The organism is Bacillus sp. HU-1818, assembly GCF_022695965.1.
Classification (GTDB): domain Bacteria; phylum Bacillota; class Bacilli; order Bacillales; family Bacillaceae; genus Bacillus; species Bacillus atrophaeus.
Map to the genome: position 1 here is coordinate 802,147 of NZ_JAAPBE010000003.1, position 48,849 is coordinate 850,995.

Genomic DNA, 48,849 nt, shown 5'->3' on the forward strand with positions numbered 1-48,849 from the left:
AGAAGGGGATAATATTGCTAATTGGTTGCTTTTAATGAAGAAAGCCATTCATCTAATGTTCCTGTGAATCCTTGTTGCACAGCTAATTCATATGCGGATAGACCGTCCTTACCAGCTACACCTGTAGCGCCTTTAGCCCCCGTAGCACCGGTGGCTCCAGGATCGCCTTTATCTCCTTTGTCACCTGTTGCTCCTGTACTTCCTTTTGCGCCTTTCAGAGAAGTTAACCATTCTTCAACAGTTCCAGAAAATCCATTGTCGACTGCAATGTCATAAGCGGATTTACCGGTTACAACTGAAATATTAACCATTGGATTGAAAAAGCCCATATTAATACGCTCCCATATAGTTATAAGTAATGTCTGGTTCAAAAATTTTGAAGCTCATGATCGGCTGGTCTTTGATATCCATTTGGAATCCTTGTCCAGCTCTTAAATAGATTGGGCTGCCGCCATTTATGGAAACATGGCACTCTTGCTCATTTGAAAAGCTGAATTTATAAAGGGAGTATTTCATTGTCCAATTTGAAGGTGGGGAAGGGATTACTTCGTGGTTTGATGTTGATGTTTCAATACTCGGACTACCAATGTAGCCAGAACCAAATCGTAAGCTCATTTGGACATTCCTTTCTAATCTTTAATTATTCTTTAGGGGATTTGTAGTCCAATGCCTGGTCACTATCGCTGACACCTTTGGTAGTTGGGTCTACAACAATTCCTAAAGCAACAAGTAGAGATAAAACAGCATTAAATTTTACTGTCAATCCTTCACTGATACCTGTAATGTCATATCCAAATGCACTTGCAATTTGTTGTGCAAATAAAACAGTAGCTGAAAAAATGGCCACTAAAAAAGTTTTCTTTTGAAGTCTTACTTTCCAGTTTATTTTGTTCATTCGCTTTGTCTCCTTAAAGTATTATTTTAGACCAAAATGTATAAGTAGCCATGCTCCAATGATTGTTGCAATGACACTAGGCAACACTTTGTAAATGAGATCCTTTGTAAACTGCGAAGGATCAATTTTACGTGTGGAATCAGATCGTTCTAAGATTTCTACTCGGTTATCTAGTTTTTCATAAGACTTGCTTAGGTTTCTCAAGCTGTTGTTCATTTCAGTAAGCGTAGTAAATTGTTCTCTAGACTGAACTTGTGCATCTTTATTGATTTCAACCTGCTGTTCGACTAAGGTAGCAATGCGATTAATAACATTTGTCTTTTCTTCTAGAGAGTTAAGCTTACCGTCATGTTGATTAGTTTTTTCCTCTAATACACTTAAACGTGATATAGTTTCTTGTTGAAAATTGTCCATTTGACACCAACCTCTAAATTAAAAATAAGAGGGTGACGATTAGTTCATCACCTCCCTAAAATAAAAAGGATATTCATTGATATAGGTTGATCACCAAATATCCTCAAAGATATTTAAATATATAGTTAGATTTTCTTTCCGTATTGTCCTGAGATGTAGCCGCGTTTGCCTTTGTAGATGACTTCCCAGTAACCTTTGGAGTTATTTGAACCTTTAACTGACCCAGAAATACTAATTGTGTCACCGAGCTTTACTGTGCCAAGGTTCTTCGCTTTATTGCGATCAGGTTTGTCCATTACGATAGCAGAGCTTGATACGCCAATAATTTTGATTTTCCCTACAGATTTAATTCCGCTGTTGGACTTGGCAGAGGACTTTGCAGGTGCGGAGGTTTTAACATTGCCTGAAACAGTTACATACTCATCTGCAGCAGTGATGTAATAAGTGGCTCCCTTAGAATTCTTAACTTTGTATTGATACGCAGATCCAACTTTAACTTTCTCAACAACAGTAGGGAATCCGATCCCTTTATTTACTGTGCCGACAACATCTTTATCTTCCCATGATGGTTTTGAGTAGAATCGGAGTTTATCAACCTTTGATTTAAGGGAACCACTTGCGGCAGATGTTTTAGAAGTTTCTTTAGCTGTTGTCTTTGATGGAGTAGAGGAAGAGGCTTCGCTAATTCCTTTTTTAAAAGAATCCCAACGATCAAGTAATTTACGAGGGCAGTATTTACCAGACCAATGCTGATGAGGAACAACATTAGCAAATGAAATTCCTTGTTCTTTCATCAGCTTTTTGATTAGCCACTGAGCATTGCTTACGGCTTTTTCAAAATCTCCATCGCTATTCTCACAGATTTCAATTCCAATTGATTTCCGGTTACCTGTTCCGTTACCGTCACCAGCGTGCCAGCCGTTTTCATTTAGCGGAAGATGCTGATAAATTTCTTTCTCATCCACTGTGAAGTGCCAACTTGTAGCTGTATTAGGATTTTTCTCATAGCGCGCGTGCATTTTTGCATTAGCCCTGGCTGCTGTATTGGCTGTGTTATGAACTGTAATGTATGTCGGATTCATTGAGTATCCAGGTCTATTGTTGTTTCCTTTAGGGATAATATCTTGAGTAATTTGTGTCATATTAAACATCTCTCCTAAAAATTAAATTTGAGCACAAAAAAGAGAGAAGGGAATTAAATCCAATCTCTCATTTAGAACTTTCGATAATCAATTTAAAATTATTAAAAAACTCATTGCTGTTAAAATAGATGCCGTAGTATAATTTTACCATCATACAATGGAGGTAAGGGAATGGACTTTTTACGAGTTGAGGTTGAGCGGAGGCGGATGACTCCTAAACGGTGGATTCCTCGTTTATTTATGTTTGCTGTCGGTTCAATGCTTTTTTTGATTAGTTTCATCTTAATTATTTCTATTATTGGTATCTTACCAGGATTAGGCTTAGGTTCACTCAGCGTATTTCTTATCTTTGGAGCCTTTTTTGGAGGAGAGCGTCTTGAGTGTCCAAGGTGTGAATTTAAAAACAACTTTGTTATGTACGGAAAACACAATGTAACTTGTCGTAAATGCAAGCAGAACATAGCGGTAGATTGGAAGAGGCCTCGTTCTTAGCGGATGAGGCTTTTATTTTATACACAATGAAAAACTTAATCTCATGTATGTTCTTGTTTACTCTGTTTTTCAACTATGTATTTTGAATAAAATCTATATTTTAACTAGAAGTTAACCACCTCCTTAAATAATAGAGGGTATCTACATCATTGGTGCAACAAGGCACACGGCGACACCGAATCCACGTTCTTTTGTATAAGGAGTAGTTACCTTCATGACTGGATAACCTGAACCATCAGTGGATTTTGAACCTTTACCTGCTTTAGGAATAATTCGATCACCATTTTGAACTGTTTCATCAACTCTTACATAAATCTGTCCAAACATACCTACGATATTCCATTCTGGTCGTTCGGATCTTGGCACGTATTCTTCGTTAGGATTAAATTCAGGATTTTCCTTAGGCAAGCGTCTAGTTTCAGTTACTTGTGCTCCTTCTGAATTAATAAACGTTACATCAACATCTTCATATATTAATCCGCCAAACTCATTTCTTAAATATTTACCTTGCCAATTGAATAGGGACTCGCCAAGAACAACACCTGCTGTTTCAGAAATAACACCTAAAACTTTGTCACCTAAATTAGCTTTTCTGATTTTGTCTCCTTCTAAAGTAACCATATATCCAGTAGCAATAGCTCTACCATCAGCAGATTCGAAGTACTCTGCATAGTCGGCGAAAGTGGAAGCGCCTTTAACTTGTCCAGTTAGAGTGATATTCCCGTCTTTTGCATGGAGCTGGATTTTAGTATTAGCCGTGGAAGGAGTAGAACTGGTTCCGTATCCAAGTGCTACAGTGTAACCTGTTTTATTTACAACGCCTTGGGAAGCAAGCACAGCTCGTGATGAACCAGTTCCTTCTATTCTTGAGTTATTTGATGCTCCAATTAAAGAGCGACTTCCTTCAGAGGTTGTCTTTGACCCACCGGAAGATGCAATAACAGCATTACGTGGGCCTTCTGCTTTGGAACCACCAGTTGTAGCAATGACAGCAGAAGCATCACCAGTTGCTTGTCCGCCACCTGATGATGCCATTACAACACTAGTTTTTGTTTTAGCATAGCCAGAAGTCGTTGCAATCCTCGTTCCACCTTTGAAATTATTCGGAATAAACGAGTAGGTTTTTCCGGCAATCTTACTGGGAGTAGAGTATTTTTCGCTCATAACAGAATTTATATTAACTTGTGAATTTGTGCAATATACGCCGACAGAGCCAGTTTTACTTGTCCCGATTAGATTTGCATTGTTGATGTTCACTGATCCAACTTTACTTCCTACAGCAATACCGACTAAAGCAGATTCATTGATTGTGATATTTGAGATATTTACATTGTCGGACTTTTGAGATCCACCGATAACATAAATATCGTTTCCAGCTGTGCTAAATCCAGAAACGGATATATTGTTTAAGTTGATATTTCTGCTCTTATATTGCAATGCAATAACAGTATTATTTTTATAATCGTAGGAAGGATCACCAATGGCCGTGAAGTTTGAGATGTTTACATTTCTATAGGCGGATACTACGAGCGCACGGGGATTTAAACCAGTATAGAGGTTACTGAAGATTGGATGTTTTGCAGTACAATTAACTGCGTTGATATTGTAAGCACTTGTTGAAATCGGTTCAGAAGCAAGGTGGAAACCTATATGCCTAAAATCAAATGCTCTAATATCATTTTCAGAGTAGCAGTTGATTAAATTAACGTTTCTTGCTGCAGGTGCTCGATTATGTGCTTTAACCTCAAATCCTCTACAGTTTTTGTAACTGTAGCAGTTAACAAGCCATACATTTTTAGACCCATCATCAATTTCAAATCCATTGGAGTTCTGAGAACCATCGGGGTGAGCTGAACCATTCCCTTCATAAGCATAGCAATTTGTAATGAAAATATATTCAGAGTAATGGGTTGTAAAACCGTCATCTCCATAGTTGGTTGCAGTGCAGTTTTCAATCCATACATACTTACTTCCATTTGGTTGATAATAATCAGCACCGTCAGAAGATGAGTTCCAAGTAGGGGAGCTTACATCAAAACCATGAACACCTGGGTTACGAGCATTGACGTTTCTAACACGAACAAATTTAGAGTTAACAATGCCTACACAGTTTGCATTTGTTCCGTTTGTAATTGTGTTATCTTTTTTGTCTAAATTCCAATCGAGATCTAAGTCTTCAATTAAGATATATTCGTTTCCGTTTGTGTAGTCACTATTGGTTAACACGCAAGCTGTTCCGGCAGCAGATGGATGAAGCTTAATAATAGACCCTGATCCAATACCATAAAGTCTGACATAAGAGGGGATTTGCAATCCTTGAACCATGTAAATACCTGCAGGAACAAAAACTTCTCGTTTTCCACTTGCAAAAGCGGCTTTAAAAGCTTCGGTGTCATCAGTAATTCCGTCACCCTTAGCTCCAAAATCCTGGACATTAACACTTCGTCTGATAAATTCATTTAAGACTTTATCGACAATTGTTGCACCAGATGCAGGGATTTTTGAAATGTCTCCAATAGTGTTTGTAATATCTGTTAAACCAGTATCGACTGTGCTTATTACGTTTTTAATATCCTTAGAAGCTTTATCAAAGGCCTCTTGAATATCGTCTGCAGTATATCTAATATTATTTGATTTTAACCCTATAGAATCAATAGGTATCCATTGCTCTGTTTCTTCGTCCATATAACCCATTGTGTTTACGGGAATTAATTTGTCGTTCAATATATACTCCTCCTTATCCTTTTCTAATCCAAACCATACTTCCATCAGGGGGATCTACAGAAGGTTTTATCCTCATCTTTTTGGGAGCATTATTCGTTCTCAACCATACTGACCTGATGTTGTACGGCTCTACATAGCTAGAAACAATGTTGAAACCATCATATTTATCTGAGACGCTAATATTTATCCAGTCGAAACCATCCCATCGATATTCAATACCTGTTTCTTTTACAGTGACAGTCCAACCAATTTGAGGGGAAGGATAAGTGTTTAATAAATCCTGATAGGTGTATACAAAGGGCAAGTAAATCTTTCTTGTATTCTCAACTACATAATCATAATCTGATGTTGCTTGTCTGCACCAATTTGTTATTTCAATACATCGTTTGGTGACACGTTCACATTCAGCTATCCGTTCGTTCATTCTTATAATGGCATCCTCAGCTTCGTCAACTAAGCCTTGAAGTGTCTCGATGACCATATTCCCTTGTCGTTTAATCCATATACGAGAAGCAGGGAAGAAGGAAGCACCTTCACCTTGATATGTAAGAGTTAGCGATTTGCCCTCATTTGTGGCATTAAAAAAGACAACTCCCATAAGGTAGTCAACCTTAAAGTAATTGTCCTGTAATTCACCGTCTTCGATTTCTCGCCACTCTTTGTTATCACCGTTTACTTCAATCCGATACTCTCGATTAGGAACTTCAGTTAATAAAACACGCCCATTGTATACTGTCAGCGTCTCATTGTAAGTTAAATAGGGATCATCAATTGAACCTTTTCTTTTTTGGGAAAGAGTAGCGTCATTATAAAGTTTAGGAAAATCAGCCAGTTTGATCACCTCCGTTTGTTTGTTGGTATGCCTCCCATATATATTTGACATTTAATTTGTTGCCTCTACAGTTGACATCAGATCCTGTAATAAATGAGCTAGTGGACAAAGAACCGTATGTTAAATCTCCTCCTATCAGAGAAAGCCCAACATTCGTGACTTGGTATGTAAAACCACCTGCGGAATTTTCAATAATAAGTTGCGAATCGTTAGTGGATACAGGGGATATCTTTACAAGGCTCGGAGTAAAAGGGAGGGGGAATTGTTTGCCTGGTGTGCCATCACCAATATAAGTTCCTTTAGTAAACTTCGAAATTGAAGATGTTAAAGCATACTCTTCTGCGGTTTTACCACCTAGCATCTCAGCATTTCCATCAATTGAACCAGAAATTACACCTGACTCGTTGCGAACCGGGATTGAATTTGGAGATGAAAGGGTCGAAGCTGAATAACCATTTAAAGACTCTGCTGTGCCTGCAGAAGATACGATCCATTTTTCGCCATCATAAAGTTCCTGCTTATTTGTTTTAGGATCAATCCATATTGTTCCGGCTTCTGGGGACTCAGGTTTTGTTTCTGAGGAAATGGTGTAAAGATCATTTACCTTGCCACTTAGATTGCCTTTTACTTCAATAGAAGAAGAGGGGAGGTATGGATTTTCAGAAGGATGCTGCAGTTGGATTATGTCAGAGAGTATCCGTCCGCTGCTTTCAATAGAAGTTTCTACTGTGCGATATGCTTGTACTCCAAATGTATAATATTTATTTGACACTTGACCTGTAAGTGTAACAATTCGCTTATCAAAGCTAACCGATAAATATTGCTCGGCTGACATCTTTGATCCGAATAGGTAGGTATCTGACGATGTATCTGAATAACAATGAACAAGAAATCCATCAATATTGTATTTATCCTCTTCAGAAGTAGGAAACTCCCACTCAATGGAGATATCCACAGTTCCGTTATCGTTGACAACATGGGTTATTGCAGTGCCGTCATTGCGAATAGTTGGATTTGCGACAGGAGATGAGATACGGTCATTCCGTGCATTGTAATTGGTCAGTAGGGTATCATAATCAATCTTTTTCTTGTTGAATTCAGTTGATGCCTTCTTAGCAGTATACAATGAGCGTGCAAAGTCTTGTTCTAATGTACTGGCTCTTTTTCCATTCGAAAGTGTAGCCTGAATACTTTGCTGTTCAAAATCAAAATTCATTCCTGTAAGTGTTGCTTTGACATCAGTTCTAAAACTGTCATTAATTAATCTGATTATATCTCCCAGGTAAATTCTATCCCAGAATTCTTTTTCTTCGTTGACAGTAAACAGGTTTACAATGTTTGTTCTAATATCCACTGGGGGGGAGTTTATCTCACCAAGTTCCTTTAGTCCTTTTTCATACAACTCTGTTTCATCAAAAATATTGTCATTAGTCCAATCATCTTCATGGATAAAATAAGATAACTTCTTCATAAGTTCTTCACCAATAAACTTATCCATAGACAAACGATCTTTTAACGCTGCTATTTCTTCAGTTATCCTAGATATTTGAGTTACAATTGCAGATATTTCAGCTTTCTTTGATGTAACTTCTAATTGTTTTGCGTCTCTTTGTTTAATAAGGTCTTTTGTGTCGTCTCCAGCTTTTTTTGCCACAGTTATCTTATCTAGAATCTGTTGCAGTTCTATCTTTTCAAGAGTAAAGAGAGCATTTTCTTGGGTTGTTTTAGATGCTTCCAGATCTTTTTTCTGATTTAAAAGAAGATAAAATGAAGACCCTTCTTTATTAATAAGCTCATTGTAATCTAAAATTGCATGACATAAATCATCATCCATGTAATCACTGTGCTTAATTACATTTCTTTTTTCATCACGTTCAAAAGGATATAGGAAGTAAGAAAAATCATCTAAATAACTCTGTCCAGTGGGATTTACTGAATTAATTACAATGCCATCTTTACCTGCAATGTTTAACCGTGTTACCACTTCATCGATATCCACGGTGTCTTCCATGTCAATCATAAATCGTTCAGGGGAGAATTCGACACCTTTGTACTTGGAGACAGCTTCTTTTTTATAAAAAGAAACCGTGTTATTCACTGTATCGAATACTGGGACAGCCTCAAATGTTTCCCAAATTGTTTTTAAAAATTCGTATCGTGTTGAAGTAACATCAAATGAACGCCGTTTTTCGTTGAATGAGGGATCAATATACCCTACAGTAAAACAAGTACCCTTGAGGCAATCAGTAGCAGCTTCCAAAAGGTTTTTTGAAATACCTTCATAAGATTTTATTTTGTTTTTATGAAGAATATAAGGGAGTCCCTGAGCTCTTACTTGTATTATTTGATCTTCGTTCTCTGACTTTGTTAATCCGGTTATTACAAACCATTCAACTCTGTTTAAAAATTCTGCTTTAATGAGGTACCAGTCTCGTATTAGTTGTGCCACATGGTTGGGCTTCATCTGAAAATTGTATCTCGCTTTAAGCGGAATATTAAAAGAAAGGTCATTCAATTCCGTAAAGTTTAGATTAAGAGATGCGTTTGAAAAATCTACAATATTAGCGATTTTCTTTTTATTTGGTTTTGCTAAAGAAAGGATGATTTCACCAGGTTTCAACTCTTTTATCAAGATACATCCTCCTACAAATATTTGTATCTGTATATTAAACGAATATGGCATTCCCCAGTTATTTTAATTCTGTTTTTTCCTCTTGTTAAAATAACATACTGCTCATTTACATGATCGTAGCATTCATATCCAGTAACACTTGAAGTGATTAACCTTTTATTTGCATTAACATTCATAATTTCCTGATGTTTAATCGCTGTAAATTTTAAAGGTTCTTTATATGCCGTTAGGTTTTCAATTGTAATGTCTCCATCACCTATTTTTTTAAATTCAAGAGATAGTGGAATGTCCAAATCACCTATATTATCAATTTCAATATTTTTAGTACCTGACGATACATCATGCCAATGTGTAGTTATTTCTCGTCCATATTTATAAGGGAATACCTTCATTGTAAGTTTCACATAACCGTCATTGGAACAGTTGTGTACTAAATCTGTTGCGTTTACTGGCAAAGCAAAATAAATAATATCTAAATTGCTACTAAATGCAAGTGGCTTGTAATCTTCTACATTTAGCCAACGTGCAACTCTTCGAATAGTTTCCTCATCTAAATGATCTTCTATGTAAAAGTTTAAAGGGATTTCATACGGCTCACGTTTGACACTGTCTACATATGGCTCAGAAGCTGATCGTGTATATGTTTCATTTACTGTTCTATTCGCAATAAATGTCTCTTCTAGTAGACTGCCCTCTGTATTTACATTCACTGCCCCAATTTCATAAGAGGGGATATCATCGAACATAAAATATTGACTTTCTCTAATCATAAAATTCCACCCTTAGTAATCAAAAAGCAAGCTGAAGAGCCTGCATCGACAGACTCTTACATGCTTCCATTTAATTTTACAACTTCTTTCTTGATTGTTTCGAACATAGTTCTAGCTCCAGTTTCGCCACCCATGAGTTTTTCAATATTGAAAGTGTTCGTTAAATTAACTGTTTTATCACTAGTAGAGTTAACAGAAGGGGGGAGGTTAGTGGTCTTAACGTTTGGTATCAAACTGTTGGATAGGCTCGCCTGATTAATATTCGGAATTATCGAGGGAATAGTGGTAATTCCTTTGTTAATTAAACTCGCTAATTTTCCTCCTTGTCCCCATTTAGGAGACTCATCTGGAAGGTTGTTCTGACGAACAGCTTTTACTGTGTCCAAGATGTTTGCGGTGTCAGTCTTATTCAGAATAAGCTCTTTGTCATGAAGAATAGCTAGCTTACCAGCACCTAATCCAGTTCCTGTGTATCCTCCTGTTTCAAATGAGGATATTTTTTTGCCTGTTGTGTTACCTTTGGTGACAGTATTCAAGGCATTAGAAGCTTCTTTAAGCTTATCAATAAGGTTATTGGAGATACTTTTTCCGATGGACTCCATATTGCTATTAATGAATTTAGAGAACTCATTAAGCTGCTTAGCAATATCAGTAATCTTTCCATCCATTAATTTCTTCTCAAGATCTTTAAAAGCACGCTCATCGTTAACGAGATCATCATATTTCGTATTGATTGATTCTTCATCTTTTTCAAGCTGGTCTTGAAGAGCTTCTTTACGTTTACTGCTTTCACGATCTTTAAGAAACTCATCAAGGTCTAACTGTTCCTTTTGGAGCTGTTCGGTTAATTCTTTAACCTTAGATTTGCCGAATTCAGAATCATCAAGCGAATACTGACTGATTTGATCAGATAGCTTTTGAATGCTTTCTTGTTTATCTTTTAAGTCTTTTTGGAACTTAGCTTCATCATCCTCTTTATCAATCTCATCAATTAAATCCTGTGTAGCTTTCTGATGAGCTTCTAACTCAATGTCACGCATCTTTTCATACATTTCTTTGTAGATTGAGACAACTTCATCAGCTAATGATTTATAAATATCTTTTATTGATTTCTTAGTGTTATAAAGCTCAAGATTGAAATCCTTCTGTTTATCCTTCCAGTTTTCAATTTCCTCTGTGATTTGTTCTTGGATATCAGGAAAACCTTTAGCAGCTTTTTTCTGTTCTTCAAGTTGCTTGATGTACTTTTTAGCTTCAGATTGCTGCTGTTGGATCAGCTTAATCTGTTTGCTGTAATACTTAACCTTATCTTCGTCTTCTTCAGTCATTGAAATCTTATTGTCTACATCTTTAATCTTGCCTTCAGTTTTCTTAGATGACTTTTCAATAGACTTAAGTGTTTCATCAACTTTTGATTGAACAAGCTGTTTTTGTAATTCTCTGACCTGATCTTGTACAGCAATTAAATCGAGCTTTGCTTGTTTTAATTCTTCTTGAAGCTGAGCTCTTTGAGCAGAATTAAGAAATTTATTTGTCTTGATTTCTTTGTTGATCCAATCAACTTTCTGCTTTTGAATCTTGGCTTGCTCAGCTACAGCCTTTTTCTGATCATTAGTATACTTACGGAATTCTTTACTGTCAGAAAGATAGCGACTAGCCATTGATTCATCTTTTGCTATTCGTACATCAAAGTCTCCAATACGCTTATCAAATTCATCAAGTTTAGATTGAACGAGTTCGTATCGAAGTTCTTGAATCTGATCATCAACTGAACTGAGGTCTCCTTGAAGAGAGATGAGGTCTGATTTAGCTTGAGCAATCGCTTGCTGTCTTTCAGCTTCAGCAGAAGAGGCATCAGAAACAGAGGTTCCTAATCCTTGTAAGTACTTTTCAGGATCAATGGTTTTACCGTTCTGTTCTATTTGAAGATGAAGGTGGTTACCTGTTGAATTACCAGTACTGCCAACTTTACCGATTGTTTGTCCAGCTTGAACGGCTTGACCACTCTTAACGGATGGAGTGCTCTGCATATGCATATACTTAGCAACTGTTCCGTCATCTTGTTGGATAACCACCCAGTTACCTGCAGTTTTACTGTAGCCAGCAATTTGAACCTTACCATTCTGAAGTGATTTAATTGCTGTTCCAGCTTTTGCTGCATAGTCTGTTCCTTTATGAGGAGTAGAGCGGTAAGCACCATCTTGAGCACCGTATTTGGAACTCACTCTAAATGCACTATTGCTAGTATAATAACTCGCAATTGAAGAATTAGCAGAGGTCATGGACTTAGTGTAGTTGGACATGATCTTTTTAACGTAGTTTTGTGTTTCTTTGAAAGGAGGAATTCCTCCATATTTAACTACATTACCAGGCCCAGCGTTATAAGCAGCTAAAGCTTTCTCAACATTGCCACCGAATTTTTCTAATTGTTGAGCAATGTATTTTGTACCGCCCATGATGTTTTGGTAAGGATCGTAAGCATTAGAAACTCCCAAGCTTTTAGCGGTGGAAGGCATCAGTTGCATGAGTCCCATTGCCCCGGCACCAGAACGAGCTTTAGCATTGAATCCTGATTCTTGTTTAATTATGGCTGCAATAAGTGCAGGATCAACACCGTATTTACTTGCGGCTGAATTAATGTAGCTGGAATACTTCCCTGAATAAGAACCACCGGAGGATGAGTATGAGCCGCCTGATGAGCCAGAAGATGGAGAAGAGGAGGTGACGATGCCATATTGAGTGATATTGCCTGACTTAATCTGCTCTTTTAGAAGTTTAGCTTGTTCTTGCATGAGCTTTTTCTTTTGTTGAAGAGCTTTAATTTCTTTCTTAATTGCATCTCTGTATTTCTGAGAATACTTAGGGTAATCATTAACCTGTTTGTTGTATTTATCAATTTCAGCGTTAACTTTCTCTAATGATTCTTTATACTTGTCAACAACATAAATAGAAGTTTTTGTTTCTTCATTAGCTTTTTCTTGTTCGTCTGTCCATTTCTCAAGAGAAGTACCGGCTTCAATTAGAGCCTGTTTGTTTGTTTCTTGAGTAGAAGTTGCTTCTTCAGATGCAGATATGTACGACTCTAAAGCAGATTTTACATTCTGCATAGATTCTATCTGTCCATTAGTATATCCACCAGGTTGAAGCATTTTCTCTTCTAACTTTTGTAGCTCTTTCTTAGCATCAGCAACGCTATTTATTGATTTAACTTCGAGTTGAGATAGCTCAGATTCAGATATATCAAGCTTGCGTTCTTTGCGTAATTTTCTTAAACTGTCTATTCTGAGAGTGTCAGCATTAAGTGTTTTAATAGCATTATTGACTTCTGTTTTCATCAATTTATTACTATACTTAACCATGTCATTATAAGCATCGAGCTTTACTTTTCTCTGCTTAATAACTTCATCCCGATTGACTTTAACAACACCGTTTTCAATACTGATAGCTTTCGCCAATTCTTTATCTTTTTGAATTAGAGTATTAGCTTCGTTGGCAGAGATGCTTTTACCCTCGGCCATTTTCTCTAAAAGTTCATTAAGGGGAGCGACTTGATCTTTGGTATTATTAAAGATATCCCCATTCAAGGCATTTTGAACTGAATCAAATTGCATAGCCTCTGACATTTCTTTGATAACTGCTTTAATGTCATCAACACTGTTTACATCAAGTGCATTTTTAAGCTTAGTTCCAAAATCTTCAGCCGCAGTCCCGGCTTCGGTAAGTGTTTCTCCCAAGTCTCCAACTTCAGATTTAATAGAAGCTACGCTTTTATCCCCATCTTTTATGTTTTTCTTAGCTTTATCAAAGCTTAGTGTGAAAACATCAATTGATGAATCTGATTTCGAATATGTCTCTAAAAGATTTTGCAAATCTTTCTTAGCGCTATCGAAGGCTTTTTCATCACCTTCATTTAACGCTGTCTGCATTTTTTCCTGTAGTTTTCCAAGTGCTGATGAAAACTTGTCTAATTCTTCGGAGTTTAATTCTTCTTTTAAATCTAATTTGTTTACAATATCTCTAAGGTTAGATTTAACTGTGTTACTGATATCAATACTGCTATAAGCCTCTGCAACAGAAAGAACACTGTCTTTAACTTTAGCATTACCACTAACAATATCCATTTGCGCTTTATGAATATTTTGTTTAGCTTTATTAGCAGCAAGTTTATAATCGTCATCAGAAGCAATGAAATCCCATTTAGGTTTGCCATTGTCGTTGTATTCAGCAATCTTTTTATATTCTTCAAGTTCATCTTTAGATTTTTTAATCTCTTTAGCTGCATCATCAAAAGTTTTCTTTGCGCCATCTTTTGTTTCAGTTTTCTTTAATTTAATATATTCTTGTGTATTGGCAATAGCTTCTTTTAATGCTTCGTTGTTTTTAAGAATGGCATTACCCTGAGAATCGTAACCATCAACTAATGCTGGAAACGTTTGGGCTAATTGCTGAGTAACTTGAAGATACTCTTGCTCTTCATCAGGAGTTAAATTTCTTGCTTCTTTAGCTCTTTGAAGTTTTTCATACTGACTAATTAATTTGTCAGTAGCATCTTTATTGGTTGTAATGGCTTCCATATTTGTTTGCTGGCTTTGTTCAAAGTCCTCTTTAGCTTTTTTAGCTTCGGCAAACGATGTTACTAGTTTTTCTATTGCATAACCTAATACCACAAACCCAGCACCGACAACTGATGAAATAAATAGTCCTTTAAGAGCTGTTTTTAAAACTCTCGAAGCAACAGTTGCACGGGTCATACCAGCCTCAAGACCGATGGAAGCAAGAGTTTCTTGTCTCATTGAAGATGTTCCTAAAATCAGAGCTGTTGCCAAGGTTCGTGTATTTCGGCTTAGTAGGAGGGTGGCGGTACTTAGAGTCACAAATAGGGTGGGGAGAAAGCCAACAGATTTAATAATTCCAGTAGTAGCATTTAACAAAGATCCTGCAGCTTCAGTGAATGCAATTAATCCATCACTAATGAATGCATCAGAAGAAGCTACTGCCATTTCAGTGAAATTATTTTGTAGCCTATTTAACCTTGCTTGTAAGCTGTCAGCATACTTTTGCTGCTCACTCCATGCGCTTCCCGTAGAGTTTGCTGCAGTTTTAGCTGCATTCTGAGCTATAGAGAAGTTATTCATCATTGCATTAAAACGGGATAACTGATAAATACCTGCTACACCAATGGAAGTATTTTGCTTTTGAGCATCAGTAAGCGTATCCCACTTACCAGCAACTTCACTAATTAAATCACTTGCTGATTTAGCTTCTCCACTAGCTGTTTTGACTGAAATACCGATTTCATCTAACGCTTTAATGGAACTTTGATTATTCCCAATCCGGGCAAAAATGGTTTTAAGGGAGTTCATACTGTTACTTTCGCCAAAAGGCTACTGACCACTGTATGTGGCGGTAAGGCACTTCAACCTTACTCTTTATGTTTCCATAAAGATCAGACTGTCGCTTCACTTTTAAGGTGTCTCTTCACTCAGTCGTTCAGGCTACCTTTACGCTTGCCCCTTGTTTTCCTCGACTCAACGTTAGGAGTTCCAAGTCAATCAGAAGAGATTTAACGTCAGCAATCATTTTACCGACGATATTTCCAGACTCACGGGTTGTACTTGCAATGGCAGTTGTATAACCAATTAAATCATTTAATTCAACACCGAATGTTGAAGCAGTTGAACCAGCTTTTCTTATAGAGTTTGCTAGATCAAGAGTAGTTACAGCGTAATTATTATCCACTTCGTTTAACTTGTCAGCTATAGATATGGAATCTTGAGCAGCAATATTAAAATTCAACATAGCTGCAGTCATAGTGTTTACTGTGTCATCTGGAGTTAAGTCTGATACGTTTTGCAATACCTGTGCTGTTTTGGTAAGAGTCGATAATTCACTCTCATCAAAGCCCATTCGACCAAAATCACCAGTCATTTGAAGAATGTCGGATATTTTATTGGACAATTGATTCCCTAAATCAATTGATGTGTTTAAAAGTTCATTGAATTTATAGTCAGGTTCATCCATTACACGGCGGATATTAGTCATTAAAGTATCAATTTCTACTGCCTGAGAAACCATGCTCTTTAAGCCTGAAATTGCACCATAAAATATTGATCCACTTAGTAAATATGCAGGCATCCTGCTAAAAGCCTGATTTAATTGTTCACCAAATGTTGAAATTCGATTCGTGGAAGAATTAATATTAGCGGACAATTCCCTGAAGTCAGTGTTTAGGTTTTGCATTTGTCGTCTAAGATTTGGGGTGCTAGTTGACAACTGATTAACTGAGTTTAAATACGATTGAATTTGACTATTGCTCTGTGAACTTATAGAAGAGCCATATCTATTTTGTAAGTTCTGAGCATTAACTTGTGCTTGTCTTTGATAGAGTTGTATTTGATGTTCAAGTTCTTTTGTTTTTGCCTTTGCAGTAGAGGAGTCATCAATTCGTTTTATACGATTAGCTATTTGATCAATTTGAGCTGCCGTTTGAGAACCATTGACTGAAGTAGATAGTCGAGAGAGGACTTCAGAAGAGACTAAGCCTTTTTGTCTTAATGTTTCTAATTTTTGGTTTAGCTGATCAACAGCTTTTCTTTGTTGGTCATAATTCGTTGTTATTTTAGAAGAAGTGGCATTAGTTTTAGGATTTGTTACATATGTAATATCATCAAAACCGTTACGATTTTTCTGAGTTACTCTTGTTGTTTGTCCTTGGGAATTTTTTTGTTCAGTTTTCTTTTGAATCTGTCCAAGTTTTTCAGTGGCTGAAGCAAGCTTGTTTACTTCTTGGGTTTGTTCTTTTAGTGACTTATTGCGATTATCGATTATCTTTGTTTCACGTTGAAGTATTTCACCATTTTTCTTATATTGCTGTGTTAGTTTGTCAACGGTACCGTCAGCATTTTTAACAACTTTAGAGGATTCTCTAACGGTTTGATTATACGACTTAAGGTTTTTCTGATAAGTTTCGACAGCAGAAGAGAACTCTTTAAGAGTTTTTAATGTAGAAGAATCAATATTAGTGTTCAGTTTGAGAGAATTTAGTTTTTTCTCTAATGATTTGATTTGATGATTTAAGTGTTCAACGGTTTTTGATGAGGTATCAGCTTGGGGAGTTAATATAATTTTGAGGTTTTGACTCAAGTATTAGTCACATCCTTTCAAGTGCGAGGGAAATTGGGGGAAATAAAAAAGCCACCCATCATTGAGCGACTTTGTTTGATTTCTTTATTATTACGTCCATAACGCCTTGCCAATATTCAGCGTTTTGGAGCGCTGTTTGTATTATGTTGCTGTCTTTTTTGTAACCGTCAATATTATATCCAGCGTCCTCACGAGAGGGGAGAAAGTGAATATAATGGACGGGGTTCATAAGATTTTCAGCTGTGAGTTTTAACGTAATTGATTTAACCATGTCTGTTTGCTTGGATGAAGCAGACAATCCTCCAATAATAGCACCGATTCCACCCGCCATTATTCCTCCAATTGCCACTCCTGACTTTGACACCTTTGATACAACTTGATTATCTAGTACAATTTCAGATTCAATTAATTCCGAGAAGGGAATGATACATTCCTTAATTTCATCATTTTCAATAATTTCGTACACTTTAAGAATAGAGACATTTTCATTAAAAGCAATCTTTGTTTTATAAGTGCTAAAAAAATTATCAGCCTCAAATTCACTATCGTAAACTTTAAGTTTTTCAGCATTTTCTTTGATTTTATTTGCAATAGCTTTGTTTTTTATTCTAAATGGCTCTGTAGCTAAGATAAGCAAACCGAAAACTGTTAGCATTACAGCAAACGGTTTCCATCCATCCATAAAGTAAAAGAAAAGATTAAATAATGCCAACCCGCCATAAAACATCGCTTTATTTCCCATCCAACCACCACCAGTATTATTTTCCTACATTATATCATGATTTCCAGCAGGGTAGAACATGGTTTGAGAGTGGAACTAACCATTATCAGCTTTAAGCTGAATTAATAACTCTTTGAAATAACTTGCTGTTACTACTTTTTTTCTTTCTTTTTGCATTCCGTATAGAAATACTAAACATATAATTATAGCGATTAACACATAAAACAAGGCATTAAGATAGTTGTTGTCATTAATTTTAGCGATGTTTACTTTAAAAAGTATTTGAAGTCCTACAAGTGAAGTAGCTACTAACAAACTCCCCACAGGCCAAAGTTTAGTGTGATCGTGTATGTTTTCAATATTAGTCATTCTTGCTATAGCTGCTGATAGCTCAGCTTTATTAAAGCTGTTCAGTGCTTTTATTTTTTGGTCATAGGATTTATAAGAGCTTACAGGTTCTCTTGGAAACTCTTCATCAATAAATTTAATAAGTTCTTCATTAGTTGCACACATTAATTTTTCTGCGAATTTATCTTTATAGACCTTTTCTTCTGGTGTCATCAAATTCACCTCTCCATATTATCGACAAATATGGAAAAACGTTAAGCTTTTAAACAAAAGCAAAATCCCTCTATTGAGGAATCTTGATTCTGCATAAAAGAGGGATTTCATCTAAATAAAGATTTGATTCTTTTCTTCTTCGAAATCACGCAAATCATAATGCTTAATAGTCGTTGAAACGTCTTCATGGTGGGCTACATATTTACTGATTAGTTCAATTTTGATTTTCTTCACTTCAAGTAAATATGTAATACATGAGGCTTTAAAGAGGTGAGGGTTGATGCGCCGACCGAGAATATCAGAGAGGACATCTGAACAAAAATAGTCTGCCCATGATTCTGACATTTGTTTTGGTTGTCCGCCATACTGAGTAGTGAAGAGGTATTCGTGATCATAACCGCGTTTTTTATTCCAAAGCTTCAGATATTCAAGAGCCTCTGTATTAATCATATATTCTAATGGTTTTCCTTCGCCTTTCCCTTTACCAAACACCTTATGGCTCATAACATAAGATTGGCCTTCAGGAATAGAGTAGTCCAAAATCTCAGTTTTAAATTGAATTAATTCTGCTCTTCGACCACCGACATTAAACGCAGTAGCAAGCCATGCCATACCAAGGTAATTCTCATCTTCCTTGAGAGCATCCATCATTAGCTTATAATCATCATACGTAACCTTAACCTTTTCATATGTGACGGTTTTAGGGATTGCAGGCAATCCACGTGTGAAATTCCTAAACTTTTCATAGTTTTCGTCATCTTCTGCAACAACATTTTCAATGTAATTGTTTAATGATGACACACCTGCTTTTTTGAGAGCAATTCCACTTGACGACATACCTCGGTTCTTTAGAAAGCTTTGATATCGGATAAAGTCACGTTTCGTTATTTTATATAGCTTCTTACCATTTAGAGAAGTATGAACCCACCAAAAGAATTGGCGAAGGGAGGAGTGGTATTGTTTTCGTGTTTTATCACGAAATGAATGAGCATCTAAAAACTCTTGTACTAAGTTTTTATGTTCCTCGTCTACTTGATCCCACATCTCCTGGGTCACTTCAGGAAGCTTTTTTGCTCTTGTACGGAGCATATTCTTTTCAATTGGATTGGTCATTAATACACCACCGTTATTCTGTTTTAATACCACTTGCATGTAAATCTTTTTTCGCAGCGGCAATTAATCGTCCATCCTTTAAGGATTCAGCTGTATTCTTCATAAATGCACGAGGTTTCCCATAACCGTAACCATATTTATCAGGATAAGTATAGCCTTCTCCAGTCTCTACGACAGTAGCAACATCTTTACCGCTGTCTTCACGGGTGTTGTCTAAGAAAATTCCATTGACGTGGTTTTCAATTACAAAGGAATTCTTTAAAAGAGTTGTACGTTCATACATGAGCGGGTCATAGGAGTCATACACATCAGATTGAACATGATCCTGACCCGTTTTAATCATTGACTGCTTTGTGTTTGATTTTTTTTGAATTGCCTGTTTTGCAGCGAATTCAATCATTGCTGCTATTTCTTTCATGTTCTTGGCCATTATTCAGTCTCTTTTTCACTGTCAAGATCTTCGACCTTTTTTAGAATGAGATCATTTATTTCTTCCGAAGTCATGTTTGAAAGTTTGTCTAAGTTCTCCTGCATCATCTTTGTTGCTTCTCCAAATTTCTTCATGCTTTCTTCAGGGAAGCTACTAATAATCATTGGGAAAAATTCAGAGTCTACAAGTTTAACAAACCACTTAACCTTGTTTTTGATATCACTTGGAATGCCTAAGTCTGTAAATTCCTTAATTAGTGAAAAGAAAGCCCACTGAACAGGATTTATACTTTTAAAGTCAATGGTTTTTTCTTCAGCATTTTGTGGATCTGTGATTAATTCAGTAAGCATGTTGGTTAATCGGGTAGGGGAGAAGTAAGGGTAAATAAAAACATGAACGTCATTAGTGAGCTGTACTTTTTCCTTTTTGTCGTATTTGCTTACACTTTCTTCAATCAATGCTAAATTTAATTTTTTCGATGCCATTTCATTTCCTCCTTATATATCCTCTGATCTTAAAAAAAGACACCTCAAAAGGGGAGAGGTGTCTAAATAAAACTTGTATTTTATCCTGTTTTCTGTTGCTTCAACTCGTCTAAGGTGTAAAAGGGGTTATTGGTAAACAATCCATCAACCTTTAAACCGAGCATTTCTTTGGTCAGTTTTCTCTCATTTTCTGCATCAAAGAACACATGTATTTTCAGATTTGCTGCATGTACTTTCTTTACAAATGATTCATCAACTAATTTAGCGTTAGGGCCAACTGCATAAGCATATTTTTTGATGTTTTTTAAAGTGTCGCTAGTTAAACTTTCTACCTCTTCATCACCTAGTAAACGCATAAGAGGAATATTTTTATTGATTGAATGTAACTTTTTTAAACTCTTTTCGCTAAAAGACTGTAAAACAACTTTATGTTTAGTGATTAGTTTATACTTATTCAGTATATCAATAAGTTTCTGTTCCATTACTAAATTGCCGTTATTATCTTCTCTGGTTTCAATGTAATAATTGGTCGAGAGGCCAAATTCTTTTATAATCTCTTCGATTGTCATTATTTTTTGATCTTTACCAGCATTGAGTTTTTTTAATTGAGACAAAGTGAGATCCTGAACTTTTCCTTTTCCATTAGTTGTTCTTTCAACATCCTTATCGTGTATTGCGACTAATTCGCCATCTTTAGTTTGTCTCAAATCAATTTCGATAAAATCTGTCTTGTCTTTAATTGCTCGTTTGTAAGATAATACGGTATGTTCTGGTTCTAAATCAGACGCTCCTCTGTGAGCAATAATCAATGGAGTGTAGTTACCTATAGGAGGATTTTCTGTTTTTCCCGAACCTTTAATAGATGAGTGAGAAGTGGTGGAACACCCTCCTATGAAGATTAGAAATACAATTATTAAGTTTTTTAATATATTCATAGATACAAAATTATCATATTTGGGTGTTGTCTTCAATGTATTCTTTACCAGTAATTTCTTTATATTCTTCAGGTGTTATTTTTCCTTTGACAACTGCTTGTTTTACACGGTACTCATCCCATACACCATTACCGTTGTTATAATAATCTTTTATTGTTTCATACCAGTTCATTAAATTACTCCACTCATCATAAGTTGAAAGGTGAGGTCGCCCAATTGTTGCTTTGTTTTCTCTGCTTCAGTTGGTTCTGGTGCTTCGGGTTTTAAGCTATCTATATATTCCTGAGTTGCAGACTCAAACCACTTTTGTTTTTTTATATCGAATTTAGCTTTATAAAACGAAGGCGGTTGAATCTCTGTACAATTCTTTGGAATTATATAGAGTCCTTCTTCGTTTGGATTTTCAATTAGGACAGGCTTGTCAAATAAGAAATCTTCATCATATCTATAGACTTGAATCATTTATAACCTCCTTATTGTAATGGGATTACTATATCCAAGTAATATCCGGTTGCTTTAGTTGAGTCAGCTGGAGTTGGATATTTGACTTTCATTTCTCCATTTTCATAAAGAATTAATCCTGCACTTCCTCCAGTACCGCTAATAGGTACTAAGTTTACTGAACCTCCAATAGGAACAGCAGTTGACGGAATTTTACCAAATATAACATCAGCATTTGTGACTACATGACCTCTCATCAAAAGAAGACTGCCCCATTTTGAATATATTGGAGTTCTGGTACCAACTGTGGCACCATTTTGCAATGTTATATTTGACCATGTAGCCTTATTGAATTCAGAGTAAGATGCTTGTTTTACATTATCAACATTATTGAGTCCAATTTGAATTTTAGTTACATTATGTGGGTTATCATTTCTATCAGCATGAGCATCTACTTTTGATTGTGAGCCTTCCACTGATTCTATTTCACGCCAAGTTGTCCAAGTATCAGAACTGGCTACTTTGTTTCTCATAAACTTTCTTCTACCTGATGATGATGTGTCACTGCTACTATATGACGTGAATTCTTGATATGCATATGTGCCGTAGTTATATACCATTAAGTATCCATTATTATTGACAGGAGCGTTTAATGCTGTTGAGGCACTACTTATGTAATAAAATCCAGTATCGGTAACAGTATTGAAATCTGCACCAGATAAATACTTTGCTAGTCCGTTATCCTGAGTTATTTTATAGAGCTGTGAGCCGTTCCACTTATCTTTATCAGCCTGAGACACATGACGAATGCCATTCGAATCATGTGCTTGGAATTGACTAAACGATGCTTGTTTATCATTAGTGACATTGCCCAAACCTATTTGTTCTTTCGTTACATAATGAGGATTAGAGAGATTATTTACGTGATTATCAAACTCCGTTTTAGCTGCTTGTTGGATATCATCAACGTTCCCTAAACCAACTTGATTTTTTGTTACTGAATGTGGATTGGACTTGTCATCAACATGTTTATTGAATTCAGTCTTTGTTGCTTGTTGTTCATTGATAACTTTAGACAATCCGACCTGCGCTTTGGTGACTTGATGGGGATTGTTATTGTTTTCGGTATGCTGTTTTAATTCGAAATTTTGCTGTTCCATAAAGTCGTTCACTTTTTCAGTTAACGCCTGTTCATGGTCGATCATGTGCTTTTCGGTTTTAGTGTAATCATTTCTAAGGTTATTGATCTGAATATTGTTTTGTTTAAGTTGGCCTACGAATTTGCTACTCATTAACTCACCGCAATTCCTTTTACAGTAACATCACCATTAACTGAAATTACTTCAACCATAAATTTAAACAAGCCGGCTATTTCAAAATCCCAATTCTCATTAGTGTTTAATGTTCCTGTGCCTAATTGAAAGTCTGTTTTGTTTGTTCCAGCAAGCTCCGTTTTTTCACCATTTTCATCTATCGCAAAGAATTTTAATTCTCTTGTAGTTGAGGAACCAGAGATCTTAACAGTAATATCCCGAAAATGTGATACTAAAAATTCTTCACCTTCAGACGGGGCAGTTGTTGCTTCGTGAAATGTAAAGGTTGTTTTATCTGGTATGGTTCTAAAAATATTGTCATCGGTTTCTGGCAACATCTCTACCTCCTTAATTTGTATAAAAACTGTCTTTTATTTAAATAAAGAAGAGGGGAGAGACCCCCTCAAAAATCATTTAGCTTCAAATACTCTTACATCTCTGTCAGTACCGTCATTAATTACATAAACATAAAGTGTTTTTCCTTCTGCGACAGGGACTGAGAATGGTTTTTCACCAGCTGCCAAAGGAATACCTGTATCAGCAGTTACATTAGAGTTCCCAATGTAAATTGTTCCTTCTGAAGGAGGGTATACAGTAAGGGTTGTCCTGTCAGTTATGCCTGCGGTAACTTTTTGGGCTGTTGAAGTCACTGTGAATTTATCCGTCTTAAAAGAGGAGAAGCCTGGATCTTTTTCATTCACTGTTACGGAAGGGGATTGTACTTGTATCCCTTTGATAGCATCCAAGCCAGTTTGAGGGAAGTCAACTTGCAGAGGCTTTTCTTGTGATTTGAGATGAATGTCAGTTACTAAACCACCGTTTCCATCATCTCTAGCTGAAGATTTTACACCATCGAAATCATTAAGTTTTGCTGCCATTAAAAATCACTCCTGTAAAATTAATTTCCAACGTCTACGGATTTAGCTTGAGTTTCTGTATCAGAGCCAGGATCTGGAGCGGCTGCATTATCATCTCTGCTCGCTTCAATAACAACAGCCATCTCATCTGTGTCCGTATCGGCCAGTGCTTCGAATTTAATTTCTGGAGCTAATGCATTACCGTTTTCGAGCGACATTTCAAACTCACCTGAAGGGGATACGTTAGGGAATTGAATGTAAATATCGCTATAGACCTCTTCGGTATCAGGATTATAGGCAATTGTACGGTATTCAACTTCATATCGCTCAGAGAATTTACTTGCTTTAATAGCGAGCCGTCTGCCGATTTTGTTAATCTGATATACAGCTGTCAACTTCTCTTTTGTACCAGCAAATCCAGTAGGGATTAAATAAGTGCCATCAGTAGACACAGGTGTCTTGTAAGTTAATCCTTTTTTGTTGAAGAAGGTTACATCACTTACCGGTTTACCTTTTAGAGTGACCGCATTTTTGTCATCAACAATTAGCCCATGTTCACGGTCAAATACCTGAACTTTAGCTTCTTGCTCAATTGTTTCACCTTGTGTCATTGCCAACCACTCTAGGTCGAAAAATGCATTCTTGACAGTAAGATTAATTTCTTTTTCAGACTTTAAGATATAAAGTGGTTTATTCCCGATACCACCGCGAAGCTTATCTTCGGAGATGGTTTGGGAGAATGAAGCTGTTTGTGCTTCTGCTGTGAATACAAGCTGACCATCAGATTTTCTTCTGAAATAAACATCAGCTGTATCTTGAATAACTGTTTTCATCTATAGTTTTCCTCCTTAAAATAAAAAAAGAACAGCCATTAGCTGCCCTTAGAAAAATCTTTAGTCTCATTCATAAATTTCTCACGGCTTATGTAATGTTTCTCTTCCTCAAATAAGTCAATGTGTTTATCCCAGTTCACAATGTTTTTGCCTGCTTCTGGTGATACTGTGGCAAAGAGGGTAGAAGTATCATATTGCTTGAATTGAGCAATCCGATGATAAGTCATGTACAGTTGAAACAGGGTCATGTCATTAATGTCTTTATAAAGATAACCTGTATAAGCGGACACCGTGCTAATAATATCCGCCATATCAACTGGATCAATATCTTGACTTTTGACTCTCTTGCTTCGCTCATTGGCTTTTTGAATTTCTGGATTCGAGCTTATTTTTTCTTCCTTCAAACAACACATTTTTAATACAAGCTCTCTAATGGAATCGAAGTTGTCTGGAGTAAGCTTATTCAGTATTTCTTCTCCGTTAAACATTTTAGAAAACACAACACTATAGGCTTCTTGAAAATTCGGCAGGGTATCCGAAATTTCAAAAAGAGTCATTTTTTTCAATTCAGCAATAAGCTCATCAAGTTCCCCAAAACGATTAACATCATCTTTGCTATAAACATAAATGATCTCTTTCTTGGACATTTTGATTAGCCTTAAATAATTAGCTAACTGACCGTACTCTTTAACTTTAATGAATCTACATTCACCAAGTTCTGTAGAGATTGGTTCTCCAGTAATGAAAAACTCAATATCAATCATTTCATAGCTCCGAAAGTGAATATCAATTTGTATCCCAGATACCCGTCAGGCGCATTAGATATGAGCAGCCTTGTATATTTAACACTTTTACCGATACCCGCAAAGTTTTGATTAAAAAGCATCTCACAAATACGATCAGTAATTTTCAGATTTCTGAATTCAGTCTCTTCATAAGTGTTAATGTGTGTATAAACATCAATCATTAAATCCTGATCGAGTAACATTACACTTTGGGTAGAGGGTTTTGGGATTGCGTTGCCCAGATAAACACAAAGTCTGCAAATTGGTAGATCGGTTAAATCATCAGTTTTGGGAGCACGCTTAATTATTGAGCTTAATATTGATGGGGAATCATCAGCGGGATCATAATAATTATCCAACGTCTGTACGTCAGGAAGAGAAGAGGAGAGAGGGTCATCTTTATAATATAAAAGACGGTTCAAATCTGTATCATTCATAATGGTTCTGAATACAGTTGTCATATGTTCGACCATCATACTCATTCGCTATCACCTCCAACTTTCTTCTTGGCTATAAGTTTAATTGTTCCGGTGTATCCATAGACCTTCGAGTAGTCTATATCATCAACACGGAATTCCTCGCCAAAGAAGGAAAGAAACAGACCCTTTTTTAATTTTTCATGTTTTAAAAAGGGGATAGTGACATACGCTTGCCCTTCAGGAATGTTTATGGCCAATTCTGATCCAATGATTGAAGTAGTCCGTTCTAAAATACATGGGACGTTAACCTTCTCACCGGGCACTTTAATCTTTATCGGTCTCCCTGTAATTTCATCAATCTTTCCAGAATCAATTAGTTTATCAGAAGAAGTTAGACTAATTGATGAATTACAAAGCCGCATCGTAGCACTGTCATTCATTTTGTTATCGGTAGGACGTGAATTAACTAACCAATAGCTTCCATCATACAAAATCAAGTCTCCACGATTTAATAAGCCTAAAACTGTAATGACTTTTTTTGTTTCGCTGTCCTGCATGGTTTGAATTATTACCTGTTCGGGCTTACCATTCAATTCAATATCGTAAGCTTCAGGTGAATTAGCTAAGATTTCTTTGAAAACTTCATACTTGTTTGAATTAAATTCTTCATTTTCCCAGCCACTCAAATAATTTGAAGAAGAGGTTAGATACCAATCTACAGACATCTAATCACCTCAATCAAAGTTATTCATTTTTAATTTGCTCAGCTTTTTTTCAATATCATCGATCAGGTCTTCGTATGCTCTGTTAACTTGAGCTTTCGTATTTGCTAATCCTGTCAATTGAATATCTCTACCCACAACATTATTTAATTTTAGAGCTCTATCACGATACCTTCCAAGATAGCCTTTATACATGAGCATTCCTAAAATCTGAATTTGAGGAGAGGTGAGAGGATCTTTAAATGTGTTTGACTCTTCGTCATAGCTAAGTTCCGCCAGCTCTGTTTCATATTCACCAATCGCATTAGTGAAAAATTGTTGCTCAAGTCCATCGGGGAGAATTTCATTGGATTGAAACATTGTGTGGAAAACGTTAATTACTTTTTCATAAGGAGTCAAGATTTAAACCTCCTTATAATTGAGTATCAAATTTAAATCCAGTGTATTCTTCAATGAACTTAATTTTCTTGTAGTCATTAACTTTTTCTTTTTTTGCTACTTCAAATAGTTGAGCCTTTTCTGAATCAAGGTGAATTTCCTTAGAAACGTTTTCTTCAAATGACTTTTGTGTTTTATAACAGAGGATTTGCTTAATTCGCTCAGAGGTGATCACATTTTGTTCACTACCTTTTTCATCTGTTTCGAACCCTAAGTGAACACGTGTCTCCTTGTCATCAATGTAAATCTTTGCATGAGAGCCTTGACCATCTGTGCCTACAAACATTTTGACATTGTCATAAACTTGAGATTGAACTTCACCAACTGTGATTTGACGTGTTCCATTTGCGGGTAAACGAAAGTCACCATGACTGTCGATTTTTTTAAAATACAGATCCCATGAACATAGGTTTTTAATTGCAATTTTCTTATCTAAATTAATTGACATAATTCCCTCCAAAATATTAGGAGGGACTATGCCCTCCAGTTTAATTTTTATTATTCAGGTGTGATTTCAAAGTTTTCATCACGGATAAGACCGATTTGATACTCTTGGCCTTTAGCCACTCCAGCACCAATTTCCATATCAAAGCGGGTGATTTCAGTCCCAGTGACAATATCGTTTCCTGTCATTGAAGTTAATCCACCCCGTTGGAATACTTGAAGAGGAGATTTAGAGCCTTGAGGAATAAAGAATAGGAGACCTTCAGGTAGGTATGTTTTGAAGTTATCGCCGGCAGCGTTAAGCTCTGTGAGGTTATAACTGTTAGGCAACTCCACAACAGATGAGCCCTTGTATGTACTCAATAAACCTGTTCTGCGAATCTCATCCATTACTGATTCCGGCAATTTCGTACTAGAGGCATCTCCAGCAACAGCTTGGAATCCGGCAAAGTCATTCAACTGAGATACAACAGAATAATCACCAACGATAGAAGGTTGTCCAAATCTACGAACTTTTTTAGTTACATTATCAACGGAATCTTTTGTGATACCATGCGATTCAGCAAAATATTTAACACCTGTAGCATTTTTAATAGCATTGTACATCTCGTTAACAACATAGTACATAGCTTTGTTCATCATATCAGTCTTAACTTGGTCCATTCCTTCAGCAACTTTATCAAGATTTCCACTTTGGATTTCTCGATAATTTACAGCGTAACCACCAGAAATGGTTTGAGTTCCAATCGGGTATTCGTTCCAAGTTGTAGTAGCGAATGGTACGTCACCACGAGAAGCTTGAAATCCACTTCTAATTGATTCGTGAGCATATGTCGTCATCATAGGCTGTTGCTCATAACCAATTTGTTTAAAGGTACCCATAAAGTCAAAGAGTTTAACTGCTGAGATCAATTTTGGTTCAATTGCTAACCGAACAATTGTGTTAATCTCAGCTTTTGCAACAGGATTACCTAGCAAAGCTTGAGATGCAAGATCTTTGACATGTTTCATAACTGCATCTGCTTTATTGCCATACTTGGAAATGTCTTGACCAGTAGCAAAAGCTGAGAAAATTTCAACGATAGGGGATTTTGAGTTTAATTTAGGATTTGCAAAAACGTCTGAATCTTTTCGAGCATTATTGATTTCGATTTTCATAATTTATAGTTACCTCCAAAATTATGGATTAGGCTTGTACTGTTACGTACAGACCTTTACCACCAAATGTAGTTTTTTCAAGAACTTTAAGTGTTACCTTATATTCAGCGACATCATCTCCAGCTTTAATCCACTTACCACTTTTATCTGCAGCAGAGACTAAAACATCATCTTTTGCGAGTAAGTCATAATCAACTACCACATCAGAGCTTAGTTCGATAGGTAGACCAGTTGCATCAGCTAATCTAAAAGCAAGGACATATTCACCCTTTAGGACTTTAAAATCTACTTTATTACGTATCTCAGGTTTATCAATAATGTTTCCAACAACATAGACATCACCTTTTGCAGATGAGGATGCACCTGGAGGGAAAGCATTCCCTGATGATTCATTAGGGATAACAGCTAGTCCAGGCACTAATTCTACAGATGCTTTGCAACGTGGGTTGTTTCGTACTTGTTTATAGGCACCGATTGTTCCAAATTTGAACATATAAATTTCCTCCTAATTTCTATAAAAGTGTTATTTTATCTTAATAAAGATCTGCAACAGTCACTGAACCTTCTTGCCCAGATTCGTTAACTTCTGAATAAATATCGAAGTCTTTATTGCTATTAGTCTCAGAGGTTTGTTTCTTAAGTCTTTCAGCGATGAAGGATTGAGCGATTGCAGAGTTAATTTCAGAAATAATCTTGGCTTTAAGCTCAGTAGAAGGGGATTTAGAGAACATTTCAATCTTCTCTTTCGCAACTTCTTTTTCCTCAGCAGTATAGGAGGCAAGTGCTTGGTTAAGTTCACCTTGCATCTTTTCAGCTTCAGCTTTCTGTTTAAATTCTTTTAAAGAGTTAAGCTCTTCATCGGTTTTGGCTTTTTCATCCTTAGCTTTTTGAACTTCTTTCTCTTTTGCTTCTGCCTTTGCTTTTTCATCCTTTGCAGCTTTAATTGCGGCATTCAACTCTTCAGTTTTTTGTTTTAAATCCTCTGAAAGTTTCTCAACTTTTTGGTTTAACTCGCCAATTTCTTTGTTTTTATTATCGAGCTTATTGTTTAATTCCAATACTACTTCTTCTTGGGATTTGGCCATTGAATTGTCCTCCTTTTGTTTACTGTTTAATTCGAGTAAAATTGCGGCATCGTCAGCAGGGTCGATTCCTAAAATTGCATCACCTGTAAAGTCAAATTTCATAGGCACACGCCCTTGTTCTTTCCAACCGCCGTCATACTCAATTACATCCGAACCTTCAACAGCTGCTATTTCAACCGAAGTATCAGGAAAATTACCATCAAACATCTTTGACTTTAACCACTGAACAAATTTAGGGTAGCGCTGATTGTATAGGTAGCCTTCGCCGATTAACACTCTTTTTTGCTCACCGTTTACATCAATGGTGTCGATGTAACCATTGGTAGTAGTTCCAACCACTGCACTGTTTTCAAAAAGTGGAGTGCCGTCCTTGACTTCAGTTAAACCGTGACCAAATGGCTCACTATTTTCATCGTCCAAGAACTCTACACAAAGTGGCATTAGCTTGATTGATTCAAGGTTTGCGTTTATGTATTTTTCAAGCCAAGTAATACCGTTCTTATTGAATCGAGTGTTGTTCTCATGAATTTCTAGAACAACCCACTTGATGTATGTTCGACCACTAGTTTTTTTCTGATTGTTGATTTCTAAAATTGTACTTTTCAAATACTGATCACCTCCTCTCAAGACCCAGAAGGTGTTCCATTGCTGTTATTTGTTTTCGACTTAATTGTGTTTTCGTTTTTTGGGTTATCAACCTCAGGAGCACCAGCTGATTTATCGCTATTCTTACTCATAGTGAAAGAGGTTGCATGAACAGGGAACTTTTCATCAAAACCTTCTTCTTTTTCATATTCCATTAGCGATAAGTAAGCATCAGGATTCCATCCAGTGGCGGCTATCCAGGCAATGAGACTACCTCGACCACTGGTGTAGAGATCTTTCATGTTTTGGACTTTTTCTTTCCTGTTAACGTGGGTAAGAGGGAGGTAGTAAACCTCAATATATGAACGGGGGTCTTTAATAATATTGGCGTTAACCACCTTGTTAAACTCACTTTGAATTTGTTCTAGCCAGGAAAATATCTGAGAAGATACCATTTCTATGTTTGTTTGCTGAGAGGAGTAGTTACCGTCTTGACCATTAAGGGCAGAGCCTGCAAAGCCCAAGTTTGTGGTGATTCGTTTAATTAGTTCGTCTTCACCTTTAACCTTTAGGAAATCCACATTAGTTTCTAACTTGTCTAATTTTGTACCTGAAGCAAGTGAGAAGAATTTAACACCCTTAACACTTCCTTTGGCAACCAATGCTTTTTTAATATTTTCGTGCTGCTGTCCCTGTTGCTTTTGAGATAGTGCTGATTTACCTTTTTGATCTCCTTCAGGGAAAGTTTGATAAATAAGGGTACTGTTTAGCTCGTCTAGAATGTTCCGTTTAGTGTCAACGAAGTATTCATCGTAAACCATATCAATAAAAGCAGATAAACCAATTGGACGACCCCATTGATCTTCAATATCACTGCTTCCTTTGACCGCAATGGTCTTATTGTTGTCAAGGACTAACCATTTGCGATTTTGATCCTTCTTATAAGCCACATATCCTTGCCTGATTTCTTTTGGCCATCGTCTAAGCTTAAGTGATCTTCCGTTGCTAGTGAATTTGTCAAAATAGGAGACATCAAAGGCGAGTTGATATGAAGAATTTTTCCTGCCGATAATTTTGCAATAATCGAGAGGGAGGGGGAGAATGGAACAATTAAAGTCGTCAATGGTATTTGTTTCAGTTATTGATCCGACCTCATTGTCACTTAGAGTAGTGGGGAAGGAATCATTTACCACAGAATCAAAATAATAAAAACCTGTGCCATATTTGCTTAGTTTTCCTAATGAATCCCTCACAACGCTTTTGTCACTAATTTTTCTTAAAGCCAGGTTGAACTTTTGTTTGTTCGATTTGAAGTTAACTGCTTTACTTGACCCCAAAATAACTCTGTCTAAAGTAGGGAGGGCGACCATATAGTCAATAACGTTTCTATACACTCCATTTGCGTTATAAAGTAATTTAGAGGCATCTCTAATTTGTTTATTGTAGGCGTTGTGGTCTTTAAGCCAAGATTTAACTTTGTCATAAGAAATTCCGTTAAACAAATCATTGAAAAATAATGATTCAAGTGGTGGTAAATTTGTATTATACTCATACGATTTTTGATTATCTGTATCCATATTTCACCTCCTCAATTCTAATTAAAAAAGAATCCAAATGAATATTCATCCTCGGATTCTTCCTTCTCTAAGAATAAAGCTATGTAGTAAAGCGCATAACTCAATGCACTGTACCTATCTTTATCAATACGTTTTACCACTTGTTCAACGCTTATTGAGTTCTGTGTTTTCTTTAACCTTAAGTTGGCCACTTCATCAATTAACAATTGTGTTTGTATGCAGGTAGCTTCAACCATCACATCGTCGCTAATAACTTTTTTGCTTTTTATTTCTTCATACGGTCTCAGTAATTTCAACTTTCCAGATTCAACATAATCCAAGAAAGTGGTAATAATCTTATCATTAATTCCTTGAGATTTAAGGTTATAAACAATAGCAGGGGAGTTTGGAACATCTGGTTTCTGGTCAGTATTGATTGTTGCCCAACATCCTAATTCTTCATTCGTTTCTGGATCTGTAACATCTTCTAGAAGTCTATCCACCAGTCCACTTCCGACTCCGTTTCCGTCTACAATCACAGCTCTAACTCTTGATATAGAAATATCTTCACTACCTCCATAGTTTTTGAAGACCCTTTTAACCATGATTGATTGCTCTTTAAAGTTCAGTCCATTTGGTGGTTCGATTATATTTACAACTTGGACTTGTCTAATTGCATTATTGGAGTTGCGAATAATCTTGAGAACAATGATAGCTGTTTTGTTGTTTGACTTTTCACTTGAGCGGGCAACATCAACCCCGATAACATATTCATTTAATAAGAAGTTCTTATTCTTATCTCTAGGACAAGTCAGCTCTGGGTTTGTAATTGTTCTTGCTTTGATTAACTTACTAATGTTGATAAGTGCTCCATCACTAGCTCCGACCCATTTAGAATCATAGTTCATTGCGAAAGCAGTGGAAGAGGTTGTAGGGTCATTTTTCTTTGCAAGGATCTGTGTGCGTGTTTCGCCTCTGCCAAAGTGACAAGGCAATTCCCAGCTTGCTCCGAGAACAATTTTACCTTTCAAATCAGCCATTTCATCAAGCATATTTAGAATCCTGTTGAATTCATCCGATCCCCTATAGCCTGACGTTGTTAGGTAGTTGATCATTCCATTTAATTCAAATGGGTTTACTGTTGCGAGCTTTCCAATAGTTCTTCTTGGAACGTTTACTACTGGTTCAAGAACATCTTTAAATAATTCGTTATTTAAAAGCGCTGACTCTTCAACATTTAGTCTTCTTCTACGTTGTCCTTTTGTAGACTGTGCATTTGCCAGCACAGAATAAACTCCTCCTGAAGAAAACTTAACCTCAACAGAGTCTTTAGTAAAAGAGGGTCTGCCAGCTAATTCATTTTTCATTAAAGGAAACCACTTCATAATCTCGTTGTGTTTCTCTTCACTGATTGAAGCTGCGTTTTCTCTTGTTTGTGCTGACATAGCTATTGTGATATCAGGAAACCAAATAGCAGTATGGTAAATTGACATTAACTCAAGCATTGTTTTCCCAAACCCACGAGGGAAAACCCCATATGTACTTACAAAACGACTCATACATCTTAGGAAAACCCTTTGATCTAAGTCTAGCCTCATGCCGCCTTTTTCTGGCTTAATCAAGTCGTACCATAAATCAGGAAACCATCTTGCCCATTGAACAAATTCAATCCATTTATCTAAATTTCGCTCAAATGTATCAACCTTATTTTGATTTGCTTGAACAGGGGAGTTAAATTCAGGGTCACTGTCCAATCTTGAACTTTGTTTGGTGTATTTAAAATTATCTCTTTGAAAGTTCTTTCTCGAAGCCAAATTACGACTCCCTCATAGAAGGATCATTATCCAACTCTTGTTTCTCATAATCAGCTCTACGTTCTTCATAGAAATTGTAGATATCTTTATAATCAGCTTCGGGAAGGCCTTTTAAGTCCCGAACATAATTTAAATAACACCATAGGACTACATCTGGTTTATCTTTCGGCTGTGAAACAAACTTAGGTAAGATTGGGATAATGTCAACTTTCTCTTCAACCATTCTGACCAATTGGCCAAATCCATCCAGACCCTGAGATAAATCAGCTTTACTCATTTGAGAAGGTTTTAATTTACCTGCTTCAGCTGTATCTTTTGCCATTGCAGCCCAGTCTTTAGCCTGTTTGAAATCTCCTTTTGCTTTAGCAAGTGTCTCGTATACTTTATTTACGCAGTATTCTCGTAAGCACTCTTCATGCATTGTGGTAAGTAACTGAAAAGAGGGTTTAAGTTGAAGGAATTTCTTTTCAAAAAGGAGGTAGTCGTCATCGGGGTAGCCATATCCGTATTTTTCTTTAAGTTTCTCTAGATAGTCTGAATTAATATTTTGAGTGGTTTGTTTCTCTTCTTCATTTGTTGCAACGTTTTTATTGTCTTCTTTTATAAATATACTGTCTTTCCAGCCAGTACCGTTAAATTGTTTCAATGAATTTGCCATTGTCATATAAGCACTAAATGTATCCGTTTTTCTCTGTTCAGCTTGTTCCCAATACAATGGATCAAATTTCACATCGATTTGTTGTAAGACTGTATAGACAGATTCCATATTGTTATAGTCGATATTCTTCTTTAAACAAGTCTTACAAATAGGCACTTTACCGGTCTTTTCGTACAGCTTACTACGTGAATTATAGAAGCCTGAGTCTTTGTCTTTTTCTTTTTGACAAGCTGCACAAAGTAATTTTTCTTTTTCCTTGGCTTTTCTAGGCATTCGTCCACCTCCAATAGGGTATATAAGTAAACACGTTTTATAAAACGCCCAGAAATAAAGAAGTGGGGGGAGGAGACTTCAATCATCACTGGGCGCTTTTAAAAAGTGTTTTACATAGACAACATATAATCGTACTGCATTCCTCTAGTAGAGGTTGCTTTCTTCTTAAAAAGAATCTTGCAGGTTTCTGTTTCTATTGCTGCTTCATCTTGGTAGGAAGATGTCTCTAACACAGTTGCTTTTGGTATAACGAATTCCTTGAAAAAATGATAAAGTAAATCTACTCTTTGCTCACAAAGAATCAGCAGTTTGCGTTTATATTGATTCTTTCCAATGCAAGTTCGATATTCAGTATCTACAGTTTTTGAGTTGTAAAATAAGTCGCCATTTGCAACAATGTTTCCTGATGCGTTTATAATTACTTTTTTCTCGAGTCCCATCTTCTCATGTAAGCTGCCTAAGACCTGTCCAATCTCCTTGTCACATTTATAACCGGACTGTCTTAATTGAACAAGTGTCTCTAATTGTTTATTAAGGTATTTAAAATCTTCGTTCGAAATATTCATTCTTATTCTTCATCTTCCTCATCATTTTATTTGTTAATTCAATAAATCTTCAATAGCCCCTAAGCTAACAACTTCCTCATAGGGTGAGTAATGTTTTGCTATTACACTCTTGTTTCTTAAATCATGGAGGGCAATTCCTCTATTAATAAAAGCATTTCTGTGAGATTCGATAACATATCTTGGATCAGCAAATGGCTTACTTACAGAATTACAAGTCACTTCTTCATAAACAGAAGGAATTGAATCTAATAGATACTTATAATCGGATAACTCCTTCATTAGCTGACCTTTATTAATGTTTCCTTTTTCATCTTCAATGATCTGCTTCCAAAATGACTCATATATCCCTTTGTAATCAGCCATTTATACAACTCCGATCTCAATAAAATTAAAGTTTTAACTTAATCTAGCCCGAAATCATTTTGCACACTTGAACTTTCATATCTTTTGAAAATGAAGCCCAGTGGTTACTTAGTTCCTCGATGAATTTTTGACTGTTCATATAAAATACTCCTTAATTGTGCTTAAAGCGGATTATGTATGTAGCTTCAATACCCACGTCATCAAACACCATAAATTTCTGAGAAGGTTTAGTACCAAAGCGACCTTGCATAGCATAATCATCTGCGCCAACAAGCGCTCCATTTACAACAACTGTTGTGCTGCCGTACTCTTTTTCATAGTTGTGATGGATATGACCACCAAATATGTAAGAGGGGATGTATCCAAGTAATTGAGGAAGTCGTGTAACACATTGGTCAACACGATCATAATGACCATGGACAAAAACAACTTCTTGATTGTTGATCTTAGCGGGGATAAAACCATCTTGTTCTGGTTCAATAGAGACATTCTTAATATCTCTCAATCTAGCTTCAAGATACCAGTTGATAAGATACTCAAAGTTTTCTTTAATGCCAACATCATTTTTAGAAGGGGAGAGGCGACCATGATTACCAGCTACATTATAAAATTTCACTTCTTGGAATTCACTCGCCAACATAGCTAAAACTTCAGCAAGTGTTTCCGATACATACTTAATTTGTTCAACAGCATCTTCATTAGCTTGAACTCTTGTAGAAACATGAATAAGCCCACCAATTAAATCGCCGAGATTAGCAACATGCAAAGTAGAAACATGATTTTGCTTACCATATTCAATTACTTTGTTTGTGAGATGTTCTACACGCCCATTGAAAATTTCTTTATTGAATTTATTGATGCGGTTGTTAATTTCCATTCCAAAGTGCCAATCGCTGAATAGAGCAAGTCCATGCTTTTCGGTGACAGCAGGAGAAGGGAAGGTGAAGCGAAGAGGGCGTTTAGATTCTAAATTAGCAATAGCATGTACAATATCATCTTTAATTTTCTCAAAGCGAGCTTGATTGGCGATAAATTTCCGGTATTCTCTTTTTTGATCCCGAGCTTTGATTGTTTGTTTTTCAGATTCAATGCGGATTTCTTCATGTTTCTGTTGAACTTCTTTATCCATATTTTTTGAAACTATGTAATCATACCAACGTTCATATTGCTTGAAATCCTTACGCCATTTGCTTTCATCATAGTTAATTCCTTGATCCTTGTTCAATAGAGCGGCGATGGTTTTTGTATCAATGTGATATGTATCTTTATTTTTAAAAAGTCTAATATGATAATCAGTGAATGATTCATCTTTTTCACGCTGCAATACAGGATTTAAAATAGCTTTCATTCAGCCACCACCTTACTCATCAATTTGTGGAAGTTCGTCTTCTTCGGTAATAGAAATTTTAATTTTCCGTCCGTCAAATGATTTTAGAATTGAATTCAGATCATAGCGCTCGATGTCTGTTTTTGTTTCTTCTTCAATAATTCCATTAATATGAGTGTAGTCACCTTTTAAGTTAACTGTGTGAACTTTCTTTGCCATTTAAATTCCTCCAATAGTTTGTTTTATTACGTACAATAAGCTCCTTCGGAAGTCCGATGATCCGAAGCATCGGTAACATCCGAAAAGGGGATATAAAGGAGATGAAAAATAAGTCGGATAGGCGTTGGGGAAACGCCCGAAGGAGATTATTGAGAAACTTGCGTACCGGAAGGCTCGTAAGCACATCCCGGCTGATCGGTAAAAACGCAAGCACAAAAAGACCTTCTAATGATTTAGATGGTCTTGTTCTGATTACATTCTAACCCCATCTAACCTACGTCAGTAGCTCACGTAGGGACGCAAGCTTTCGGATCGACAGGGAATACGCTGATTACGGGTTCAGCGACTGAAACCTTTGTAATCGACAAACTATAAGTAAGTCGAAAATAACAAAAAACGCCTCATATAACGTCCACTTGAGCAGTAGCTGATTTTGGAAGGAATCCCAAACTGGACGTATCGCGGTATCTTTAGTGTCCCCCACGCGGGAATTAAACGGCTACACTCGTTTAACGATATTCAAAAACAAATATACGAGAAGGAAAGACCCATTATAAGCCTTCTCTATGGCACTTTCAGTCTCTCTTGTCGGGTTACACGCCGTATTGAGAAACAAAGCGTCTCAAACGCTCGCCATTTATTTTGCACAGTTTTCTCTGACCCGTGTAAGGAGGTATGTGTTGGGAAGAAAAATGAATAATTCAAAAAGGGTATCAGGTTAACTCATTGCTTGGTCAATGCACTTTTTTTAAAGTGAACTTTCTTATAAATCCAAGTTTTTATGTTGCCTGCCAGCGCTCAGCGCCCGAAGTCTGAGAATGAAGAAATATAATTAGTTGAAAAGGTAAGACCGAATATAATCCTTTTCTGTGAAATGGGAGCGGTGATCAAGCGCTCAAAAACCATTCCACTTATTTTACGAGTATAGAAGACCCGCTAACCCGGAAAAATTTTTGGTGACCGCATGGTAAGCATCACTGCTTACAAGGGCATTATTTAAAGGGAAGGGAGACGCATCCACCTTACCTAAGTGTAAGCCGAAGCTATCCACCGCAATTAATATTTAGGTTACATGCCACCCATAATAAGACCCTGATCTAGGCGTTTACCTTTTCCGCCACCGCATTATTTTGCAAGAAAAGAGGGGAGGGATGTCTTAACCCTCCACTTTATATTATTAAGCTTTCACTGCGTCTTTAAGTGCTTTAGCAGCTTTAAATGCAGGTGCTTTTGTAGCTGGAATTTCAATTTCTTCACCTGTCTGTGGATTACGTCCTTTACGTGCTACACGTTCACGAACTTCAAACGTACCAAAACCAGAAACCTTAATTTCTTCACCTTTTGACAGTGTTTCTGCAAGGACTTCAAATACTGTTTCCACTTTAGGCGTAGCTTCTTTCTTAGTAACTCCTAATTTTTCTGCCACTGCTCCTACAAATTCTGTTTTGTTCATGTTTTAATTCCTCCTAGTGATTTTGTTTATTTTTGTGTTAAAGTATAATTACGGTAACGTTTGTGCTTATTTGAAAAATGGGAGACTTACTCGCCCTTTTATGTGGAAATTAGCTTTCTTTCTCCCTTATGGCGATTATCTCAAAAGAGGCTTTCAGCCCAGTCATATCAAGGGTTCAAGGCGCTTTTTTTGTTGGAAATTTTCCGGCAAAATCGCTGTACCCGTTGGGGGAGTAAGGCTCAGGGCACTTTCTATTTTTCTTCTTTCCTCCACTTATCCCTTTTCCACTTGTTTTTTTGCTTTTGTGCTATTTTCTTTGCACAGGTTGGACAATATTTCGCCTTGTTCGATGTCGATTTAAACATCTTTCCGCAACTGCAGCATCCTCTATAAGTCTTTAAGTTATGTCTTAGATTTTCTAATAAAGTTTCGCCAAAGCACTCCCATAATGTTGATTTGAATTTGCTTTTCTTTTTATATAAATGCTTAACCAGAACATCAGTAACATATTGCTCGTTTTCATGAATCTTCAACAATCTGTCTTTAATGACCTTATAAACATAAAGTTTTTGTCCAGGCTTAATATCTTCATCATTCATGAGCCATTTCTTATTCTGGTCTAATCGTTTGTATTCACTAATTATCGCATCATCCAATTTAATCTCTTTGTTCTTAAGCAGGAAGCGATAATCGAACTTTCCTGCAACAGCTGCGAAGTTAATTCGGTCGGATGGAATAATGGAGTCTAACTTGTTAACAGTGCTTTCATTGATTGACTCAACACTCTGCTCTTCTTTATCTTTGGCATTAATAAAGAAGTGGGGAACTTTATTTTTTATGTAGGCTTTGATTTTCTCATCAACATGATCAGGACGGGTAGGCATGAATAAGGTTTTTGCAAAATCGATAGTAAAGTTATTCTCCATGCATAACCATTTGATCACGTCCAGGTTTATATCGTCACTGTTCCATATCTTAGTGATGTTGTTACTGTATTCCCCGATATTGATTCCATAAGCAAGAGTTAGTGCTTCATAGATGTTCCGACTATTAATCTCTTGTTTCTTGGCTACTGACATTTCATAATACAACGGAACGATGTTCTTCATGTTACGCTTGGCAATATTGACGATTAACTCATCAGAAATAATTAAGGCCTTATCCCCGTCATTATCAAACTGCAGCAGCTTGGATATCGGATCATGAATGCTCGTGTAAACACCTGGGGTAATGAACCACTTTTCATATTCCTCATCTTTTTTGTTCCATCTAACTCCATGTTCTCTGTATAGGTGAGGGGAGCGGAGGATATCAATATACCCTTCATCATATAAAGAACAATGGACATCGCTGCCTGAAAGCAGTCCTTTTGGATTCTGGATGTTCAGAAATAATTTTTCGCAGAAAGCATACAGATCAGGGCATAAGTATGTATAACGAGCACCATCCACAAGCAATTTTCCTGATTTGGCATCCTTAATCATGCTTTTCTTTTTATTTTTGATAATTTCTTTCGTATGATCATCGTTTAGAAGTTCTGGATATAGAAGTAAAGCGTCCTGAAGAGCCGTCCTATGTTTCTTTTTCTCTGTAGCTCCAAGCACTCTTAACATAGTTTCTTTATCAGTGCCCAATGTGGTTATCTCGTTTATTGTGTTAGTGCTCATTTGAATTAATTCTTCATCAAAGAAATCTGTAAGTGTCTGAAGCATTTGATAAGTAAGTTTACCTTCAACAGAAGGGTCTTCTTCGTTGAGCTTTGCCCCTAAGCAGCCATATTTTTTATAACTGTCTTGATATTCTTCCCACGATGAATAATACTTCCACATTTTAAACTGGCTTTTAGTAAAGATAATTTGAACATCATCTCTCACTACGTCCCATTCCTTGCCGTATATATCAGTTACTTTAAAAGATCTGTTCTCCTCAGCAAATTTACGAAAATCAAATGGGACTAATAGTCCCTTTACCCATGGAAGCCTGACCATGAAGCTTTTACGACTTAGAGTGGGGAGAATCATTCCGCAGCCATCTGTATGTTCAATGGGAATGTTCATTGTTTTTCGTGTGATCTCGTAGGTGTCTCGGTCAATATAGTCAACAAGGCTTGATACGTCCGTTTCTAAATCATTAACAACGATTGTTTTATCAATATCGACTTGCCAAGGGCTACTGGCGCTGTTTGACAATGCCATGTAGCTATTCCATTTGTTTATGCTGCTACCACCGAGAGAGTTGATATTTTCAATACTTAGTCCACATGTTAGAGCATTTTGGTATTTGTCATAAGTACTCTTTTTTATAAAGCACGACTTTTTTGTTCTAATTTGGCCGGCACTGCTAGTGAAATAAACATACTTCTCATTGTTATGTATAAAACCTTTGTCAATTATGTCCTCTAAAACTTGAAAGTGATATGTCTGAACCACCATAATGTCTAGAGAAAGTGTATTTTCTTTGATCCCTAAAGTACGTGTGAGGACTGAATCAAATAAAGAAATCACATTATTATCTTTTAAGCAGTCTGACCTGAGTGTTCTTGTTTGATTGTGCTCTTTAAAAGCGAGATAAAGACGTTCTTTAAGATTGGCTATACGTTGGGTTATGTATTTTTTATGTTTTTTTTGATTGCCTTCAAGTTTTTTGAGGTAATCTCTGTATCTATAAGACTTTAATATCTTGTTATGTAAGGCGTTTTCTTTATCATTATAAAAAGCTGATGTGTCTACACTGTAAATATGAACTTGTTTTGACAAGCTTTCATTTTTTCCTCTCAATAAATTTCCCCCTGACCATCACTATTAAAATACTTATATTTAATTTTTGTTATTAATAGTTGCTCTTTAAATATTTATAAACGATCAGTTTGTAAGTACCACTGTCCTTATTAATTGTGCCAAACAATTTGTAGTCCTCATAAAGCTCTTTTTCATTTTGGGTAGCACTGTTATCATGGACAAGAGTTTCCAAAAATTCAATCACATGACTAGTCATATAAGTTTTTCGCATTTTACACCTCCTCTATCAATCTGAGTTTATTATATACTTATATTTTATATTTGTCTATAGGTGAAATGTTCAATCAGCTCGTCCAATTCCCAATTTCGCTTAACTGTATCCCTTTCAAAATAAAGTTCCTAAAATGGTTATAGTTATAATCGGAACTTTTATGATAGATTTAGTACAACACGTTGTATGAATTTCTTGTGTATTTCAACTGGCTTGGAATATGGTACAAATAAAGTTTATTTTCTTGTTGCGCTAACAGGTGCAGGTAGTTAAATATGAAATTGTGATACTATTTATGGCGAGAGTTTATATTTGCAATCCTATATTTTGGGGGACATTTATGATTGGAATATTAGCTGGAATGGGGCCTAAATCAACTGGACCATTTGTTGACAAAGTCGTAGACGAGTGTCAAAGGATTTATGGGGCAACACATGATATAGATTATCCGCATATGATGATTTATTCATGTCCTACTCCTTTTTACGTTGATAGACCAATTAATCATACAGATATGGAATGGGCAATTATTAATGGTGCCCGGAAACTTGAAAACACAGGTGTTGATTTTATTGCAATTCCATGTAATACGGCACACATCTATTTTAACCAATTAAAAAATTCAGTTTCAGTTCCCGTTTTAAACATGATGGATGAGACTATAAAAGAAATACCTAAAAAATCAAAAAAATAGCCCTATTAGCTACTAATCCAACGGTTCAGGCAGGAATATTTTAAGAGTCTTTTTTAAAACATGGTTTTGATATTATACATAAAGATAGTTGGCAAACCTACGTGAATCAAATAATAGGAATGATTAAACAAGGTCAAATCAATAAGTCTCTTCAATTATGGGATGAATTCTATTTAGAATTAGCAAAAACGATTGATACTGCTATCATTGCATGTACAGATTTAAATGTTGTTACAGATAAAAAATCCAGCGATATTTACTTTGTTGATTCATCAACTTGTCTCGCTCATGCCGTAGTACATAAATATTTGTCATTAAAAATATAATACCTTTTGAACACCGTTCGAATTATTTGGATGTATTATCAACAGTTGGCATATATACTTGGAATTATTTTTGGGTTGCGGATTAATAGGGGCAGCTCTTTCGTTTGCCAATAATACCCATCTGTTTTGCGGATAGTGACAGCAACGCTGGTACTACCCCATGCCCATCACGTTAAGAAATTGAAATCACCCCAAAACGAAGATTTTGCACAAGTTGCTCAATTTTTTATTTTGGGGATAGTTTATTTTATTAGGTTTATGGCTATGCGTCGGGACCCCTATACGAGATTGTTTATGTAGACTTTCCGCGCCCACCGGGGTCTATTCGAAAGGGTTTGAGGGGGAGAATCGCCCCTCAAGGTTTTGATTTTTGCTATAATGACCACTATGTAGCTTTAATTTTTAATAAATAGGGGAGTGGAATATGGAAAATAACGTTTTTGAACAGATGGCAAAAAGATATGATACAGAAAAGAGAATTGAATTATCTAAAGTTATAGTTAAGGAAGTAAGTCCAGAATTACGAAATAGTAAATCAAAATCTTTAATAGACTATGGGAGTGGTACTGGTCTAATTAGTTTAGAATTATCAGATTTAGTAGATTCTATTTTGTTGGTAGATTCATCAAAACAAATGTTGGAGGTTGCGAAAGCTAAAATTTCTCACAAAGGAATTACCAACTCAAAAGTACTTTATTCAGATTTAACTCAAGAAACTTCTGAACTTAAGGCAGACATAGTTTTAATGTCACTAGTCCTTCTTCATATTCCGGATACTAAAAAAATTTTACAAGAATTGTTCAACATTTTAAATAATGGTGGCAAGCTAATTATTATTGATTTTGACAAAAACGATAAAATAAATCATCCGAAAGTTCATAACGGTTTTTCGCATGAAGAACTGAAAAAAAGATTATCCGAAGTTGGATTTAAATCAATTAAAATTAAGACATTCTATCATGGTTATCGTATTTTTATGAATCAAGATGCCTCAATGTTTATATCCAGTAGTATTAAGTGATTTCTTGTTTTTTTATTTCTTAGTTCACACAATCTCTAAAAAAGAACCATTCATATCAAGGGTTTTGGCCTTTGACATTGTGAAATGTCATTGGTCTAGTTTATTCCCTGTTGATATGACTGGTTCTTTGGACATTTTTGGTTAGTTAAACTTTCTGTTGTTGATTGTTTAATTGGTGTTATTTTTATTTTTATTAAGATTAATGCAACTTTTCAAATATTTAAACGTTCTAAATTATGAAGGTAGGATTCAATGAATAATTTTAAGGTTATTAAAACATTGCTAATAATCATTGCTGCTCTCATTGTAGTGACTGGATTTGCAATGTATTCTCTAATATCAGGTGAAAAAGTTAAATATATAGGTTATAGTCAGAATGAAATTTGGGAAGCTTCAATAGAAAAATCAGACAAGACCTCAATTGGCTCTAATTATTTTTTGAATTTGTACTACAAGGGAAACAAAGTAGATGAAAAGAATACCGTAATCAAAAAGTTAACATTATTTATTGATAGTCAAAAATACGACGAAAATGAAGATTATGACCTTTCAGAATACACTGGTGAGAAATTAGAAGGTGGCGGAGTAGGAGAAGACCATATACTGACCTTTGAATATATGCCAGAAAATGAAGTGATTGGGCATGAAATAACTGTTGAAGTAACATGGAAAACCAATAATAAATCCTATAGAGAGAAATTTAAACTAAAAAGGACGCACTGGTATCAGTTAAATTAAGGGTTGCTAAATGGTAACTCTTTTTTTATTTTGATTTAAAACAACCCCCCGGTAATCGTGATTGGAAAAAGTGCTTATCGTAAATGTGCATTGGACATGATTATTTCATTGATTTAACAAGGTTTTATAGATGTCTATGGGAATGAAAGGGGATGTGTGATCGTAAAACGTAGATAGGAGAAGGGAAAAGTGTGTGTATTATGCTAAGTCTGATGACAAAGGGGGAAATGGGGGACTAAAAAATATTGATATTATAGGGTTTTACGATAGCGGTTACGATGTGAAAATAGGCTGAAATCAAGTAAAGTGAAAAAATAAGTTGGGTGTGGAAATGGAAGTGCTATGGGCACATTTGTTCCTGTTTTTTGGCCTTTAGATGTTAATATACCCCCTATATATTGGTAATGAAATACATAGATAATGTACGTTATACCTGCATTTGCGAATTTAGCATGTATTTCAACAGCTTTAACACGATTCCAAATGAAAAACAAGATTTATTTTAAAAAAATTAATTTGATTTCTAATTTAAAACTGAATAACTATTCATTAAAAAGGGTTCGTATTTATAACAGAAACGCAGAGTTCGAAGTCTTATCTATAATTTTATCCTTCTCATCTACATTAACCCTTAACCCTACTTTACCTTATCCATTCCTTATCATATATTCTTCCTCATCTTCTCACGCTTCCCATTTATTCTAATCCTTTATTCAATCCAGTCTCATTCCTCATATCATTCACAGAAGCATTCTAATGCCTTTTCACAGTGTCTTACCCGTATTCAGGTATCATAAGTATCATTCAATCTAAATTGTCACACAGAGTAACTAAACATACATTACACTTACCCATAACCACATGCACAAATATAAAAAATAAGTATATTTTATATATACTTATACACTGGAAAATGTTATAATAGATATATAGGAAAGGAGGTGCAACAGTGCTTGAGAAGATGGGTATAATCGTTGCTAGTCTCATATCATTATCGGTTCTTACAATCAATTGCCTTACAATAATTGAGAAGATAAGAAACCTAATGAGTGGGACAAGTAAAAAGAAAAAGCGTACACGCAAGCGTCTCCGACCAAAGAGACAACGCAAACGTATACGCCGATAATCAAATGCTAAAGGGGAATCAACTTCTCCTTTAGTTACTACCCATATTATATCATGATCAAGCACAATGTAAACATGAAACGATTCTCGTTATGGTTCACACATATTGGATTCATTGGGTTATTCCTAATGTTTCAACTCATTAAGGATTATGTCAGCAGCACAACACAGACACTAATCACGACAATCTTTATAGTCACATGTATTATTATCATTCTGTTATGGTTCATGTATTTTGTATTCCTTAAGCTAGGTAACAAGTGACAATAATCATATATGCCTCATGATATACTTATTTTATTGAGGTGAGGCGAGTGGAGAAAAAGTTCCTGAATGCTATCGAACAGCTTGTCAAGGAATTGGACATGCTCAAGAAAGATATTGATTCAATTAATGAAACAACTATTAAGATTGATAAATACCTTTTAGAGTTCACAGAAGAGATAAGTAAAGTTAAACAGGATGATTCTAAATAACGAGTTATAACAGTTAAATATCGAATTCTAGATAAGGAGCGGTAAACAGTTATCGTTCCTTTATTTTAAATATAAATAATAAGGGGATAATAAGTGAATAAAATTAAAGTTATTGATTCCATTATGGGATCTGGCAAAACAACATACATTATTAATATGATGAATGAAGCACCAGAACACGAGCATTTTATTTTTATAACACCATATCTAGATGAGGTTGCACGAATAAAAAAATCTTGTGTGAATAGAAAGTTTTACGAACCGAAGATACATAGCGAAGAAGGGGAGACGTTATACAAACTCGATTCATTACACAAGCACTTAGCTGAGAATAAAGACATTGTGACAACTCATGCATTATTTAGTATGGCAAATGAAACTACAAAAGAACTAATTTACTCAGGCAACTATACCTTAATACTCGATGAGGCTATGGAGGTTGTTAAGAAGTTAAATATATCAAAAGACGATTTAGACATGCTGTTTAAAAATAAATGGATTAAGAATAGTAACGGCATTATTATTTGGAACGATGAACATGAAGAGAAGCTTAACAGAGAATACAAAGGAGAATTTCAAACGCTTAAGCATTTGGCCAAGAGTAAAAACTTAATTTTGCATAATGACTCTGTACTCTTCTGGCAATTTCCATCAGACATATTTACTCAGTTTAAAGAAGTCTACAATCTTACATACTTATTTGATGCACAAATACAGAAGTATTATTATGACATTAATGATATTGATTATGATCTTTATGCCGTATTGAAAGATAAAGACAGTTATAAAATTACGCAGCACAGTAGGCATTATGACAAAGAAACGAAAGACAGAATCAAACACAAAATTAAAATATATGAAGGTGATTTAAATCGAATAGGTGATGATTATTACGCTTTGTCAAAATCTTGGTTTGAAAAGCGCTCAGTATTACATAAAAGACTGAAGAACAATATTCTAAACTACTATCAAAATATCATTAAGTCTAAATCAAAAGACAATCTATGGACAACATTTAAATCTCATAAGAGTAAGTTAAGTGGTAAAGGATATACAAAAGGATTCTTAGCTTGCAATATTAAAGCAACAAATGAATACAGTCATAAAAAATCATTGGTATATTCAATTAACAGATTTGTGAACCCTGCTGTAGATGATTATTTCAGATCAAAAGGTGTAAGCATTAATGAAGACAGTTTCGCACTATCTGAGATGATTCAATGGATATGGAGATCAGCCATTAGAAATGACCAAGTTATCAATATATACGTTCCTTCTTCCCGAATGAGAAATTTATTAAAAGATTGGCTAGAAAATGAGAGATGAAAACAATATGTATGAAAACAAAAGCAATAAACCGATTTTAAAACCCTTGGCACATAAGGGTTTAAGAGATGTCTCTCGTAGAAGGAAAGGTGTTAATTATTTAATAAATAAAATAAGAAAATGGGGGTGCTGCTAATTGTTCAAAACGGTTCGTTCCTCACCTGAACAATTTTTGCTCACACCACCCCCAAACCCCCTCATTCGCTATATAAGTTTAACATTAACAAATATAAAAAATAAGTATATATGTATTGATTGGAAAGGAGAACCATGTTATATTTAATCCAAGAGATAAAAATAATAAATAAGTATATTTAGGAGAAGGTAAAATGTTAAACAAATTGGTTGAGGTTACATACAGGAACGGCAGAACATATAGAGGGTACGTTAAAGAAGTCAAGAAAAGCACAGTCGAGTTCATCGACTTAGAAACAGGTTTCGAAGTCACTGATGTTCCTCACGAAAGTGCCAAGATTATCGAAGAGACTGTCAAAAATCCCTCTCAAGGTAGCACAGGAACTACAGTGTACCCGATTAGAACTACTCTAGGACTCACGGAAAAAGAGTATAAAATCCTCACATGCATAAAAGGCAGAATGGAGATATACGGTGACGGTTTTTCTGACGTTGATACAGAATTTGCCTCGGCTTATACGAAAATGTCTATAGAGTCAGCAAGAGGAGTATTAGGAAGTTTGTCCAAAAAAGGTTTGATATCACTTGTGGAGTCAGAAGGATTCAATGTTTACGTTATGACAAAGAAGGGTTACGACCTATTCGATGAAAAACCAGATTTTTACGAGGACTTGCGAGAAATGAAGGCTGAATAACAGTATAAATTTATTTTTTAAATCAAATTAAAATGCATATTTTAAACAGAATGGAGGTGTTTTAAACAAATGGCTTCCGTACCAAAAAGAAGAAAAGAACGTGTGCAATTCTTAATCAACAAGCTTGGAGAAAAAACAGTTTCAAGCACTATAGCTGTCATGACTGATCGGGAAGTTAAAAGGTTCTTTGATGAATTGTATCCTTTATATAAAGATAAAGAAGATTATTCACCGCCTGATTACCAAACCCCAATTTGTTTAGTTTGCGAAAATCAAACATTTATACAGTGGGATTGCAACTGTGGCAACGCTATTATTGATGAAACTGATCCAACTCTTCAAGAGTTAAAGAATAGTGGAGAGTATGAAAAAATAAGAAAACAATTCAGACTTAAAGGTAAACAGAATGGAGAGGTTAAATGAATAAATTGTATTCAGTTAAGAAATTGATACTCATGATCATGAAATTGATTGGTATGAAGGAATGCTCGACTTAGAAGATTCAGTGAGATAAGGATTCTTAAACAGAATGGAGAGATTAAAATGGATAAGCAAGAAATTCAAAACAAGATTAATGAATTTAAAAAACAGATTAAAAATGACGGTACTTTGTTGGATGGTTTAATACAGAAAGACATTGCAAACCTTGAGAGACTTTTAAAAACTATATAAAACAACAATTTTATACATATGAGGAGAGGTTCTA

The 48,849-nt window shown here is 35.7% G+C and carries 49 protein-coding genes and 4 pseudogenes; 11 read left to right on the plus strand and 42 right to left on the minus strand.

All coding sequences use genetic code 11. The features are described 5' to 3' along the window. Positions 1-17: 17 nt before the first annotated feature. The 5 genes from GXP75_RS14775 to GXP75_RS14795 form a co-directional block, all read right to left on the minus strand. Entirely contained in the window at positions 18-329 is a 312-nt protein-coding gene (locus GXP75_RS14775) for a collagen-like protein (protein ID WP_242557170.1), read from the minus strand. Position 330: 1 nt separating this feature from the next. Beyond that, entirely contained in the window at positions 331-615 is a 285-nt protein-coding gene (locus tag GXP75_RS14780) for a hypothetical protein (protein ID WP_242557102.1), read from the minus strand. Positions 616-640: 25 nt separating this feature from the next. Further along, a complete protein-coding gene (locus GXP75_RS14785; protein ID WP_242557103.1) occupies positions 641-895 on the minus strand; it encodes a phage holin in 255 nt (84 codons plus the stop codon). Positions 896-916: 21 nt separating this feature from the next. Then, positions 917-1,309 (minus strand): hypothetical protein, encoded by a 393-nt coding sequence (locus GXP75_RS14790; RefSeq protein WP_106361243.1) that lies wholly within the window; start codon positions 1,307-1,309, stop codon positions 917-919. A gap of 125 nt (positions 1,310-1,434) precedes the next feature. Beyond that, complete coding sequence (locus GXP75_RS14795; RefSeq protein WP_242557104.1) at positions 1,435-2,451, minus strand: N-acetylmuramoyl-L-alanine amidase; 1,017 nt, start codon at positions 2,449-2,451, stop codon at positions 1,435-1,437. A gap of 171 nt (positions 2,452-2,622) precedes the next feature. On the opposite strand from GXP75_RS14795, the gene GXP75_RS14800 reads away from it, so the two are divergent. Then, positions 2,623-2,943, plus strand: coding sequence for a hypothetical protein (locus GXP75_RS14800; RefSeq protein WP_242557105.1), 321 nt, complete (start codon positions 2,623-2,625; stop codon positions 2,941-2,943). Positions 2,944-3,084: 141 nt separating this feature from the next. Here the strand turns inward: GXP75_RS14800 and GXP75_RS14805 are convergent, their stop codons facing one another. From GXP75_RS14805 to GXP75_RS14985, 37 genes and pseudogenes are all read right to left on the minus strand, one after another. Further along, complete coding sequence (locus tag GXP75_RS14805; protein ID WP_242557106.1) at positions 3,085-5,667, minus strand: peptidase G2 autoproteolytic cleavage domain-containing protein; 2,583 nt, start codon at positions 5,665-5,667, stop codon at positions 3,085-3,087. A gap of 13 nt (positions 5,668-5,680) precedes the next feature. Then, on the minus strand, positions 5,681-6,499 hold the full coding sequence (locus GXP75_RS14810) for a hypothetical protein (RefSeq protein WP_242557167.1): 819 nt from the start codon (positions 6,497-6,499) through the stop codon (positions 5,681-5,683). Further along, positions 6,492-9,182 (minus strand): DUF7359 domain-containing protein, encoded by a 2,691-nt coding sequence (locus tag GXP75_RS14815; protein ID WP_396022471.1) that lies wholly within the window; start codon positions 9,180-9,182, stop codon positions 6,492-6,494. The genes GXP75_RS14810 and GXP75_RS14815 overlap by 8 nt, the downstream gene beginning before the upstream one ends. Next, complete coding sequence (locus GXP75_RS14820; RefSeq protein ID WP_242557108.1) at positions 9,143-9,901, minus strand: phage tail domain-containing protein; 759 nt, start codon at positions 9,899-9,901, stop codon at positions 9,143-9,145. Before GXP75_RS14820 ends, GXP75_RS14815 begins: the two co-directional genes overlap by 40 nt. A 56-nt stretch (positions 9,902-9,957) precedes the next feature. After that, a pseudogene (locus GXP75_RS14825) lies at positions 9,958-15,261 on the minus strand (phage tail tape measure protein); the annotation flags it as partial. A gap of 223 nt (positions 15,262-15,484) precedes the next feature. After that, positions 15,485-17,044 (minus strand): annotated as a pseudogene (locus GXP75_RS14830) (phage tail tape measure protein); the annotation flags it as partial. Positions 17,045-17,102: 58 nt separating this feature from the next. Continuing rightward, complete coding sequence (locus GXP75_RS14835; RefSeq protein ID WP_242557109.1) at positions 17,103-17,786, minus strand: immunity protein; 684 nt, start codon at positions 17,784-17,786, stop codon at positions 17,103-17,105. A gap of 75 nt (positions 17,787-17,861) precedes the next feature. Then, positions 17,862-18,326 (minus strand): hypothetical protein, encoded by a 465-nt coding sequence (locus GXP75_RS14840; RefSeq protein WP_242557110.1) that lies wholly within the window; start codon positions 18,324-18,326, stop codon positions 17,862-17,864. Between the two features lie 111 nt (positions 18,327-18,437). Beyond that, a complete protein-coding gene (locus GXP75_RS14845) occupies positions 18,438-19,439 on the minus strand; it encodes a tyrosine-type recombinase/integrase (RefSeq protein WP_242557168.1) in 1,002 nt (333 codons plus the stop codon). A gap of 13 nt (positions 19,440-19,452) precedes the next feature. Next, a complete protein-coding gene (locus tag GXP75_RS14850; protein WP_242557111.1) occupies positions 19,453-19,869 on the minus strand; it encodes a hypothetical protein in 417 nt (138 codons plus the stop codon). Then, positions 19,869-20,354, minus strand: coding sequence for a hypothetical protein (locus GXP75_RS14855; protein ID WP_242557112.1), 486 nt, complete (start codon positions 20,352-20,354; stop codon positions 19,869-19,871). The genes GXP75_RS14850 and GXP75_RS14855 overlap by 1 nt, the downstream gene beginning before the upstream one ends. 80 nt (positions 20,355-20,434) lie before the next feature. Then, positions 20,435-21,289, minus strand: coding sequence for a glycerophosphodiester phosphodiesterase (locus GXP75_RS14860; RefSeq protein WP_242557113.1), 855 nt, complete (start codon positions 21,287-21,289; stop codon positions 20,435-20,437). Between the two features lie 13 nt (positions 21,290-21,302). Then, positions 21,303-21,461, minus strand: a complete 159-nt coding sequence (locus GXP75_RS14865) for an XkdX family protein (RefSeq protein ID WP_106033603.1) — start codon at positions 21,459-21,461, stop codon at positions 21,303-21,305. After that, positions 21,461-21,751 carry a hypothetical protein gene (locus GXP75_RS14870; protein WP_151290785.1) on the minus strand — a complete coding sequence of 97 codons (291 nt, stop codon included), beginning with the start codon at positions 21,749-21,751 and terminating at the stop codon, positions 21,461-21,463. The genes GXP75_RS14865 and GXP75_RS14870 overlap by 1 nt, the downstream gene beginning before the upstream one ends. 11 nt (positions 21,752-21,762) lie before the next feature. Next, positions 21,763-23,022 (minus strand): pyocin knob domain-containing protein, encoded by a 1,260-nt coding sequence (locus GXP75_RS14875; RefSeq protein WP_242557114.1) that lies wholly within the window; start codon positions 23,020-23,022, stop codon positions 21,763-21,765. Further along, entirely contained in the window at positions 23,022-23,381 is a 360-nt protein-coding gene (locus tag GXP75_RS14880) for a hypothetical protein (protein ID WP_396022472.1), read from the minus strand. The genes GXP75_RS14875 and GXP75_RS14880 overlap by 1 nt, the downstream gene beginning before the upstream one ends. Before the next feature lie 72 nt (positions 23,382-23,453). Continuing rightward, on the minus strand, positions 23,454-23,921 hold the full coding sequence (locus tag GXP75_RS14885) for a hypothetical protein (protein ID WP_242557116.1): 468 nt from the start codon (positions 23,919-23,921) through the stop codon (positions 23,454-23,456). Between the two features lie 20 nt (positions 23,922-23,941). Beyond that, entirely contained in the window at positions 23,942-24,733 is a 792-nt protein-coding gene (locus GXP75_RS14890; protein ID WP_242557117.1) for a hypothetical protein, read from the minus strand. A 38-nt stretch (positions 24,734-24,771) separates the two neighbouring features. Next, complete coding sequence (locus GXP75_RS14895) at positions 24,772-25,497, minus strand: hypothetical protein (RefSeq protein WP_242557118.1); 726 nt, start codon at positions 25,495-25,497, stop codon at positions 24,772-24,774. Further along, a complete protein-coding gene (locus GXP75_RS14900) occupies positions 25,494-26,000 on the minus strand; it encodes a hypothetical protein (protein WP_242557119.1) in 507 nt (168 codons plus the stop codon). The genes GXP75_RS14895 and GXP75_RS14900 overlap by 4 nt, the downstream gene beginning before the upstream one ends. Continuing rightward, entirely contained in the window at positions 25,997-26,662 is a 666-nt protein-coding gene (locus GXP75_RS14905; protein ID WP_242557120.1) for a hypothetical protein, read from the minus strand. The genes GXP75_RS14900 and GXP75_RS14905 overlap by 4 nt, the downstream gene beginning before the upstream one ends. Positions 26,663-26,671: 9 nt before the next feature. Further along, positions 26,672-27,058, minus strand: coding sequence for a hypothetical protein (locus GXP75_RS14910; RefSeq protein WP_242557121.1), 387 nt, complete (start codon positions 27,056-27,058; stop codon positions 26,672-26,674). Positions 27,059-27,071: 13 nt separating this feature from the next. After that, a complete protein-coding gene (locus GXP75_RS14915; protein WP_242557122.1) occupies positions 27,072-27,545 on the minus strand; it encodes a hypothetical protein in 474 nt (157 codons plus the stop codon). Positions 27,546-27,595: 50 nt separating this feature from the next. Beyond that, positions 27,596-28,699: a hypothetical protein gene (locus tag GXP75_RS14920; RefSeq protein ID WP_242557123.1), complete on the minus strand. Its 1,104-nt coding sequence runs from the start codon at positions 28,697-28,699 to the stop codon at positions 27,596-27,598. Between the two features lie 28 nt (positions 28,700-28,727). Beyond that, positions 28,728-29,192 carry a hypothetical protein gene (locus GXP75_RS14925; protein ID WP_242557124.1) on the minus strand — a complete coding sequence of 155 codons (465 nt, stop codon included), beginning with the start codon at positions 29,190-29,192 and terminating at the stop codon, positions 28,728-28,730. A 40-nt stretch (positions 29,193-29,232) separates the two neighbouring features. Beyond that, on the minus strand, positions 29,233-30,390 hold the full coding sequence (locus GXP75_RS14930; protein WP_242557125.1) for a hypothetical protein: 1,158 nt from the start codon (positions 30,388-30,390) through the stop codon (positions 29,233-29,235). Positions 30,391-30,407: 17 nt separating this feature from the next. After that, entirely contained in the window at positions 30,408-31,946 is a 1,539-nt protein-coding gene (locus GXP75_RS14935; protein WP_242557126.1) for a hypothetical protein, read from the minus strand. 17 nt (positions 31,947-31,963) lie between these two features. Then, positions 31,964-33,739, minus strand: a complete 1,776-nt coding sequence (locus tag GXP75_RS14940) for a hypothetical protein (RefSeq protein WP_242557127.1) — start codon at positions 33,737-33,739, stop codon at positions 31,964-31,966. Position 33,740: 1 nt separating this feature from the next. Then, positions 33,741-34,670, minus strand: coding sequence for a hypothetical protein (locus GXP75_RS14945; RefSeq protein ID WP_242557128.1), 930 nt, complete (start codon positions 34,668-34,670; stop codon positions 33,741-33,743). A gap of 110 nt (positions 34,671-34,780) precedes the next feature. Beyond that, complete coding sequence (locus tag GXP75_RS14950) at positions 34,781-35,236, minus strand: hypothetical protein (RefSeq protein ID WP_242557129.1); 456 nt, start codon at positions 35,234-35,236, stop codon at positions 34,781-34,783. 33 nt (positions 35,237-35,269) lie between these two features. After that, positions 35,270-35,599 (minus strand): hypothetical protein, encoded by a 330-nt coding sequence (locus GXP75_RS14955; RefSeq protein ID WP_242557130.1) that lies wholly within the window; start codon positions 35,597-35,599, stop codon positions 35,270-35,272. 151 nt (positions 35,600-35,750) lie between these two features. Beyond that, positions 35,751-36,947 (minus strand): metallophosphoesterase family protein, encoded by a 1,197-nt coding sequence (locus tag GXP75_RS14960; protein WP_242557131.1) that lies wholly within the window; start codon positions 36,945-36,947, stop codon positions 35,751-35,753. A gap of 12 nt (positions 36,948-36,959) precedes the next feature. After that, complete coding sequence (locus GXP75_RS14965) at positions 36,960-37,145, minus strand: YonK family protein (protein WP_242557132.1); 186 nt, start codon at positions 37,143-37,145, stop codon at positions 36,960-36,962. 900 nt (positions 37,146-38,045) lie between these two features. Continuing rightward, a pseudogene (locus tag GXP75_RS14970) lies at positions 38,046-38,196 on the minus strand (hypothetical protein); the annotation flags it as partial. 126 nt (positions 38,197-38,322) lie between these two features. Continuing rightward, positions 38,323-38,598, minus strand: coding sequence for an HU family DNA-binding protein (locus tag GXP75_RS14975; RefSeq protein ID WP_242557133.1), 276 nt, complete (start codon positions 38,596-38,598; stop codon positions 38,323-38,325). 251 nt (positions 38,599-38,849) lie between these two features. Further along, complete coding sequence (locus GXP75_RS14980) at positions 38,850-41,375, minus strand: hypothetical protein (protein ID WP_242557134.1); 2,526 nt, start codon at positions 41,373-41,375, stop codon at positions 38,850-38,852. A gap of 52 nt (positions 41,376-41,427) precedes the next feature. Continuing rightward, positions 41,428-41,607, minus strand: a complete 180-nt coding sequence (locus GXP75_RS14985; RefSeq protein WP_242557135.1) for a hypothetical protein — start codon at positions 41,605-41,607, stop codon at positions 41,428-41,430. A 340-nt stretch (positions 41,608-41,947) separates the two neighbouring features. Here GXP75_RS14985 and GXP75_RS14990 point away from each other — a divergent pair. The 10 genes and pseudogenes from GXP75_RS14990 to GXP75_RS21445 all read left to right on the plus strand — a co-directional run bounded on the left by GXP75_RS14990 (position 41,948) and on the right by GXP75_RS21445 (position 48,815). Next, a pseudogene (locus tag GXP75_RS14990) lies at positions 41,948-42,627 on the plus strand (aspartate/glutamate racemase family protein). Positions 42,628-43,051: 424 nt separating this feature from the next. Further along, complete coding sequence (locus GXP75_RS14995) at positions 43,052-43,648, plus strand: class I SAM-dependent methyltransferase (protein ID WP_242557136.1); 597 nt, start codon at positions 43,052-43,054, stop codon at positions 43,646-43,648. A 252-nt stretch (positions 43,649-43,900) separates the two neighbouring features. After that, positions 43,901-44,386 carry a DUF4944 domain-containing protein gene (locus tag GXP75_RS15000; protein ID WP_242557137.1) on the plus strand — a complete coding sequence of 162 codons (486 nt, stop codon included), beginning with the start codon at positions 43,901-43,903 and terminating at the stop codon, positions 44,384-44,386. 949 nt (positions 44,387-45,335) lie between these two features. Further along, complete coding sequence (yonT, locus tag GXP75_RS15005) at positions 45,336-45,512, plus strand: type I TA system toxin YonT (RefSeq protein WP_106034867.1); 177 nt, start codon at positions 45,336-45,338, stop codon at positions 45,510-45,512. 17 nt (positions 45,513-45,529) lie between these two features. Continuing rightward, on the plus strand, positions 45,530-45,775 hold the full coding sequence (locus GXP75_RS15010) for a hypothetical protein (RefSeq protein WP_242557169.1): 246 nt from the start codon (positions 45,530-45,532) through the stop codon (positions 45,773-45,775). Positions 45,776-45,825: 50 nt separating this feature from the next. Then, positions 45,826-45,987 carry a hypothetical protein gene (locus GXP75_RS15015; RefSeq protein ID WP_242557138.1) on the plus strand — a complete coding sequence of 54 codons (162 nt, stop codon included), beginning with the start codon at positions 45,826-45,828 and terminating at the stop codon, positions 45,985-45,987. A 93-nt stretch (positions 45,988-46,080) separates the two neighbouring features. Beyond that, a complete protein-coding gene (locus GXP75_RS15020; protein ID WP_242557139.1) occupies positions 46,081-47,313 on the plus strand; it encodes a hypothetical protein in 1,233 nt (410 codons plus the stop codon). A gap of 329 nt (positions 47,314-47,642) precedes the next feature. Then, the gene (locus tag GXP75_RS15025) at positions 47,643-48,143 is read left to right on the plus strand and encodes a hypothetical protein (protein WP_242557140.1); all 501 of its coding nucleotides are present in this window, start codon (positions 47,643-47,645) and stop codon (positions 48,141-48,143) included. 69 nt (positions 48,144-48,212) lie between these two features. Further along, positions 48,213-48,566, plus strand: a complete 354-nt coding sequence (locus GXP75_RS15030) for a hypothetical protein (RefSeq protein ID WP_242557141.1) — start codon at positions 48,213-48,215, stop codon at positions 48,564-48,566. 120 nt (positions 48,567-48,686) lie between these two features. Continuing rightward, positions 48,687-48,815, plus strand: a complete 129-nt coding sequence (locus tag GXP75_RS21445; RefSeq protein WP_277990752.1) for a hypothetical protein — start codon at positions 48,687-48,689, stop codon at positions 48,813-48,815. The last annotated feature ends 34 nt before the right edge of the window (positions 48,816-48,849 follow it).

Bases quoted from the DNA above. Each gene is read 5' to 3' on its own strand.
- GXP75_RS14775 (WP_242557170.1), bottom strand. From the start codon at position 329: ATGGGCTTTTTCAATCCAATGGTTAATATTTCAGTTGTAACCGGTAAA.
- GXP75_RS14780 (WP_242557102.1), bottom strand. From the start codon at position 615: ATGAGCTTACGATTTGGTTCTGGCTACATTGGTAGTCCGAGTATTGAA.
- GXP75_RS14785 (WP_242557103.1), bottom strand. From the start codon at position 895: ATGAACAAAATAAACTGGAAAGTAAGACTTCAAAAGAAAACTTTTTTA.
- GXP75_RS14790 (WP_106361243.1), bottom strand. From the start codon at position 1,309: ATGGACAATTTTCAACAAGAAACTATATCACGTTTAAGTGTATTAGAG.
- GXP75_RS14795 (WP_242557104.1), bottom strand. From the start codon at position 2,451: ATGACACAAATTACTCAAGATATTATCCCTAAAGGAAACAACAATAGA.
- GXP75_RS14800 (WP_242557105.1), top strand. From the start codon at position 2,623: ATGGACTTTTTACGAGTTGAGGTTGAGCGGAGGCGGATGACTCCTAAA.
- GXP75_RS14815 (WP_396022471.1), bottom strand. From the start codon at position 9,182: ATGCCATATTCGTTTAATATACAGATACAAATATTTGTAGGAGGATGT.
- GXP75_RS14820 (WP_242557108.1), bottom strand. From the start codon at position 9,901: ATGATTAGAGAAAGTCAATATTTTATGTTCGATGATATCCCCTCTTAT.
- GXP75_RS14835 (WP_242557109.1), bottom strand. From the start codon at position 17,786: ATGGGAAATAAAGCGATGTTTTATGGCGGGTTGGCATTATTTAATCTT.
- GXP75_RS14840 (WP_242557110.1), bottom strand. From the start codon at position 18,326: ATGACACCAGAAGAAAAGGTCTATAAAGATAAATTCGCAGAAAAATTA.
- GXP75_RS14845 (WP_242557168.1), bottom strand. From the start codon at position 19,439: ATGACCAATCCAATTGAAAAGAATATGCTCCGTACAAGAGCAAAAAAG.
- GXP75_RS14850 (WP_242557111.1), bottom strand. From the start codon at position 19,869: ATGGCCAAGAACATGAAAGAAATAGCAGCAATGATTGAATTCGCTGCA.
- GXP75_RS14855 (WP_242557112.1), bottom strand. From the start codon at position 20,354: ATGGCATCGAAAAAATTAAATTTAGCATTGATTGAAGAAAGTGTAAGC.
- GXP75_RS14860 (WP_242557113.1), bottom strand. From the start codon at position 21,289: ATGAATATATTAAAAAACTTAATAATTGTATTTCTAATCTTCATAGGA.
- GXP75_RS14865 (WP_106033603.1), bottom strand. From the start codon at position 21,461: ATGAACTGGTATGAAACAATAAAAGATTATTATAACAACGGTAATGGT.
- GXP75_RS14870 (WP_151290785.1), bottom strand. From the start codon at position 21,751: ATGATTCAAGTCTATAGATATGATGAAGATTTCTTATTTGACAAGCCT.
- GXP75_RS14875 (WP_242557114.1), bottom strand. From the start codon at position 23,022: ATGAGTAGCAAATTCGTAGGCCAACTTAAACAAAACAATATTCAGATC.
- GXP75_RS14880 (WP_396022472.1), bottom strand. From the start codon at position 23,381: ATGTTGCCAGAAACCGATGACAATATTTTTAGAACCATACCAGATAAA.
- GXP75_RS14885 (WP_242557116.1), bottom strand. From the start codon at position 23,921: ATGGCAGCAAAACTTAATGATTTCGATGGTGTAAAATCTTCAGCTAGA.
- GXP75_RS14890 (WP_242557117.1), bottom strand. From the start codon at position 24,733: ATGAAAACAGTTATTCAAGATACAGCTGATGTTTATTTCAGAAGAAAA.
- GXP75_RS14895 (WP_242557118.1), bottom strand. From the start codon at position 25,497: ATGATTGATATTGAGTTTTTCATTACTGGAGAACCAATCTCTACAGAA.
- GXP75_RS14900 (WP_242557119.1), bottom strand. From the start codon at position 26,000: ATGAGTATGATGGTCGAACATATGACAACTGTATTCAGAACCATTATG.
- GXP75_RS14905 (WP_242557120.1), bottom strand. From the start codon at position 26,662: ATGTCTGTAGATTGGTATCTAACCTCTTCTTCAAATTATTTGAGTGGC.
- GXP75_RS14915 (WP_242557122.1), bottom strand. From the start codon at position 27,545: ATGTCAATTAATTTAGATAAGAAAATTGCAATTAAAAACCTATGTTCA.
- GXP75_RS14920 (WP_242557123.1), bottom strand. From the start codon at position 28,699: ATGAAAATCGAAATCAATAATGCTCGAAAAGATTCAGACGTTTTTGCA.
- GXP75_RS14925 (WP_242557124.1), bottom strand. From the start codon at position 29,192: ATGTTCAAATTTGGAACAATCGGTGCCTATAAACAAGTACGAAACAAC.
- GXP75_RS14935 (WP_242557126.1), bottom strand. From the start codon at position 31,946: ATGGATACAGATAATCAAAAATCGTATGAGTATAATACAAATTTACCA.
- GXP75_RS14945 (WP_242557128.1), bottom strand. From the start codon at position 34,670: ATGCCTAGAAAAGCCAAGGAAAAAGAAAAATTACTTTGTGCAGCTTGT.
- GXP75_RS14950 (WP_242557129.1), bottom strand. From the start codon at position 35,236: ATGAATATTTCGAACGAAGATTTTAAATACCTTAATAAACAATTAGAG.
- GXP75_RS14955 (WP_242557130.1), bottom strand. From the start codon at position 35,599: ATGGCTGATTACAAAGGGATATATGAGTCATTTTGGAAGCAGATCATT.
- GXP75_RS14960 (WP_242557131.1), bottom strand. From the start codon at position 36,947: ATGAAAGCTATTTTAAATCCTGTATTGCAGCGTGAAAAAGATGAATCA.
- GXP75_RS14965 (WP_242557132.1), bottom strand. From the start codon at position 37,145: ATGGCAAAGAAAGTTCACACAGTTAACTTAAAAGGTGACTACACTCAT.
- GXP75_RS14975 (WP_242557133.1), bottom strand. From the start codon at position 38,598: ATGAACAAAACAGAATTTGTAGGAGCAGTGGCAGAAAAATTAGGAGTT.
- GXP75_RS14985 (WP_242557135.1), bottom strand. From the start codon at position 41,607: ATGCGAAAAACTTATATGACTAGTCATGTGATTGAATTTTTGGAAACT.
- GXP75_RS14995 (WP_242557136.1), top strand. From the start codon at position 43,052: ATGGAAAATAACGTTTTTGAACAGATGGCAAAAAGATATGATACAGAA.
- GXP75_RS15000 (WP_242557137.1), top strand. From the start codon at position 43,901: ATGAATAATTTTAAGGTTATTAAAACATTGCTAATAATCATTGCTGCT.
- GXP75_RS15025 (WP_242557140.1), top strand. From the start codon at position 47,643: ATGTTAAACAAATTGGTTGAGGTTACATACAGGAACGGCAGAACATAT.
- GXP75_RS15030 (WP_242557141.1), top strand. From the start codon at position 48,213: ATGGCTTCCGTACCAAAAAGAAGAAAAGAACGTGTGCAATTCTTAATC.
- GXP75_RS21445 (WP_277990752.1), top strand. From the start codon at position 48,687: ATGGATAAGCAAGAAATTCAAAACAAGATTAATGAATTTAAAAAACAG.